Annotated in this window: 61 protein-coding genes and 3 tRNA genes (1 of these 64 running past the window's edge); 32 read left to right on the top strand and 32 right to left on the bottom strand. The window is 75.4% G+C overall.

Features of this window, described 5'->3' with window-relative positions; all coding sequences use genetic code 11:
• Positions 1 to 166 carry the final stretch of a putative bifunctional diguanylate cyclase/phosphodiesterase gene (locus GCU56_RS15230; protein WP_163482597.1) on the top strand. 1,823 nt of this gene lie to the left of the window's left edge, so 166 of the gene's 1,989 nt are visible here — the last part of the coding sequence; the start codon falls outside the window, past its left edge; the stop codon is at positions 164 to 166.
• Between the two features lie 52 nt (positions 167 to 218).
• On the top strand, positions 219 to 1,139 hold the full coding sequence (locus GCU56_RS15235) for a DUF6910 family protein (protein WP_163482598.1): 921 nt from the start codon (positions 219 to 221) through the stop codon (positions 1,137 to 1,139).
• Between the two features lie 68 nt (positions 1,140 to 1,207).
• Here the strand turns inward: GCU56_RS15235 and GCU56_RS15240 are convergent, their stop codons facing one another.
• Entirely contained in the window at positions 1,208 to 1,765 is a 558-nt protein-coding gene (locus GCU56_RS15240; RefSeq protein WP_163482599.1) for a dihydrofolate reductase family protein, read from the bottom strand.
• Positions 1,766 to 1,909: 144 nt separating this feature from the next.
• A tRNA-Leu gene (locus GCU56_RS15245) sits at positions 1,910 to 1,990 on the bottom strand.
• 91 nt (positions 1,991 to 2,081) lie between these two features.
• Between GCU56_RS15245 and GCU56_RS15250 the strand changes: the two genes are divergently transcribed.
• Together GCU56_RS15250 and GCU56_RS15255 are read left to right on the top strand one after the other, a co-directional pair.
• Positions 2,082 to 2,312, top strand: coding sequence for a DUF3618 domain-containing protein (locus GCU56_RS15250; protein ID WP_163482600.1), 231 nt, complete (start codon positions 2,082 to 2,084; stop codon positions 2,310 to 2,312).
• Positions 2,313 to 2,317: 5 nt separating this feature from the next.
• Positions 2,318 to 2,815, top strand: coding sequence for a DUF427 domain-containing protein (locus GCU56_RS15255; protein ID WP_163482601.1), 498 nt, complete (start codon positions 2,318 to 2,320; stop codon positions 2,813 to 2,815).
• Position 2,816: 1 nt separating this feature from the next.
• Here GCU56_RS15255 and GCU56_RS15260 read toward each other — a convergent pair whose 3' ends face one another.
• Positions 2,817 to 3,443, bottom strand: coding sequence for a TetR/AcrR family transcriptional regulator (locus tag GCU56_RS15260; protein WP_163482602.1), 627 nt, complete (start codon positions 3,441 to 3,443; stop codon positions 2,817 to 2,819).
• A gap of 131 nt (positions 3,444 to 3,574) precedes the next feature.
• Between GCU56_RS15260 and GCU56_RS15265 the strand changes: the two genes are divergently transcribed.
• Positions 3,575 to 4,687: an EAL domain-containing protein gene (locus GCU56_RS15265; RefSeq protein ID WP_163482603.1), complete on the top strand. Its 1,113-nt coding sequence runs from the start codon at positions 3,575 to 3,577 to the stop codon at positions 4,685 to 4,687.
• A 169-nt stretch (positions 4,688 to 4,856) separates the two neighbouring features.
• On the opposite strand, the gene GCU56_RS15270 is transcribed toward GCU56_RS15265, so the two are convergent.
• Together GCU56_RS15270 and GCU56_RS15275 are read right to left on the bottom strand one after the other, a co-directional pair.
• Complete coding sequence (locus tag GCU56_RS15270; RefSeq protein ID WP_163482604.1) at positions 4,857 to 5,438, bottom strand: histidine phosphatase family protein; 582 nt, start codon at positions 5,436 to 5,438, stop codon at positions 4,857 to 4,859.
• A gap of 102 nt (positions 5,439 to 5,540) precedes the next feature.
• Positions 5,541 to 6,026, bottom strand: a complete 486-nt coding sequence (locus GCU56_RS15275) for an STAS domain-containing protein (RefSeq protein ID WP_163482605.1) — start codon at positions 6,024 to 6,026, stop codon at positions 5,541 to 5,543.
• Positions 6,027 to 6,174: 148 nt separating this feature from the next.
• Here GCU56_RS15275 and GCU56_RS15280 point away from each other — a divergent pair, with 148 nt between their 5' ends.
• A complete protein-coding gene (locus GCU56_RS15280) occupies positions 6,175 to 7,338 on the top strand; it encodes an acyl-CoA dehydrogenase family protein (RefSeq protein ID WP_204332162.1) in 1,164 nt (387 codons plus the stop codon).
• Here the strand turns inward: GCU56_RS15280 and GCU56_RS15285 are convergent.
• Complete coding sequence (locus GCU56_RS15285) at positions 7,292 to 8,053, bottom strand: TioE family transcriptional regulator (RefSeq protein WP_163482607.1); 762 nt, start codon at positions 8,051 to 8,053, stop codon at positions 7,292 to 7,294. The genes GCU56_RS15280 and GCU56_RS15285 overlap by 47 nt on opposite strands.
• Before the next feature lie 59 nt (positions 8,054 to 8,112).
• Here GCU56_RS15285 and GCU56_RS15290 point away from each other — a divergent pair, with 59 nt between their 5' ends.
• Positions 8,113 to 9,345, top strand: coding sequence for an erythromycin esterase family protein (locus GCU56_RS15290; protein WP_163482608.1), 1,233 nt, complete (start codon positions 8,113 to 8,115; stop codon positions 9,343 to 9,345).
• Here the strand turns inward: GCU56_RS15290 and GCU56_RS15295 are convergent.
• From GCU56_RS15295 to GCU56_RS15305, 3 genes are all read right to left on the bottom strand, one after another.
• Complete coding sequence (locus tag GCU56_RS15295; RefSeq protein ID WP_163482609.1) at positions 9,342 to 10,460, bottom strand: NAD-dependent epimerase/dehydratase family protein; 1,119 nt, start codon at positions 10,458 to 10,460, stop codon at positions 9,342 to 9,344. The genes GCU56_RS15290 and GCU56_RS15295 overlap by 4 nt on opposite strands.
• A 66-nt stretch (positions 10,461 to 10,526) precedes the next feature.
• Positions 10,527 to 11,867 carry an MFS transporter gene (locus GCU56_RS15300; RefSeq protein ID WP_163482610.1) on the bottom strand — a complete coding sequence of 447 codons (1,341 nt, stop codon included), beginning with the start codon at positions 11,865 to 11,867 and terminating at the stop codon, positions 10,527 to 10,529.
• Positions 11,868 to 11,918: 51 nt separating this feature from the next.
• Positions 11,919 to 12,107, bottom strand: coding sequence for a hypothetical protein (locus GCU56_RS15305; RefSeq protein WP_163482611.1), 189 nt, complete (start codon positions 12,105 to 12,107; stop codon positions 11,919 to 11,921).
• Between the two features lie 138 nt (positions 12,108 to 12,245).
• Here GCU56_RS15305 and GCU56_RS15310 point away from each other — a divergent pair, with 138 nt between their 5' ends.
• Genes GCU56_RS15310 through GCU56_RS15320 form a run of 3 tightly spaced genes read left to right on the top strand, consistent with a single transcriptional unit; the run spans position 12,246 to position 13,431 of the window.
• The gene (locus GCU56_RS15310) at positions 12,246 to 12,665 is read left to right on the top strand and encodes an SRPBCC family protein (protein WP_163482612.1); all 420 of its coding nucleotides are present in this window, start codon (positions 12,246 to 12,248) and stop codon (positions 12,663 to 12,665) included.
• Complete coding sequence (locus GCU56_RS15315) at positions 12,662 to 12,991, top strand: ArsR/SmtB family transcription factor (RefSeq protein ID WP_345771860.1); 330 nt, start codon at positions 12,662 to 12,664, stop codon at positions 12,989 to 12,991. The genes GCU56_RS15310 and GCU56_RS15315 overlap by 4 nt, the downstream gene beginning before the upstream one ends.
• Positions 12,988 to 13,431: an SRPBCC domain-containing protein gene (locus GCU56_RS15320; RefSeq protein ID WP_163482613.1), complete on the top strand. Its 444-nt coding sequence runs from the start codon at positions 12,988 to 12,990 to the stop codon at positions 13,429 to 13,431. Before GCU56_RS15315 ends, GCU56_RS15320 begins: the two co-directional genes overlap by 4 nt.
• Positions 13,432 to 13,442: 11 nt before the next feature.
• On the opposite strand, the gene GCU56_RS15325 is transcribed toward GCU56_RS15320, so the two are convergent.
• From GCU56_RS15325 to GCU56_RS15345, 5 genes are all read right to left on the bottom strand, one after another.
• Complete coding sequence (locus GCU56_RS15325; protein WP_345771861.1) at positions 13,443 to 14,273, bottom strand: mycofactocin-coupled SDR family oxidoreductase; 831 nt, start codon at positions 14,271 to 14,273, stop codon at positions 13,443 to 13,445.
• A 187-nt stretch (positions 14,274 to 14,460) separates the two neighbouring features.
• A complete protein-coding gene (locus GCU56_RS15330; RefSeq protein ID WP_163482615.1) occupies positions 14,461 to 15,111 on the bottom strand; it encodes a pyridoxamine 5'-phosphate oxidase family protein in 651 nt (216 codons plus the stop codon).
• Positions 15,112 to 15,158: 47 nt separating this feature from the next.
• Complete coding sequence (locus tag GCU56_RS15335; RefSeq protein ID WP_345771862.1) at positions 15,159 to 15,992, bottom strand: alpha/beta fold hydrolase; 834 nt, start codon at positions 15,990 to 15,992, stop codon at positions 15,159 to 15,161.
• A gap of 50 nt (positions 15,993 to 16,042) precedes the next feature.
• Positions 16,043 to 16,657, bottom strand: a complete 615-nt coding sequence (locus GCU56_RS15340; protein ID WP_163482616.1) for a TetR/AcrR family transcriptional regulator — start codon at positions 16,655 to 16,657, stop codon at positions 16,043 to 16,045.
• Positions 16,644 to 17,402, bottom strand: a complete 759-nt coding sequence (locus GCU56_RS15345; RefSeq protein ID WP_163482617.1) for a hypothetical protein — start codon at positions 17,400 to 17,402, stop codon at positions 16,644 to 16,646. Before GCU56_RS15345 ends, GCU56_RS15340 begins: the two co-directional genes overlap by 14 nt.
• 117 nt (positions 17,403 to 17,519) lie before the next feature.
• Here GCU56_RS15345 and idi point away from each other — a divergent pair, with 117 nt between their 5' ends.
• The 4 genes from idi to GCU56_RS15365 all read left to right on the top strand — a co-directional run bounded on the left by idi (position 17,520) and on the right by GCU56_RS15365 (position 20,140).
• Positions 17,520 to 18,074, top strand: coding sequence for an isopentenyl-diphosphate Delta-isomerase (gene idi, locus GCU56_RS15350; RefSeq protein WP_163482618.1), 555 nt, complete (start codon positions 17,520 to 17,522; stop codon positions 18,072 to 18,074).
• Between the two features lie 91 nt (positions 18,075 to 18,165).
• Positions 18,166 to 18,987 carry a polysaccharide deacetylase family protein gene (locus tag GCU56_RS15355; protein ID WP_163482619.1) on the top strand — a complete coding sequence of 274 codons (822 nt, stop codon included), beginning with the start codon at positions 18,166 to 18,168 and terminating at the stop codon, positions 18,985 to 18,987.
• Between the two features lie 74 nt (positions 18,988 to 19,061).
• The gene (locus GCU56_RS15360) at positions 19,062 to 19,841 is read left to right on the top strand and encodes an SDR family NAD(P)-dependent oxidoreductase (protein ID WP_163482620.1); all 780 of its coding nucleotides are present in this window, start codon (positions 19,062 to 19,064) and stop codon (positions 19,839 to 19,841) included.
• A 29-nt stretch (positions 19,842 to 19,870) separates the two neighbouring features.
• Positions 19,871 to 20,140 carry a hypothetical protein gene (locus GCU56_RS15365; protein WP_163482621.1) on the top strand — a complete coding sequence of 90 codons (270 nt, stop codon included), beginning with the start codon at positions 19,871 to 19,873 and terminating at the stop codon, positions 20,138 to 20,140.
• 3 nt (positions 20,141 to 20,143) lie between these two features.
• On the opposite strand, the gene GCU56_RS15370 is transcribed toward GCU56_RS15365, so the two are convergent.
• Positions 20,144 to 20,773, bottom strand: a complete 630-nt coding sequence (locus GCU56_RS15370; RefSeq protein WP_163482622.1) for a biliverdin-producing heme oxygenase — start codon at positions 20,771 to 20,773, stop codon at positions 20,144 to 20,146.
• 55 nt (positions 20,774 to 20,828) lie between these two features.
• Positions 20,829 to 22,049, bottom strand: coding sequence for a helix-turn-helix domain-containing protein (locus tag GCU56_RS15375; RefSeq protein WP_163482623.1), 1,221 nt, complete (start codon positions 22,047 to 22,049; stop codon positions 20,829 to 20,831).
• A 158-nt stretch (positions 22,050 to 22,207) separates the two neighbouring features.
• Here GCU56_RS15375 and GCU56_RS15380 point away from each other — a divergent pair, with 158 nt between their 5' ends.
• Entirely contained in the window at positions 22,208 to 23,143 is a 936-nt protein-coding gene (locus GCU56_RS15380) for a proline dehydrogenase family protein (protein WP_163482624.1), read from the top strand.
• 56 nt (positions 23,144 to 23,199) lie between these two features.
• A complete protein-coding gene (gene pruA / locus GCU56_RS15385) occupies positions 23,200 to 24,825 on the top strand; it encodes an L-glutamate gamma-semialdehyde dehydrogenase (protein WP_163482625.1) in 1,626 nt (541 codons plus the stop codon).
• 348 nt (positions 24,826 to 25,173) lie between these two features.
• Here pruA and GCU56_RS15390 read toward each other — a convergent pair whose 3' ends face one another.
• Together GCU56_RS15390 and GCU56_RS15395 are read right to left on the bottom strand one after the other, a co-directional pair.
• Entirely contained in the window at positions 25,174 to 25,818 is a 645-nt protein-coding gene (locus GCU56_RS15390; RefSeq protein WP_163482626.1) for a nitroreductase family protein, read from the bottom strand.
• Entirely contained in the window at positions 25,815 to 26,357 is a 543-nt protein-coding gene (locus tag GCU56_RS15395) for a DUF488 domain-containing protein (RefSeq protein ID WP_163482627.1), read from the bottom strand. Before GCU56_RS15395 ends, GCU56_RS15390 begins: the two co-directional genes overlap by 4 nt.
• Before the next feature lie 85 nt (positions 26,358 to 26,442).
• On the opposite strand from GCU56_RS15395, the gene GCU56_RS15400 reads away from it, so the two are divergent.
• Positions 26,443 to 27,603, top strand: coding sequence for an MFS transporter (locus GCU56_RS15400; protein ID WP_163482628.1), 1,161 nt, complete (start codon positions 26,443 to 26,445; stop codon positions 27,601 to 27,603).
• On the opposite strand, the gene GCU56_RS15405 is transcribed toward GCU56_RS15400, so the two are convergent.
• The 4 genes from GCU56_RS15405 to GCU56_RS15420 all read right to left on the bottom strand — a co-directional run bounded on the left by GCU56_RS15405 (position 27,604) and on the right by GCU56_RS15420 (position 30,962).
• Positions 27,604 to 27,951, bottom strand: coding sequence for a hypothetical protein (locus GCU56_RS15405; RefSeq protein ID WP_163482629.1), 348 nt, complete (start codon positions 27,949 to 27,951; stop codon positions 27,604 to 27,606).
• A 77-nt stretch (positions 27,952 to 28,028) separates the two neighbouring features.
• Entirely contained in the window at positions 28,029 to 28,844 is an 816-nt protein-coding gene (locus tag GCU56_RS15410; RefSeq protein ID WP_163482630.1) for an ABC transporter permease subunit, read from the bottom strand.
• Positions 28,841 to 29,758 carry an ABC transporter ATP-binding protein gene (locus GCU56_RS15415; RefSeq protein WP_163482631.1) on the bottom strand — a complete coding sequence of 306 codons (918 nt, stop codon included), beginning with the start codon at positions 29,756 to 29,758 and terminating at the stop codon, positions 28,841 to 28,843. Before GCU56_RS15415 ends, GCU56_RS15410 begins: the two co-directional genes overlap by 4 nt.
• 130 nt (positions 29,759 to 29,888) lie before the next feature.
• The gene (locus GCU56_RS15420) at positions 29,889 to 30,962 is read right to left on the bottom strand and encodes an NAD(P)-binding domain-containing protein (RefSeq protein ID WP_163482632.1); all 1,074 of its coding nucleotides are present in this window, start codon (positions 30,960 to 30,962) and stop codon (positions 29,889 to 29,891) included.
• Positions 30,963 to 31,351: 389 nt separating this feature from the next.
• On the opposite strand from GCU56_RS15420, the gene GCU56_RS25250 reads away from it, so the two are divergent.
• From GCU56_RS25250 to GCU56_RS15450, 6 genes are all read left to right on the top strand, one after another.
• Positions 31,352 to 31,978: a TetR/AcrR family transcriptional regulator C-terminal ligand-binding domain-containing protein gene (locus GCU56_RS25250; RefSeq protein WP_163482633.1), complete on the top strand. Its 627-nt coding sequence runs from the start codon at positions 31,352 to 31,354 to the stop codon at positions 31,976 to 31,978.
• 63 nt (positions 31,979 to 32,041) lie between these two features.
• Complete coding sequence (locus GCU56_RS15430) at positions 32,042 to 32,428, top strand: DUF6394 family protein (RefSeq protein ID WP_163482634.1); 387 nt, start codon at positions 32,042 to 32,044, stop codon at positions 32,426 to 32,428.
• 12 nt (positions 32,429 to 32,440) lie between these two features.
• Positions 32,441 to 34,285, top strand: a complete 1,845-nt coding sequence (locus tag GCU56_RS15435) for a potassium channel family protein (RefSeq protein ID WP_345771864.1) — start codon at positions 32,441 to 32,443, stop codon at positions 34,283 to 34,285.
• 146 nt (positions 34,286 to 34,431) lie between these two features.
• A complete protein-coding gene (locus tag GCU56_RS15440; protein ID WP_345771865.1) occupies positions 34,432 to 36,741 on the top strand; it encodes a putative bifunctional diguanylate cyclase/phosphodiesterase in 2,310 nt (769 codons plus the stop codon).
• A 58-nt stretch (positions 36,742 to 36,799) separates the two neighbouring features.
• Positions 36,800 to 37,228, top strand: coding sequence for an S-adenosylmethionine decarboxylase (locus GCU56_RS15445; protein WP_163482636.1), 429 nt, complete (start codon positions 36,800 to 36,802; stop codon positions 37,226 to 37,228).
• A 1-nt stretch (position 37,229) separates the two neighbouring features.
• A complete protein-coding gene (locus GCU56_RS15450) occupies positions 37,230 to 38,048 on the top strand; it encodes an acyl-homoserine-lactone synthase (protein WP_163482637.1) in 819 nt (272 codons plus the stop codon).
• Positions 38,049 to 38,119: 71 nt separating this feature from the next.
• Here GCU56_RS15450 and GCU56_RS15455 read toward each other — a convergent pair.
• Positions 38,120 to 38,195: transfer RNA gene (locus GCU56_RS15455), tRNA-Lys, on the bottom strand.
• Positions 38,196 to 38,368: 173 nt separating this feature from the next.
• On the opposite strand from GCU56_RS15455, the gene GCU56_RS15460 reads away from it, so the two are divergent.
• From GCU56_RS15460 to GCU56_RS15475, 4 genes are all read left to right on the top strand, one after another.
• Complete coding sequence (locus GCU56_RS15460; RefSeq protein ID WP_163482638.1) at positions 38,369 to 39,553, top strand: L,D-transpeptidase; 1,185 nt, start codon at positions 38,369 to 38,371, stop codon at positions 39,551 to 39,553.
• 82 nt (positions 39,554 to 39,635) lie between these two features.
• The gene (locus tag GCU56_RS15465; protein WP_163482639.1) at positions 39,636 to 40,052 is read left to right on the top strand and encodes a hypothetical protein; all 417 of its coding nucleotides are present in this window, start codon (positions 39,636 to 39,638) and stop codon (positions 40,050 to 40,052) included.
• A 72-nt stretch (positions 40,053 to 40,124) separates the two neighbouring features.
• Positions 40,125 to 41,207 (top strand): WD40/YVTN/BNR-like repeat-containing protein, encoded by a 1,083-nt coding sequence (locus GCU56_RS15470; protein WP_163482640.1) that lies wholly within the window; start codon positions 40,125 to 40,127, stop codon positions 41,205 to 41,207.
• Positions 41,208 to 41,209: 2 nt separating this feature from the next.
• Positions 41,210 to 41,491, top strand: a complete 282-nt coding sequence (locus tag GCU56_RS15475; protein ID WP_163482641.1) for a ubiquitin-like small modifier protein 1 — start codon at positions 41,210 to 41,212, stop codon at positions 41,489 to 41,491.
• 1 nt (position 41,492) lies between these two features.
• Here the strand turns inward: GCU56_RS15475 and GCU56_RS15480 are convergent, their stop codons facing one another.
• Entirely contained in the window at positions 41,493 to 41,738 is a 246-nt protein-coding gene (locus tag GCU56_RS15480; protein ID WP_163482642.1) for a hypothetical protein, read from the bottom strand.
• A gap of 126 nt (positions 41,739 to 41,864) precedes the next feature.
• Positions 41,865 to 42,716, bottom strand: a complete 852-nt coding sequence (locus tag GCU56_RS15485; RefSeq protein WP_163482643.1) for an SDR family oxidoreductase — start codon at positions 42,714 to 42,716, stop codon at positions 41,865 to 41,867.
• A gap of 132 nt (positions 42,717 to 42,848) precedes the next feature.
• Here GCU56_RS15485 and GCU56_RS15490 point away from each other — a divergent pair, with 132 nt between their 5' ends.
• Entirely contained in the window at positions 42,849 to 43,181 is a 333-nt protein-coding gene (locus GCU56_RS15490; RefSeq protein WP_163482644.1) for a YnfA family protein, read from the top strand.
• Positions 43,182 to 43,297: 116 nt separating this feature from the next.
• Positions 43,298 to 43,903, top strand: coding sequence for a methyltransferase domain-containing protein (locus tag GCU56_RS15495; RefSeq protein WP_204332165.1), 606 nt, complete (start codon positions 43,298 to 43,300; stop codon positions 43,901 to 43,903).
• Between the two features lie 44 nt (positions 43,904 to 43,947).
• Here GCU56_RS15495 and GCU56_RS15500 read toward each other — a convergent pair whose 3' ends face one another.
• Both GCU56_RS15500 and GCU56_RS15505 read right to left on the bottom strand, forming a co-directional pair.
• Positions 43,948 to 44,430, bottom strand: coding sequence for an SRPBCC family protein (locus tag GCU56_RS15500; RefSeq protein ID WP_163482646.1), 483 nt, complete (start codon positions 44,428 to 44,430; stop codon positions 43,948 to 43,950).
• Positions 44,427 to 44,756: an ArsR/SmtB family transcription factor gene (locus GCU56_RS15505; RefSeq protein WP_345771866.1), complete on the bottom strand. Its 330-nt coding sequence runs from the start codon at positions 44,754 to 44,756 to the stop codon at positions 44,427 to 44,429. The genes GCU56_RS15500 and GCU56_RS15505 overlap by 4 nt, the downstream gene beginning before the upstream one ends.
• A gap of 132 nt (positions 44,757 to 44,888) precedes the next feature.
• On the opposite strand from GCU56_RS15505, the gene GCU56_RS15510 reads away from it, so the two are divergent.
• Positions 44,889 to 47,432 carry an HAD-IC family P-type ATPase gene (locus GCU56_RS15510; protein ID WP_163482648.1) on the top strand — a complete coding sequence of 848 codons (2,544 nt, stop codon included), beginning with the start codon at positions 44,889 to 44,891 and terminating at the stop codon, positions 47,430 to 47,432.
• Between the two features lie 30 nt (positions 47,433 to 47,462).
• Here GCU56_RS15510 and GCU56_RS15515 read toward each other — a convergent pair whose 3' ends face one another.
• From GCU56_RS15515 to orn, 5 genes are all read right to left on the bottom strand, one after another.
• Positions 47,463 to 47,708, bottom strand: coding sequence for a hypothetical protein (locus tag GCU56_RS15515; RefSeq protein ID WP_163482649.1), 246 nt, complete (start codon positions 47,706 to 47,708; stop codon positions 47,463 to 47,465).
• A 23-nt stretch (positions 47,709 to 47,731) separates the two neighbouring features.
• On the bottom strand, positions 47,732 to 48,466 hold the full coding sequence (locus GCU56_RS15520; RefSeq protein ID WP_163482650.1) for an HAD family hydrolase: 735 nt from the start codon (positions 48,464 to 48,466) through the stop codon (positions 47,732 to 47,734).
• The gene (locus GCU56_RS15525; protein ID WP_163482651.1) at positions 48,463 to 49,971 is read right to left on the bottom strand and encodes a mannitol dehydrogenase family protein; all 1,509 of its coding nucleotides are present in this window, start codon (positions 49,969 to 49,971) and stop codon (positions 48,463 to 48,465) included. The genes GCU56_RS15520 and GCU56_RS15525 overlap by 4 nt, the downstream gene beginning before the upstream one ends.
• Before the next feature lie 260 nt (positions 49,972 to 50,231).
• Positions 50,232 to 50,307: transfer RNA gene (locus tag GCU56_RS15530), tRNA-His, on the bottom strand.
• A 68-nt stretch (positions 50,308 to 50,375) separates the two neighbouring features.
• A complete protein-coding gene (gene orn / locus GCU56_RS15535) occupies positions 50,376 to 51,053 on the bottom strand; it encodes an oligoribonuclease (RefSeq protein ID WP_163482652.1) in 678 nt (225 codons plus the stop codon).
• A 147-nt stretch (positions 51,054 to 51,200) separates the two neighbouring features.
• Here orn and GCU56_RS15540 point away from each other — a divergent pair, with 147 nt between their 5' ends.
• Positions 51,201 to 52,418 (top strand): hypothetical protein, encoded by a 1,218-nt coding sequence (locus tag GCU56_RS15540; protein WP_163482653.1) that lies wholly within the window; start codon positions 51,201 to 51,203, stop codon positions 52,416 to 52,418.
• 123 nt (positions 52,419 to 52,541) lie between these two features.
• The gene (locus GCU56_RS15545) at positions 52,542 to 54,467 is read left to right on the top strand and encodes a hypothetical protein (protein WP_163482654.1); all 1,926 of its coding nucleotides are present in this window, start codon (positions 52,542 to 52,544) and stop codon (positions 54,465 to 54,467) included.
• The last annotated feature ends 10 nt before the right edge of the window (positions 54,468 to 54,477 follow it).

Raw genomic sequence — 54,477 nt, forward strand, 5'->3', positions numbered from 1 at the left:
CCTCGGGCTCAGCACCGTCGCCGAGGGGGTCGAGGACCAGGACACCTGGGAGCTCCTGGGCAGGCTGGGCTGCGACGTGGCCCAGGGGTACCACCTGTGCCGTCCCCAGCCGGCCGACGTCCTGGCGGCGTGGTTCGACAGCGTCCAGTCGGCCCTGCCCGCCTGACCGCGCCGCGACCCGGGCGCATGGGACGCCGATCCTCGGGCACACCGCACCGGTGCGGGTCTTCGTCGACGACGTCCGGGTGCTGCGCTTCGACGACGGCAGCCCGGTCACCGCGGCCTCCGGCCTGGCGCCGCTGGGCGCGGGCTGGCTGATCGCGCAGGACGACGCCACGTCCGTCGCCTGGGATCGCGGCGGCCGCGTCACCGCGCTGCGGGTGCTGCCGCCGGTGGAGGGCCACGACCGGTTCAGCGAGGCGGCGGGGACCAAACGCCTGAAACCCGACCTCGAGGCGGCGTGCCCGGCCGGGGTGGACGGCGAACCGGCCGTCCTCCTCCTGGGCTCGGGCTCCTCGGACCGGCGCATGCGGGGCGTCCTCGTGCGGCTGGAGTCCGGGCACCCGGTCGTGCACGTCGGTGACCTCGGCCCGCTGTACCACCGCGTCGCCGAGCGCCTGGACCTGCCGGTCGACCAGCTCAACCTGGAGGGCGCCAGCCGGCACGGCGGCACCCTGCGCTGGTTCAACCGGGGCAACCTGGCCGCCGGGGTGCACTCCGGCAGCGTCGCCGTCCCGCTGCCGGACCTGGTGGACGTCGTCCTGGGCCGGGCCCCTGCCGCCTCCGTGCCGGTCGGGGAGCCGCAGCTGCACGACCTCGGGGAGGTGGACGGGGTCGGCCTGGCGGTGACCGACGCGATCGCCCTGCCGGACGGCCGGGTGCTGCTCTGCGCCGCCGCGGAGGACACCCCGAACGCCATCGACGACGGCCCTGTCGTGGCCGCCGCCCTCGTGCTCGTCGACGGGGAGAGGGTGCTGGACGTCGCACCCGTCCCCGAGGTGGACGGCCGCGTGCACAAGATCGAGGGGCTGGCCCTGCGGGGCTCCTACGCCGGCCGGGTCGACCTGCGCGCCGTCGTGGACGCCGACGACCCGGCGGCGCCGTCGGTCGAGCTCGACCTCCGGGTCGACCTGGGGTGAGGTCAGGCGGTGCGCGTACCCGTCGCCTCCGCCGCGCTCCGTGCGGCCCACCGAGGCCGGGCGCCGGCTCAGCGGGTCCGGTAGCGCGCGTAGACCAGACCGGTGTCGAAGGCGCGCTCCTCGACCAGGTCCAGGTCGAGGCGGACGCCGTCGGGGAAGAACCGGGTGCCGCCACCGACCACGCTGGTCGTCACGAAGAGGTGGTACTCGTCCACCAGGCCCGCGGCGATCGCCTGGGCGGCGAGGGTCGGGCCGTCGACGCTGAGGTCGTGGTCGGACTCGGCCTTGAGCCGGCGCACCGCGTCCGGGTCGAACGTCCGCTCGATCCTGGTCCTCGTGCTCGAGACCGACTCCAGGGTCGTGGAGTAGACGATCTTGTCGGCGGCCTGCCAGTCCCGGGCGTACTCCAGGATGTGCGCGGGCACGTCGGGCTCTCTGTCCGCGGTCTCCCAGAACACCATCGTCTCGTACATCCGCCGGCCGTAGAGGAACGTCCGGACCGGGCGGAAGACGTCGCCGATGAAGGTGTGCACCTCCGGGTCCTCGGCTCCGGTGCCGAGGTCGCCCTCCGCCGCCACGGCGTAGCCGTCCAGCGAGGTGATCATCGAGTAGACCAGCTTGCCCATGCGTCTCCTCCGCGAACGGCGCGTCCGTGTCCCAGCGGGTACTGGGGGCTCTGACCGCACGCGGGCCCGGAACTCATCGACCAGCCGGCGGAGCCGCCGCGTCGACCGGTTGCCACGGACCCGGAGCGGCTGAGCGCGTCGACGTGCGGGAGGGGGGACTCGAACCCCCACGCCCGAAGGCACCAGATCCTAAGTCTGGCGTGGCTGCCGTTACACCACTCCCGCGCGGGACACGAGTGTAGGGAGGTCGCCCACCCGGGTGCCCTGGACCGGCGGGAACGCGCTGGACCGGGTGCCGTCTGGCAGGCTGTCGCCCGTGCCTCGCGACCCTCGACAGATCCAGCTGGAGATCGACGCCGCCCGGGAGTCGCTGGCGGCGACCCTCGACCAGCTGGCCGACCGGAGCAGCCCCCAGCGTCTCAAGGCGAAGGGGCAGGCCGCCGTCCAGCACTTCCTGCAGACCCCCGCGGGCATGGCCGCGGCCGGTGCGCTCGGCCTGCTGGTGACCCTCGTCCTGGTCCAGAAGGTCCGGCACCGCAAGGACTGACCGGCGTGCGGCATCCCCGCCCCGACCCGGTCGGGCCCGGGCAGGAGTCGGTCTGGGACTACCCGCGGCCGCCCTCGGCGGAGGTGACCGGCCGCAGGGTGGTGGTCGAGCTCGCCGGCCGGGTGGTCGCCACCACCGACCGCGCCATCCGGGTGTGCGAGACGAGTCACCCGCCCGTCTACTACGTCCCGCGGGACGACGTCGCCGACGGCGTCCTGGAGCGGGCGGCCGGCACCTCCTGGTGCGAGTGGAAGGGTGCAGCCACCTACTGGGACGCCGTCGTCGACGGCCGCCGCGTGCCGGCCGTCGGCTGGTCCTACGAGCAGCCGACGCAGCGCTACGCGCACCTGCGGGGAGCCGTCGCGTTCTACCCGAGCCGGGTCGACCGCGCGCTGGTCGACGGCGAGGTCGTGCGGGCGCAGGCGGGCGACTTCTACGGCGGCTGGATCACCGCCGACGTGGTCGGCCCGTTCAAGGGCGAGGCGGGGACCCGGGGCTGGTGAGTCAGCCCTGTACCGGCCGGGCGTTGGCGACCAGCGGCCGCACCACGGTCTCGAACACCTCGTCGACGTACGCGGCGTCCAGCGGTTCGCCGGTCAGCAGCCACCGCTGCACGAGCAGGGCGGTGGTCGCCTCGGCGGTGACCGACTGGTCCAGGCCCGGGCGCACCTCGCCGCGGGCCTCCGCCCGGGCCCACGTCTGGGCGTAGGCGGCTCGCCAGACCGCGAGCGGGCCGGTGCGGAAGGCCTCCACGAGAGCGGGCTGGTACTGCATGGCCGGCAGGATGGAGCGGATGGCACCGCCCGCCGGGCTGTTCACGGTCGCGACCACGAGGCTCATGATCTGGCGCAGGTCGCCCTCGACGGAGCCGGTGTCGGGCGGCTCCGCGATCGCCTGGTTGAGCTCGGAGATCGTGTCGACGACGAGGTCCTGCTTGGTACGCCATCGGCGGTAGATGGTGGCCTTGCCCACCCCCGCCTCGGCGGCGACCGCGTCCATGGTGAGACCGCCGTACCCGACCTCCGCCAGCAGCCGCAGGATGGCCGCCCGGATCACCCCGTCCCGGCTGGGGTCCCGGGGGCGTCCACCGCGGCTGGTCCGCGGCGGCTCCATTCTCTGTGCTGCGAGCATGAACTGACCTTAGACATTCAAGTTGGCGACGGCCGACAGGCCATGAACGTGCGTGTGGTGGCGGGTGTTCCGGCGGCCCGGGACCGCGCGCCTGCCCGCTCCGCCGGGCGCCCTCGGTCATCCTGCTGGGCGTGGCGAGCGACGGTGGCGGAGGCCGGCGCCGGGAGACGTGGGACGTCCCCGGGGCCGCGACCCGTGCGCTGCTCGCGACGGCCGACGAGCACCTGCTGCCGGAGGTGGCCCGGACGGCGCGCGCCCTGGGCCTGTCGGTGTTCGCGACCCCCGGGCTCGTGGACCTCGTGGACGAGCCGGGCGGGGGGCGGATCGAGCGGCTGTTCCGCCGGCTGGCGCGGGAGCTGACCCCGGCCGAGGCGGAGCACGTCCGGGTGGCCGCCGATCCGCCGGAGGAGTGGAGCGCCATGGCCGCGCGCCTGCTGACCGCTCCCACGCTCGCCGTCGAGCTGGCCCGGCGCGGCGTGACCGCCGACATCGGCGTGCTCGCCGAGGCCGAGCTGTGGTCGGTCTACCAGCCGGTGGTCCGGCTGTCCGACCGGTCGGTGGTCGCCCACGAGGCGCTGCTGCGCGGGTTGGTCGACGGCCGGGAGGTCGGCGGTGGAGACCTGTTCTTCGTCGCGGAGTCGGCCGGCTGGCTGCCCCGGCTGGACCGGATCGGCCGCGAGTCGGCGATCGCGGGTGCGGCGTCCTGGCTGGGTGAGGCCGACCTGTTCGTCAACTCCGACCCGGCCTCGATCCACCGGCCGCAGGTCAGCCTGTCCTCCACCGAGCAGGCGGTGCACGACGCCGGCATCGACGCCTCGCGGCTGGTCATCGAGGTCGGGGAGGTCTCGGCGGTCACCGACCGCGGGCACCTGGTGTCGGTGCTCGAGCACTACCGCACCCTCGGCTGGCGGGTGGCCCTCGACGACGTGGCCGCCGGCTGGTCGAGCCGGGCGCTGCTCGCCGCCGTCCGGCCGGACGTCGTGAAGCTCGGCAAGTCGCTGGTCCAGGCCCTGCCCGACGACGGCGCCCGGACGACGGTGCGGACGGTCGTGGAGCAGGCCCACCGCCTCGGCGCGCAGGTGGTGGCCGAAGGCGTCGAGACCGACCAGGTCGCCGAGGAGGTCGCCGCGCTCGGCGCCGACCTCGGCCAGGGCTGGCTGTTCGGCCGCCCGGTGACCCCACCCTCGGACGAGGCGGAACCCGTGTCCACGTGGACGCCGGTCCACCGGGGAGGCCCGCGCTGAGCCGTGGCTGCGCACCTCCGCAGCCTGCCCGCCGCGGCCCGGACGCACCCGGGCCCGACGACGTGTCTCCGAGAGGCCGGAGGGCCCTGCGGTGCCGGGTCGGGGGCTCACACGTCTGACGACGCTCCCGGCGGCACCGCATGACGGAGGGACCGGGCGGCCCCGGTCCTCAGCGCAGACCCCAGCCGGTCAGGGCCGGGCGGCGGTGTTCGTGGCCGAGCACGCCGTAGGACCCCGCCGGCAGGGCGAACAGCGAGCCGGCCGCCGGGTCGAGCCCGAGCCAGCGGGCGGTGAGGACCCGCAGCACGTGCCCGTGCGCCACGAGGGCGACGTCCCCGTCGTCGAGCACCTCGCGAGCCCGGGTCAGGACCCGGTCCACGCGCGTGCCGACGTCGTCCAGGGTCTCCCCGGGCGTCGCGCCGGGCACCGTGCCGTCCCGCCAGATGGACCACTCCCGGCCGAGCTCCTCGCTGATCTCCGCCGTGGTGCGGCCTTCGTAGCCGCCGTAGTCGAGCTCGACGAGGTCCTCGTCGGTGCCGGTCGGGACCAGCCCGGCCAGCTCGGCGGTCCGGGCCGCCCGCTGCCGCGGGCTGACCCACACCCGCGTGAAGGACCACTGCCCGAGCACCGGCGCGAGCCGACGGGCCTGCTCCTCGCCCTCCGGGAGCAGCGGCACGTCGGTGACGCCGGTGTGCTGGCCGCTGCGGCTCCACTCCGTCTGGCCGTGCCGAAGCACCACGATCTCGCCCACCGGGCCTCCCTGTCTCGACGTCACAGCGAGGACGAGCATCCCCGGTGCCGTGCCCCGGCGCCCCGGCGTCGAGGACGTCGCCCGGCCGGACCGGGAGGAGCGTCAGCGCCAGCGGCGCAGCGTGCGGGTGCGGCGGCGGACCGGACGGTCCTCGGTCCGCATCCGCACCTCGTGCGGGGCCACCGCCCGGCGGGTCGGCGGAGCCGGCAGGTGGGGGATGGGCGCCGTCACGGCGGGCGCCCGCAGCGGGCGCACCGGATCGGCGCCGGCGAGCGGGCCGTCGAGCTCCAGCCGGTCGGCCAGGCCGGCCGCGCGCACCAGGCGGCGGGTCGCCGGCGGAGCGCCGACCACCCGGCACTGCCGCCCGGCCGGGGCGAGCGCCGCGGTGAAGGCGGTCAGCGCCTGCAGGCCCGAGCTGTCCCGGAACCGCGTCCCGGCGACGTCCACGACGACCCGGCCGGTGCCGAGGGCGGCCGCTTCCTCGAGCGCGCCGGTCAGGCGGGCGACGGTGGAGACGTCGGCGTCGCCGGTCACGCGGACGACGACCTGGTCCGGGGCGGGGACGAGAGCGACCTGCAGGTGCGGCACGGGGACTCCGGCGGGGGTGTGCTGCTGACGCCACGGGCTCGGCGGGTGCACCGACCGTAGGCCGCCGGAGCAGCGCCCACAACACCGAGTGCGTGCGCGGTTGCTCAACGCTTCGATCAGGGCGCGCAACCCGGTTGCCCAGGGCACGATGTCGGCCGTGGACGCCGAGGACTTCGCTCAGGTCAGGGACGCCGTCCGGCAGCTGGTCCGGGAGGTCGTCGTCCCGCTGGAGGAGCGCATCGAGCTCGAGGACCGGATACCCGACGGCCTCCGGGCCCGCGCCGCCGAGATGGGCCTGTTCGGGTACGCGCTGCCGGAGGAGTACGGCGGACTCGGCGTCACGATGTCCGAGGACGTCGAACTGGCCATGGAGCTCGGCTACACGACGCCGGCGTTCCGGTCGCTGTTCGGCACCAACAACGGCATCGCCGGCCAGGTGATCGCCCGGTTCGGCAGCGCGGAGCAGAAGCAGGCCTGGTTGCCCGGACTGGCCGAGGGCCGGCTGATCGGCTCCTTCGCGCTCACCGAGGCCGAGGCCGGCTCGGATCCCGCGGGGCTGCGCACCACCGCCCGGCGGGACGGCGACGGCTGGCTCCTCGACGGCACCAAGCGCTACATCACGAACGCGCCGATCGCCGACCTGTTCGTGGTCTTCGCCCGCAGCGATCCCGCGGAGCGTGGTGGCCGGGGCATCTCCAGCTTCATCGTGGCGGCCACCACCCCCGGGCTCACCGTGGGCCCGCGCGACGCGAAGATGGGCCAGTCGGGCGCCTGGACCGCCGAGGTCGTCCTCGACGGGGTGCGGGTGCCGGCCGACGCCCTGGTCGGCGAGGAGGGCCGGGGGTACGCCAAGGCCCTCACCGTGCTCTCCCGCGGCCGGTTGCACATCGCCGCGCTCTGCGTGGGGATGGCCCAGCGGGTGCTCGACGAGTCGGTCGGCTACGCCGCCAGCGCCCACCAGGGCGGCGCCCCCATCGGACGGTTCCAGCTGGTCCAGGCGCTGCTCGCCGACATGCACGCCGAGCTGCTGGCCGGCCGGGCCATGGTGCGCGACGTGGCCGCCGGGTACGACAGCGGCGCGGACACCTCGATCGGCCCGTCGTCGGCCAAGCTCTTCTGCACCGAGATGGTCGGCCGGGCGGTCGACCGCGCCGTGCAGGTGCACGGTGGCCTGGGGTACCTGCGCTCCACCCCGGTCGAGCGCTTCTACCGCGACGCCCGGCTCTTCCGCCTGTACGAGGGGACCAGCGAGGTGCAGCGCGTGATCATCGGGAGCGGGCTGCTCCGGGAGGCGGGCATGCCGCGCACCTGAGGGGCTGGGCCGCGGAGTCGAGGTAGGCGTCCAGTGCGGCGGCGCCGGCGAGCATGGCGCGGCTCCTGGCCGACAGGCGGGCGCGCCAGTCCCGCAGCATCGACTCCAGCGGCGCCACACCTCCGGCCGAGCGGACCTGGGCGATCACCGGGGCGATCTGCTCCAGCAGGTAGCCGCCCCGCCGGAGCTGGTGGGCCAGCAGGGCGTCGCGCACGTCCGCCGCGCCGTACACCCGGTAGCCGGTCTGCGGATCGCGGCGCGGCCGGACCAGGCCGGCGCGTTCCCACGTGCGCAGGGTGGCCGGGCGGATGCCGAGCCTGCGTGCCAGTGGACCGACGAACACGTCGCCCGGACGCTGCACCAGCGGTTCGAGGTCGCCGACCGCGGCCTCGACGGCCTCGAGGGTGCGGCGGTCGTCGACGACCTGGGCATGGCTCTCGTCGACGAGCCGGAGGGCCTCCTCGGTCGCGCCCCGGTTGACCGCGCGCATGATCGCCGCGGCGGCCTGGTGTCCGTGGCCGGGCACGAGGGCGAGGAAGGCGCGCAGGGCCTGCGCGTGCAGCGGCGTGTAGGTGCGGTAGCCGTGCGCGGTGCGTCCGGCGCTCGGCAGGATGCCGGCCGCCTCGTAGTTCCTCACCGCCTGGGTGGACAGGCCGTGGCCGCGCGCCAGGTCGACCGGCCTGAGCCTGCCGTCGACTTTGAGGGTTCGTCCCATCGTCCTGCCTGGAGTCGCGGAGAAGTCTCAACCGGGAGTTCAACGATACCGTCGAAGGGATGACCGCCCTTGCTGGAGACATCGCCCAACCCGTCGAGGCCGCGACCGTCATGCGGCTGCTCCCCACCCGGCCGCGGCTGCTCGCCCTCGGCGAGCCCACCCACGGCGACGACGTCCTGCTGGAGCTGCGGAACGACCTCTTCCGGCAACTCGTCGAGCAGGAGGGCTACCGGACGATCGCGATCGAGAGCGACTGCCTGATGGGCCTGGTCGTGGACGACCACGTCACCTCGGGCACCGGCGTCCTCGACGACGTCGTGGAGCGCGGCTTCAGCCACGAGTGGGGTGCCTTCCCGGGCAACCGTGACCTGGTGCGCTGGATGCGCGCGTACAACGACGGCCGGCCCGCGGCGGAGCAGGTCCGCTTCGCCGGGTTCGACGGCCCTCTCGAGATCACCGGCGCCGCGAGCCCTCGGCAGGCCCTCACCGCACTGCACGCCCACCTCGCCGCCCGGGTGGACGCCGCCCTGCTCCCCTGCACCGCGGAGACGCTCGACGGCCTGCTCGGTGCCGACGACCGGTGGACCGACCCCGCAGCGATGAGGGACCCGTCCCGGTCCGTGGGGCGGACGCCGGACGCCGTCGCACTGCGGCTGCTCGCCGACGACCTGGTGGCGTTGCTCGACGCGCAGGCGCCCCGGCTGCAGGCGTCGTCCGCACCCGAGGACCGGGATCGGGCGCTCCTGTACGGGCGGACCGCCACCGGCCTGCTCCGGTACCACTCCTGGATGGCCGACACCTCCCCGGGCCGCCTGGCGTGGCTGCTCGGAGTACGCGACTCGATGATGGCCGCCAACCTGCTCGCGCTCGCCGACCGGGGCCCGACGCTGGTCAGCGCCCACAACGGCCATCTGCAACGGGACCAGAGCACCATGCGGATGGGCGGCGGCCCGGTGGAGTGGTGGAGCGCCGGCGCGATCGTCAGCGCCCGTCTCGGGGAGCAGTACGCCTTCCTGGCCACGGCCCTCGGCACGATCGGCCACCGGGGGGTGGGCGCCCCGCCCCCGGACACCCTCGAGGGGCTCCTGTACGCGCTCCCGCAGGAGCGCGGCCTGGTCGACGCCCGCCGGCTGGCCGCGGCGCTCGCAGACGCGACGCCCGCCCCGCGCGTGTCCCCCTGGTACGGCTACTCCCCGCTGGATCCGGCGTCCGTGGCCGGTACCGACGGGATCGCGTTCGTCAAGGACGCCGGGCGGGGCCAGGCACTCCCGCACGGCGACGCCACGGCCTAGTCGGCCCGCGGGCCGGGGGCGTTGGCGGGGTCGCCGCCGGGGTCGAGCTCGGGCCCGCCGGCCGGACGCAGCAGCGGCCCCGGGGCGCCCGCGCCACGGCCGAGGGCGGCGACGAACTGGGCGAGCACCTCGTCGCCGCGGTGGAACGGCGCCCAGTCCAGCAGCCGCCGGGCGCGGGTGGTGTCGAGTGCCGGCGCCTCGAGGCCGATGTCGAGCCACCCGGGTTCGGTCGGCACCACGTGGGCGGCGAAGGCGGCCGCCAGTCCCGCGCGCAGCACCGGCGCCGGGACCGGGACCCGCACCGTGCCCAGGGCGCGGGCGATCGCGTCGGCGTCCATGGTCGGCTGGGCGGCCAGGTTGAAGGGGCCGGGAGCGCGCCGGTCGAGCATCCGCTCCACCGCGTCGGCGACGTCGTCGGCGTGCACGAAGCCCACGTGCACCGCGGGCAGCGGCAGGGGCAGCAGCCGGGCGACCGGGCCGGGCAGCAGCCGGGCGGCGCCGAAGAGCAGCGGGCCCAGGAAGTAGCGGCCGATCTCGCTGCTGGCCTCGGGCTGGAGCACCAGGGTCGGGCGGACGACGGTCAACGTCGTCCCCGCGCGGGCCCCGAGGACCTCGCGGACGGCCAGTTCGGCCGCCGACTTGTCGCGGCTGTACTGCGCACTGGGGATGCCGGTGGTCGGCCAGTCCTCGGCGACCTCCCGCCCTCCGGCACCGGCCGCGTAGGCGCCCAGGGACGACATGTGCACGAACTGGACGACGCCGGCGGCCGCAGCGGCGCGGGCCACCCGCCGGGTGCCCTCGACGTTGACCTGGTGCAGCTGCTCGGGTCGGCGCCCGGGCTGCAGCGCCCACGCCAGGTGCACGACGGCGTCCACCCCGCCGACGAAGCCGGCCAGCACCTCGTCGCTGGCGGGGTCGCCGAGGTCGGCCAGGTGCCACTGCACGCCGTCGTAGGGGGCGCCCTCCGGAGGCCGGCGGCGGGCCAGCCCGCGGACCTCGGCCACGCCGCTGGTCGGAGCGGTGAGCCGGCGCAGCAGCGCCGTGCCGACGTTGCCGCTGGCGCCGGTGACGGCGACCCGCAGGCCCTGGAGGTGGTCCCGCGACAGTTCAGCCATGCAGGGCGGCTACCCGCAGTCCCGCCGGTGAACCCGACCGCGGAGGTGCCCGTCCCGCGGAGGCGGTCACTGGACGGCCGCGTCCTCCAGCGGCCGGCCGCGCTGCTCGGGGAGCGCCCAGGAGGCGAGCGCGGCCAGCACGAAGAAGCTCGCGAAGGTGCCGAAGACGAGGCCGGTGCCGCCGGCGTCCAGCAACGGGGGCACGCACAGCGGCGCGGCGATCGAGGCGATCCGCCCGAAGCCCGCCGCGGCGCCCGACCCGGTGCCGCGCAGCGCGGTCGGGTAGACCTCGGGCGTCACCGCGTAGACCGCGCCCCACGCGCCCAGGTTGAAGAAGGACAGCACCATGCCGGTGACCAGGACGGCGGTGTCACCGTCGGCGAGGGCGAACAGCCCGGCCCCGAGTGCCGAGCCGACCAGGAACACCACCAGCGTCGGACGGCGCCCCCAGCGCTCGATGAGCACCGCGGCGGCGGCGTAGCCGGGTAGCTGGGCGAGGGTGATCACGAGGGTGAACCCGAACGAGCGGACGAGGGAGAACCCGGAGGCGACGAGCAGGGTCGGCAGCCAGATGAAGGCGCCGTAGTAGGCGAAGTTGATGCCGAACCAGACGGTCCACAGCGCCGCCGTGCGGCGCCGGGTGTCCGGCGCCCAGAGCGCGCCCGGCCCCGCCGGCGGCACGGGCCGGGACGGCGGCGACGGGACCGGCGCCACCCCGGCCGCTGACTCGAACCGGCGCACCGCTGCCTCCGCCTCGTCCACCCGGCCGCGCAGCTCGAGGAACCGGACCGACTCCGGCAGCCCCCGCCGCACGACGACGGCGTAGACCGCCGGGACCGCTCCCAGCGCCAGGGCCCAGCGCCAGCCGGCGTCGCTCCGGGGGACGACGAGGTAACCGATCAACGCCGCGGCCAGCCAGCCGACCGCCCAGAACGCCTCCAGCGCGACCACCACCCGGCCCCGCACCCGCGCCGGCGCGTACTCGCTGACCAGCGTGGAGGCGACCGGCAGCTCCGCACCCAGACCCAGGCCGATGAGGAACCGGAACACCAGCAGCGACGCCACCGACCAGGCCAGCGCCGCCGCGCCGGTGGCCACCCCGAACACCAGGAGCGTGAGCGCGAAGACCTGGCGCCGTCCGATCCGGTCGGCGAGCAGTCCCCCGAGGGTGGCACCGAGGGCCATCCCGACGAAGCCGATGGAGCCGATCCAGGACAGCTCCGTGGGGCTCAGCGACCACTGGACGGCGAGCGCGGCCATGACGAACGAGATGAGCCCGACGTCCATCGCGTCCAGGGCCCAGCCCACGCCGGAGCCGACGACCAGCCGGCCGTGCTCGCGGGTGAACGGCAGCCGGTCCAGGCGCTGGGCCCGGGTCGGCGAGGTCGTCGTCGCGTCGGTGGTCATCGGGCGGCCCGTACCCCGTGTGCGCTCGGCACACGCGGGGCCACGGCCGGCTCAGCCGTCGCCGTCCTCGCCGTCGGTGGCGTCCTCCACCTCCCGCTCGACGTCGTCGACGCCCTGCTCCACGTCCTGCTGCACGTCGTCGTCGACCACGTCCCCGCCGCAGGCGGCAGTGGTCAGCGAGGCGACGGCGATCGCGAGCCCTGCGGCTGCGGTGCGCCAGCGACGGGTCGGTGCGGACATGGTGCCTCCCCTGATCGACAGCCCGATCGGACCAGGGGAGTGCCCGCGGGCGGGAGGGTCCATGCACCCGCGGGACCCGGTACCGGTAGCCCGCCGTTACGGTAACGTGCCGGTTACCGAGTGGGGGAGGTGGCGGCCGTGCGTTCCTACGAGTCGACGGCATCGATCTCGGCGGGCGCCGACGCCGTCTGGCGCGTGCTGGTCGACGTCGGGAGCTGGCCGGCCTGGGACTCCGGCGTGCAGGCCGTCGACGGCGCGGTCGCGCCCGGCGCGACGCTGACGATCCGCTCGCGGGCAGCCCCCGGGCGCGCCTTCCCCGTGCGCGTGACGGCGGTCGAGCCGGCATCCCGGCTGGAGCTGACCGGTGGCCTGCCGCTGGGCCTGTTCCGTGGTGTGCGGACCTACACGCTCACCCCCGACGGCGCAGCGACGACGTTCCGCATGCGCGAGGAGTTCACCGGTCCGCTGCTCGGGCTCATCTGGCGCTCCATGCCGGACCTGCAGCCCTCGTTCGACACGTTCGCCAGGGGCCTCGAGGCCAGGGTCGAGGGCCGGTGACCGGGGCCGCCGGCGCGCCCGCCGGGGACCCGTTCGAGGCGCTGGGGGACCCGAACCGGCGGCAGATCCTCAGCCTCCTCGGAGCGGGCGACCGATCGGTGGCCGAGCTGGCCCGCGAGCTGCCCATCAGCCGGCCCGCGGTGTCGCGGCACCTGCGGCTGCTCAAGGACGCCGGGCTGGTCGCCGAGGAGCCGCGCGGCACCCGCCGGATCTACCGACTGCAGGAGCAGGGGCTCGAAGCGGTCCGGCGCTACCTCGAGCAGGTCTGGGGGGAGGCCGCCGCCCGGTTCCAGCGCACCGCCGAGGAGACCGGCCGTCGGCCGTGACCGAGCCGCTGCGGTTCGCCGTCGACGTCGCCTGCCCGGTGGAGCGCGCCTTCCGGGTGTGGACCTCCGGCATCGGCTCGTGGTGGCCGGCCGACCACACGGTGACCGGCGAGGCGGGGCTGCAGGTGGTCCTCGACGGCCGGGTGGGCGGGCGCGTCTACGAGCGCACGGCCGGCGGGCTGGAGCACGACTGGGGTGAGGTGACCGCGTGGGAGCCGCCGTCCCGGCTGGCCTACCGCTGGTTCCTCCGCACCGACCGGGCCGACGCCACCGACGTCGAGATCCGTTTCGTGGACACCGGTGCCGGCACCACGCGCGTCGAGATCGAACACCGGGGCTGGGAGCGGCTCGGCGCCCGCGGCGAGGCGTGGCGCGACCGCAACGCCGGCGGCTGGTCGACGCTCCTGCCGCACTACCGGGCGGCCCTCCCGACGCGGTGACGGCGCAGCGGTCAGCGGACGAGCATGCCGGCGTCCACGGGCAGGGCCACGCCGGTGATGTAGCGGGCCTCGTCGGAGGCGAGGAAGGCGACCGCTGCGCTCACGTCCTCCGGCTGCACGAGGGTGACGTCCAGCAGGTTCGCGACGTCCTGGGCCGGCTTGGGCGGGGTCTCGGCGTCGCCGCCGAACAGCGCCGCCACGGCCGGGTTGAGCAGCATCGGCGTCGCGACTCCGGAGGGGTTGACGCAGGTCACCCGGACGCCGTGCGGCGCCAGCCAGTTCGCCCACGTCCGCATGAGGCCGACGACGCCGTGCTTGCTGGCGACGTAGCCGTCGCCCCCGCCGGAGCCGTCGCCGCCGCGCCCGGTCAGCCCGAACGCCGAGCTGGTGAGGACGACGGCGCCGCCGCGCGCCTGTTCCACGAGGACCGGTGCCGCGGCCTGCACGGTGTTCCACACGCCGACGAGGTTCACGTCGAGCTGGTCGCGGAAGGCGTCGGCGGCGGGGGCGTCGGGCGACATCAGCCCGATGCCCGCGTTGGCCAGCACGACGTCGAGCCGCCCGAGCTCGGCCACGCCCGCGCGCACGGCGGTCCGGAGGGCGTCGGCGTCCCGGACGTCGGCCTCGGCGGTGACCACCCGCCGGCCGCGTTCCTCGACCAGCCGGCCGGTCTCGGCGAGGTCCTCGGGCGAGGCGAGGTCGTAGGCGACGGTGCCGATCGGCGCGCAGAGGTCGACCGCGATGACGTCGGCGCCCTCCCCGGCCAGCCGGAGCGCGTGGCTGCGACCCTGTCCCCGTGCCGCGCCGGTGATGAAGGCGACCTTGCCGTCGAACCGTCCCACGAGCCCTCCCAGGTCGGATGTCCTGCAGTCAGGACCGGTCGAGACGGTGCGACTCATCGGCCCGGACCGGCCGCTTGGCGCCGTGCGGGTGTTCCCCGCGCACTGCCGCACCTGCGGCAGGCGCCGTGCACGAGGAACGCCGGCAACGTGGCACGCCGCCCACGACCTCGCCCGGGGCGCCGCTCCCTCAGCGGTGCCAGGTCGTGACGTGCGCCGGCGGATCGATGCCCGGGACGAGGTCCGGCGCGGGGACGGCGGGGCCCGCGACGGTGCTCAGCGGCAGGACGCCGGCCCAGTGCGGCCCGTCGAGGTCCCCGGGGTCGTCGATGGGCGGGCCACTGCGGACCTTGACCGACACCTCGGCCAGCGGCAGCCCGAGCACCGTCGTCGCGGCCAGCTCCTTGCGGTCCGGCGCGCGGGTGCCCGCCATCCGTCCGGGGACGACCCGGTCGACCAGGGCGTCGAGTGCGGCGGCCTTCTCGGCCGGGTCGGTGACGACGGCCGCCGTCCCGTGCACGACGACCGAGCGGTAGTTCACCGAGTGGTGGAACGCCGACCGGGCCAGCACCAGCCCGTCGACGACCGTGACGGTGACGCAGACGTCCAGGCCGCCGTCCCGCGCGGTCACCATGGCCCGCGCGCCGGTCGAACCGTGCAGGTAGAGCGTGTCCTCGACGCGCGCGTGCAGCTGCGGCAGGACGACCGGCCGGCCGTCGACGACGAACCCGACGTGGCACACGACGGCCTCGTCCAGGACGGCGTGCACCGTCGCCCGGTCGTAGGACACCCGCTCGCGGTGGCGGGTCGGCTCGGTGCGCGGGCTGGACGGGTAGGTCACCCGCTCATCCTCCGGGTGCGCGCCACGGGTCCGCCGGGTCGAGCGGTTCAGCCGTGCGCGCGGACGTGCTCGGTGACCAGGTCGACGGTGCGCTCGGGCGCGAGCTCGGGGATCCAGTGGGTGACGCCCTCGAGCACCTCGAGCCGGTACGGGGCGTCGACGAAGCCCCGGGTCTGCTCGGTGGCGGCCCGGCCGAGGAAGGCGTCGCGGGTGCTCCACAGGTGCAGCGTCGGCACCCGCACGGTGCCCACCGGGTCGCGGGCGTCCCAGGGCAGCGCGCGGTACCAGGCGATCGCCGCCGAGAGCGCCCCCGGCTCCCGCATCCGCGCCACGTAGTGGTCGCACTGCTCCGGTGGCAGCCCGCCGCGGAGCATCACCCGCCGCAGCGGCATCCCGCCGGCCGCGAGCAGCAGCCGCTCGGGGAGGAACGGCACCTGGAAGAGCCCGACGTAGTACGACCGCAGCGCCTGGTCGCTGGTCACCATCGCCCGCGCCGCGGCGGCCGGGTGCGGCACGGACAGCGCCGTCACCGTGCGCACCCGCTCGGGGTGCCAGGCGCCCAGCGCCCACGCCACCAGCCCGCCCCAGTCGTGCCCGACGACGTGCGCACTGCCCAGCCCGGCCTGGTCCAGCAACGCGAGGACGTCGGCGGTCAGCTCGCGCATGCGGTAGGCCGGGCGCCCGACCGGCCGGGCGCCGGGGGAGTAGCCGCGCTGGTCGGGTGCGAGGGTGCGCAGCCCGGCGGCGTGCAGCCCGGGGGCCACCGCTGCCCAGGCCGTGGAGTCCTGCGGGAACCCGTGCAGCAGCACCACCGGCTCCCCGTCGGTCGGGCCGCCGTCCAGGACGTCGAAGACCATGCCGTCGCGCCGGAAGCTGTCCACCCCGCGACCCTGCTCCCCGGTCCTGGGAGGCGCCAGTGGGCCGCGCCGCGTCAGCCGGCCGGCTCCGTGCCGGGGTGGCGCAGGGCGCGCGCGATCAGCCGCTTGGCCGTGATCAGCTCGGCGTCCCGGTCGCGGTCGGGCTCGGGGTAGCCGCGGGTGTGGAACCCGTCGGTCAGGGTGAGCACCCACCGCGCGGCGGTGGCCGAGGGCATCCCGGGGTCGGCCAGGCCGGCCGCACAGAGCCGGTCGACGAGGTCGGCGATGCCCGACATCATCCGCCGGTCGCCGTCGGCCACGAGGCCCGCGACCTCCGGATCGCGGTGCGACTGGGCGAGGATCTCGACGATCAGGCCCGGGACCAGCGGGTGGGCCGCCTCGGCGGCGAGCCGGTCGACCACCCCGAGCAGCGCCGTCCACGGGTCGTCCTCGGCCTGCGCGGCCGCGAACGCGTCGTCCCAGTCGGCGCGGTCGGCCTCGAAGAGGGCGAGGAAGACCGCCCGCTTGGACGGGAAGTAGTGGAACAGGGCGCCGGTGGAGACCCCGGCCGCCCGGGCGATCTCGGCCGTGGTGGTCGCGGCCAGACCCTTGGTCGCGAACAGCTCGAGCGCTGCGCCGACGATCTCCATCCGGCGCTGCCGGTGCCGCTCGGGGTCAACGGTGCGCATCCACCCCATCTTCTCCCACGGGGGCCTCGCGCCCCTCGCGGGCCGCTGGGCCGCGCCGCTTGCGCCGCACCTCGCGGACGGCCAGGACGACGGCGACGAGCACCGGTCCCCAGTACTCGGCCGTGGCCAGCACCGCCAGCAGCCAGCCCGGGAGCGAGACGTCGGGCAGGTCCGGCCAGTCGACGTCCGGCCAGGGGATCGAGGGCAGGTCGACGTCCGGCCAGGGGATGGCGGGCAGGTCGACGCTGGGCACGAGCCCCGCCAGCCACTGCAGCAGTGGACGGACCAGGGCCTGGAGCAGCACGGCCAGGCCGAGCAGGGCACCGAGCACCCGGCCCACGGCCAGCACGACGTGCCGCGAGGCCCACAGCCGGGGATGCCTGTCCTCGAGCGCCCGCAGCCGGGCGGCGAGGGTGCCCGGCGCCGGATCGAAGGGGTGCCGCTCGGCGGTGGCGAGCTCCAGCGCCGTCGTCACCCCGGCGGGGACGTCGTCGCCGCCTGCCTCGGGGGTCGGCCGGGGCACCAGCAGCACGGCGCGGGCCACCACGCCCGGTACCGGCGCGAGCACCAGCACCGTCGGGCCGGGCTCCTCCCCGGCCGGCAGCGGGAGCCGCACCCGGCCGAGGCCGCTGGCCGCACCGACCGGCGTCCCGTCGCGCAGCAGGGTGACGGCGGTCCGCAGGCCGCTGCGCCGTGCCGTGATCTCGAGTCGTCCGCCCTGCCACGTCGACGTGGGTCCCGCCATGTGCCCATAATCCGACCGACCGCTCGGTTTATCAACCCCCGCGAGCCTGTCACCGTCCTGACGACCAGGGGGCCTGATCATCGGCGGAGCGGGCACAGACGGCGGGGATCCGGGACCATGGGTGGCGTGACGGCCACCGCGCAGGAGCTCATCGTCCTGGTCGACGACGACGGGACGGCGATCGGCACCCTGCCCAAGCCCCTGGTACACCACGGCGAGACCCCGCTGCACCGTGCGTTCTCCGCCTACCTCTTCGACGACGCCGGCCGGCTGCTGGTCACCCGCCGCGCCGAGGGCAAGCAGACCTTCCCCGGCATGTGGACCAACACCGTGTGCGGCCACCCCGGGCCCGGGGAGGACGACGCCGCCGCCATCGCCCGCCGTGCCGCCTACGAGCTCGGCCTGCAGGTGGACGGCCTGCGCGAGGCGCTGCCCGGCTACCGCTACCGCGCCGAGTTCCGCGGGGTCGTGGAGAACGAGGTCTGCCCGGTCTACCTGGGCCGCTTCACCGGCACGCCGTCCCCCGACCCCACCGAGGTCGGGGAGTGGGAGCTGCTGGACTGGGCCGGGTTCCGGCACCGGCAGGAGACCGAGGGTGACGACGCCTGGTCGCCCTGGTGTCGGGAGCAGTCGCGGCTGATCGAGAGCGCGGGGCTGGCCCCTGTGAGCTGACGGTAGTGGGAGCGGCACTGCTCGTGGCGGCCACCCGGGAGGCCCGTGTCGCAGCACGGACCCGCCGGACGCGAGCCCTAGCTTCCGCCGCATGGAGCGCCGACGGTTCCTCCTCTTCCTCGCGGCCGGGCTGGCGGGCACGGCCGTGGGCCGCGGCACCGCCGGCCTCGTCGACCCGGAGCGGACCCCTCAACCCACCGCCGTCCCCGCGGCGGCCGCCGAGCCCGCGCCCCCCGCCGCCCCGGCCCCGCTGCCGCCCGTCGGGGTCGTCGACGGGCTGCCCGGTGAGGGGACGTCGCTGGCCCTCACCATCGACGACGGCACGGACACCGACGTCGTCGCGGCGTTCTGCACGTTCGCGACCGACACCGGCGTCCGGCTGACGTTCTTCCCCAACGGCAGCTACCGCTCGTGGGAGACCAACGGCGACCTGCTGCAGCCGCTCATCGACTCCGGCCAGGTGGCCATGGGCAACCACACGTGGTCCCACCCCGACCTGACCACGCTGTCCGACGACCAGGTCGCCGAGGAGATCGGCCGCAACCGAGACTGGCTGGCCACCACCTTCGGCGTCCGCGACACCCCGTTCATGCGGCCACCGTTCGGCGCGCGGAACGAGCGGATCGACCGGCTGTCGGCCGAGGCCGGGCACCCCACGATCGCGTTGTGGAACGGCACGCTCGAGGACCACCGCATGATCGGCCCGGAGCAGCTCATGGACGCCGCCCGCCGGTGGTTCACCGGCCAGGCGATCGTCGTCGGCCACGCCAACCAGCCGACGGTCACCACCGTCTACGACCAGCTCCTGGCACTGCTCGCCGAGCGGCAGCTGCGGACGGTCACCCTCGCCGACGTCTGGCCGACCGGGCTGGCGCGGATCGGGGCGACGGTGGGCCGGGCGGCCGTCGCCTGATCGCGCCGACCTGCGGCCGTTCGCCTGATCGGCGAGGCTGATCGACGACAGTCGGTCGGCAGACGGAGGAGCGGATGGTCGACAGCGGGATGCTGCAGGGGCGGGTCGCCCTGGTGACGGGCGGGGCCAGCGGACTGGGCCGGGCGACCTGCGTGGCGCTCGCCGAGGCCGGGGCCCACGTGGCCGTCGCCGACATCGACCCGGCCGGGTCCGAGCAGACCGCGGAGCTGGTCGCCGAGGCCGGCGGGTCGGCCGAGGTGGTCGCGCTCGACGTCACCGACGACGCCAGCCGCCGGGCGGTCGTGCAGCAGCTGTTCGACACCCACGGCGAGGCCTTCGACATCCTGGCCAACGTGGCCGGCATCGACCGCCCCGGCTACGTCACCGACATCGACCTCGCCGACTACCAGCGGGTGCAGGCGGTCAACTGCGAGGGACCGGTCTTCCTCACCAGCGAGTTCGTGAAGCGGGTGCAGCACCTGCCCGAGGGCCGCACCGCCGACGTGGTGCACATCGTGTCCCTCTCGGCGATCACCTCGGGCAGCGGCGCGATCGCCTACAACGGGTCCAAGGCCGGCTTCCTCAACGCGACCCGGTGCATCCAGCGGGAACTGCGCGAGAAGGCCACCCGCGCCGCGGACGGGACCGAGCGGCCGTTCCCGTGCCGGGTGCAGGCGGTCATCCCGGCCGCGATGGACACCCCGATGATGGAGCAGTGGGGCATCCCCGCCCACCTGATGATGCCGCCGTCGGCCGTCGCGGAGATGGTGCGCACGCTCGTGACGCTGCACCCGGCGGCCTTCGTGCCCGAGATGCAGATCGTCCCGCGGCTGGAACCGAACTTCCCCCGCTGACCGGCCGGCGCACCCGAGGAGGAACCACCATGAGCACCCCCGACGACGACCTCGACACCGCGATGGCGACCGGCTCCGACGCAGGCGTTCCCGGTGAGCACCTGGGGGACGGCGAGCTGACCCCCGATGAGGAACGCCTGCTCGCCGAGCTGTCGAGCGGCGGGCCCGCGGAGCCGATCGGCGACACCGACGCGATGGCGCGTGCGGCCGAGGACGAGGCACCACTGCCCGCGGCGGGCGGCGACCAGGGCGACGGGCTCAGCGCCCGGTTCAGCGCGCCTCCGGCGGAACCGGGCTGAGGATCAGGCGTCGGGCCGGACGGGGACGAGCCGGCCGGCCGCCAGCGGGGCGCACCAGGCCGCCAGGGCGCTGAAGGTGCTGCGGGCCGCGCCGACGATCCGGTCGGCGTCCCCGCCGGCGGCCACCCGCTCCCGGGTCGCCCGCCGGTAGGCGTGCCACATGGCGCCGGTCTCGGTGCCGTAGGGGGAGAAGGCGCCCAGCCGCACCTCGGGGCCGAGGGTCGGCAGCCCGGCGAGGTGGCGCGAGATGAACGTGCCGCCGAGCGTGGACCCCTCGAGCACGTAGAGCCGGCCGAGGGCCTGGTCGGTGTCCCCGACGGCCGGCAGCTCCGGGCCGCCGGAGTCCTCCGGTGCGGCACCGAGGGCGGCCAGGTCGTCGGCGAAGAGGTGGGCGCGCCGGCGGCGGGTCCAGCCGACGGTCCCGGCGTCGGCCGGTTCGCGGCGGGCCCACGCGTCCAGGCCGGTCTCGGCTGCGGTCCAGTACGCGTGGAGGCGGGTGAGGACGTCGACCAGCCGGTCCCGGTCCAGGCCGGGGTCCATCAGCCCGAGGGTCGCCTCGACGTCCTCGTGCTCGGCGGCCGTGGCCGAACGCAGCACCGCGAGGACGTCGGCGTCACCCGCATCTCGAGGCAACGCCTCTCCCTCCTCCGGCTGCCCCGAGGGTAGGTCACGGCGCCCGGAGCGTCGGTCAGCCGGCGGCCGGACCGTTCCCGCGCAGGCGGGCGCAGCGCAGCGAGGCGTGCACCAGCAGCCGCGCGTCCCCGTCGGCGAGGTCGAGGCCGGTGAGCTCCTCGATCCGCCCCAGCCGGTAGTAGAGCGTCTGCCGGTGGATGCCCAGCTCCTGGGCCGCACGCGCCGCCCCGGCGCCCGCGTCCAGCCACACCTCGGCGGTCTCGGTGAGGACGGGGTCGGCCAGCAGCGGGGAGACGGCCGGGTCCGGAGCGGCCAGCCCGGCGAGCAGCCGCCAGCTGCCGAGCTCGTCCCAGTGGGCGACCGGCGAGAAACGGGCGACGGCGGCCGCGACGTCCGCGGCCGTCCGCGCCTGGTCCCACCGCTCGGCCAGCCCGGCGACTCCACGCGCGACGGTGGAGAGACCGGCCGTGCTGCCCCGCGGCAGCCCGGCCAGCGCGGCCGCGGCCAGGGCGCCGGCCGGGCGGAGGTCGCCAGGGGCGCGCACGGGCAGGAGGACGGCGGCCAGCGGAGCGGGTCGGTCCTCCTCGTGCAGCACCGCGCTGATCGCACCGCCGCCGGGCCCGCGCCAGCCCGCCGGGAGTGGCGCGCCGGCCGGCCGGAGGGCCACCAGCACGAGGGCGGTGTCCGGGCCGTGGGCCGCGGCGAGGGTGCGCGTGGCCTGGGCCCGCGCGGCGGGGGTGCCGGTGAGCGCCGTGGCGAGGGGGCGGCCCAGGTCGCCGGCGGTCCACTCCCGCTGGGCGAGCAGCCGGCCGGCCTCGGCGGCCAGCTCGCGCGCGCGGGCCAGGGCGGGGTCGGCGCGGTCGGTGGGGTCGGTCCGGCCGCCGTCGAGCAGCCACAGGTAGCCGTGCGTGCGCCCGCCGTGCCGGACCGGGAGCACCAGCCGGGTGAGGATGCCGGCGGCCGGGTCCGCAGGGATGCGCAGCGGGCCCTCGGCGCCGGCGATGACGAAGTCCTCGAACCAGCGCCGGGTGTCCGGTGCCGATCCGCGGCCGAGGATGGACCGGGTGCGAACGGCGTCCATGACCGGGGTCGCGTCGACGGGGGTCGCGTCGACCGGGGCGCCGCCGTCCACCGGGGCGCCGCCGTCCACCGGGGCGCCGCCGTCCACCGGGTGGGCGCAGAAGGCCAGCAGGGTGAACGCGGCGTCCTCCAGGGTGGCCGGGGCGCCGAGCAGGCCGGCCACCTGGTCGACCAGGTCCTGCAGCTCGTCCCGCACGCGACGTCTCCTGTACAGGTGTCTGAACCCGGACGGGAGACACCGTACGTCTGTCGCTGGTGGCGGCGTCCGTGGCTGCCTAGCGTCGGATCCGGCGGGCAGGACCGCGGACGTGCACCGGGCACCTCCGCGGACGTGCCCGGAGAGGGAGGCAGCGCGTGCTCTCGCAGAAGGCACTGCTGCTCGGTGCCGCGCGGCGTCCCGGGCTGCGGCGGCTGGTCACCGGCAACCGGGCCACGCGCGCGGTGGTCGACCGGTTCGTCGCGGGCGAGACCCTGGACGACGCGCTGTCCGCCGTCCGCCGGCTGACCGGGCAGGGGATCGGGGTGACCCTCGACCACCTCGGCGAGGGCGTCACCGATCGCAGCGAGGCGGTGCGCGCCCGCGACGCCTACCTCGCGCTGCTCGACGGCCTCGCGCCACTGGGACTGGGCCGGGCCGCCGAGGTGTCGGTGAAGCTGTCGGCGTTCGGGCAGGCCCTGCCCGGCGGGGGGACCGACCTCGCGCTGGAGCTGGTCCGCCCGGTGGTGGAGGCGGCGAGCGCGATCGGCACCACGGTGACCCTCGACATGGAGGAGTCGGCCACCGTCGACTCCACCCTGACCGTGCTCGCCGAGCTCCGCCGCGACCACCCCGGCACGGGTGCGGTGCTGCAGGCCGCGCTGCACCGGACCGAGGACGACGCCCGCGCGCTCGCCGTCCCCGGATCGCGGGTGCGGCTGGTGAAGGGTGCCTACGACGAGCCACCGTCGGTCGCCCACCAAGGGCGCGACGACGTCGACGCCGCCTACGCCCGGTGCCTCGGCGTCCTCATGAGCGGCCCCGGGTACCCGATGGTCGGCAGCCACGACCCTCGGTTGATCTCGATCGCCCAGCGGCTGGCCGCCCGCGCCGGCCGGACGCCGGACTCCTGGGAGGTCCAGATGCTCTACGGCATCCGGACCGCCGAGCAGCACCGGCTGGCCGCCGCGGGCGTGTGCGTCCGCGCCTACGTCCCCTACGGCCGCGACTGGTACGCCTACTTCATGCGGCGGCTGGCCGAGCGTCCCGCCAACCTGCGCTTCTTCCTGCGCTCCCTCCTCACCTCGTCCTGACCCACCGTCCGGCCGGCGTCGTCACTCCGGCCGCCGTTCCCGAAGAGGAGCTCCCCATGGACGGCATCACCCGCGTCCCGCCGCCGCGCAACGAGCCGGTGCTGGGCTACGCCCCCGGCTCGGCCGAGCGCGCAGACCTGGAGAAGCGGCTCGCCGAGCTGGCCGCCGACCCCCTCGACCTGACCCTGACCGTCGGCGGGCGGCAGCGGATGGGCGGGGGGAAGCGCTTCGACGTCGTCCAGCCGCACCGCCACGCCGCCGTCCTCGGCACCGCCGCGCACGCCACGCACTCCGACGCCGAGGAGGCGGTGCGCTGCGCCCGGGAGGCCGCGCCCGGCTGGCGCGAGCTGTCCTTCGACGACCGCGCCGCGGTGTTCCTCAAGGCCGCCGAGCTGCTCGCGGGGCCGTGGCGGCAGACCCTGAACGCCGCGACGATGCTCGGCCAGAGCAAGACCGCCCAGCAGGCCGAGATCGACAGCGCGTGCGAGCTGATCGACTTCTGGCGCTACAACGTGCACTTCGCCCGCCAGGTGATGGAGGAGCAGCCGGAGTCCTCGCCGGGGGTGTGGAACCGGGTCGACCACCGGCCCCTGGAGGGCTTCGTCTACGCGGTCACGCCGTTCAACTTCACCGCGATCGCGGGCAACCTGCCGACGGCGCCGGCGCTGATGGGCAACACCGTGGTGTGGAAGCCGGCCCCGACCCAGCAGTTCGCCGCGCACTTCGTCATGCGGCTGCTCGAGGCCGCCGGCCTGCCGCCCGGCGTCGTCAACATGCTGCCCGGCGACGGGGTGGCGGTGTCCGAGGTCGCCCTGGCCGACCGCGACCTCGCCGGGATCCACTTCACCGGGTCGACGGCGGTGTTCCAGCACCTGTGGCGGACGGTCGGGGAGAACATCTCCTCCTACCGCGGCTACCCACGGATCGTGGGGGAGACCGGCGGCAAGGACTTCGTCGTCGCGCACCCCTCCGCCGACGTCGACGTGCTGCGCACCGCGCTGGTCCGCGGCGCCTTCGAGTACCAGGGCCAGAAGTGCTCGGCGGCCTCGCGCGCCTACGTGCCGCGCAGCGTCTGGTCGCGGCTGCGCGACGACCTGGTGTCGACCACCGAGTCACTGCCGATGGGCGACGTCACCGACTTCTCGAACTTCCTGGGCGCGGTGATCGACCGGAGGTCGTTCGCGAAGCTGTCCGGCGTCCTGGACCGGGTGGAGGACGACCCCGCGCTGTCGATCGTCGCCGGCGGGACGGCCGACGACGCCGAGGGCTTCTTCGTGCGGCCGACCGTCATCGAGGGCACCGACCCCGGGCACGAGGTGTTCAGCACCGAGTACTTCGGGCCGGTGCTCGCCGTGCACGTGTACGACGACGCCGACTACGACGCGGTGCTCACCCAGCTGGAGTCGGTCGCGCCCTACGCGCTGACCGGGGCGGTCATCGCCCAGGACCGCGCGGCGATCGCGGACGCGCAGCGGGTGCTGCGGTTCGCGGCCGGCAACTTCTACGTCAACGACAAGCCGACCGGCGCCGTCGTCGGTCAGCAGCCGTTCGGTGGCGGGCGGGCCTCGGGCACCAACGACAAGGCCGGCGCGGCGCAGAACCTGCTGCGCTGGACCAGCACGCGGGTGGTCAAGGAGACCTTCGTGCCGCCGACCGACCACCGCTACCCGTACATGGGGTGAGGCCCCCTCCCACCGCGGACGTCGAACCGCATCCTGGGGACCAGCCGCCGCCAGCCGCCGTCTCCGCGCGACGCGGCCGACCTCCCCGCCGTCGACGTCGTCCTCCGGCGGCATCCGCGCGATCGCCTCGGCGACCCGCTCGGACCGCGGGCGGAACTGCCGGCCCGGCCCTGCGTGCAGCACCAGCCGCGGCCGGGGTGCTCCGGGCGGCTGGTCCTCGGTGAGGGTCAGGACGCCGTGGGCGACCAGTCCCAGGACGTCGGGTCCGCATCAGGTCGTCGGCCGGCGTGCGGCCGACGTGGAGCAGCGCCAGGAGGTGCCCGGGCCTCAGCGGCGGGAGGTGGGGGTTCACCAGCGGTCCAGGTGCAGGACGGCGTCCAGCGGCTCGCGCGCGGCCGGCCGGAACGTCTCCCCGGTGTAGAAGGCGGTCGGCACCAGCGCGCCCTGGTGGACGCCGTCGGGGATGCCGAGGACCTCGGCCACCTCCGCCTCGCGGGCCAGGTGCAGCGACGTCCACGCCGTGCCCAGGCCGCGGGCGCGCGCGGCCAGCATGTAGCTCCACACGGCGGGCAGCAGCGAGCCCCACAGCCCGGCCTGGTTGCCCGCAGGCAGGGCGCGGCCGGTCGCAATGCAGGGCAGGACCAGCACCGGCACCTCGGACATGTGCTCGCCGAGCCACACCGCGCTGTCGCCGACCCGGTGCTGCACCCGCGCCCGCTCGGGCCGGTCGGCGAACAGCCTCCCCGCGAACGTGGCGGACTCGGCGTACCGGACCACCTGCTGCCGGTAGACCTCGCCGACGGCCGCCCGCTGCGCCGGGTCGGTCACCACCACCCAGTGCCAGGACTGGGCGTTGGAACCCGACGGCGCCTGGAGGGCCACCTCCAGGCACTCGCGGACCAGCTCCAGGGGCACCGGCCGGGTGAGGTCCAGCCGCTTGCGGACCGCGCGGGTGGTGGTGAGCAGCTCGTCGGGGCCCAGTGGCAGCGTCATGGCCCCACCCTGCCCGACCCGGGCCAGTGCACCTGCCCGTCGCTCCCGAGCACCGCACCGGCGGAGGGCACGTGCGGGGTCAGCCGCCCGTCGGGCATCAGGTGCGCGACCGGCACGCCCCGGCCGAGGACGGCGACGTCGGCGACCAGTCGCCGGTGGCAGCGCCACCACACGCTCTCGCTGCACAGCACCACGACCGTCGCGGTGGCCGCCTCGTCGAGCACCCGGTCCAGCGCGGCCGCGAAGTCCGGCGTCCGGGTGTGCGCGGCGTAGGCGGCGAACTGGGCGACGGTCCACCAGTCGTCGGCGACCGGCTCGCCGCGCGGCAGCTGCCGCCGGCCACCCAGGCGCTCCTCCCAGCGGTAGTCCACGCCCACGGCCGGCAGCCACCCGGCCAGCGCCTCCCGGGTGACGTCGGGGTTGCTGCGGCTGCCCGGGAACCGGCGGACGTCGACGACCAGGTCCACGCCGGCCGCGACCAGGCGGGCGCCCAGGACCCCGCGGTCGTCGGGCCCGTGCCCCGCGGTGCACAGCGGCATCGCACCTCCCTACCCGCCACCGCCCTCTGACGCCCCGCCGGTCATGCTGGTCGGCGGGCGACGGGGCCCGGGCGAGGGGAGTGGTGTGGCGGGCCGAACGGCGGAGGTCCGGACGTCGCTGTGGCGGCTGCCGGCGATGCGGGCCCTGGTGGGCGCCACGACCCTGGGGTTCGCCAGCTACTGCCTGACGCTGGCCTCGCTGCCGGCCTACGCGGTCGCCGGGGGAGCGAGCGCCGGGACCGCGGGTGTGGTCACCGCCGTCCTGCTGGTCGTCACCATCGCGGTGCAGTCGGTCGTGCCGGCGCTGACCGCCCGGTTCGGAGCGGGGCCGGTCCTCGCCGTCGGGCTGGCCGCCCTCGGAGCGCCGTCCCCGCTGTACGTGCTCGACGACGGGCTGGCCTGGCTGTCGGCGATCTCCGCCGTGCGGGGCGCGGGGTTCGGCGTCCTCACCGTGCTCGGGGCGACGCTCGCCGCCCAGGTCGCGCCGGCCGAGCGGCGCGGTGAGGCGATCGGTCTCTACGGGCTGGCGATCGCGGTGCCCAACCTGGTCGCCGTCCCCGCGGGGGTGGCGCTGGTGCTCGACGGGCAGGTCGCCTGGCTGGCCTGGCTGTCGGCCTCCCCGGTGCTGGCCCTGCCGCTGGTGCCCGCGCTGGTGCGGGCGGTCCGGTTGGAGTCGACCGCCGGACGGTCGTCCCGGGCGGCCGCGCTGGCCGCCCTCGCGCCGTCGGGGGTGCTGCTGGCGGTCACCCTCGCCGGCGGTGGACTGGTCACCTTCCTGCCGATCGAGCGGCCCGACGGAGCCCTGGCGACGGCGGCGCTGCTGGTGTTCGGCATCACCGGCGCGATCACCCGGTGGCGGGCGGGACTGCTCGCCGACAGCATGGGCACCCGCCTGCTCGTGCCGCTGTCGCTGGCCGTCAGCGCCGCCGGACTGGCCTTGGTGGCGCTGGGGCTGGTCACCGGCGACGCGTGGGTGCTGGCCGGTGCCGGCGTCTTCGGTGCCGGGTACGGCGCGGTGCAGAACCTGACCCTGATCACCGCGTTCGCCCGTGCCGGTGCCGGGGGCGCGACCGCCGCCAGCGCCATGTGGAACGCCTCGTTCGACGCCGGCACCGCGGCCGGGGCTCTGGCACTGGGCGTGGTCGCGGCCGGCCTGGGCCTGCCGTGGACCTACACCCTCGTCGCCGTCGGCCTGGTCCTCACGCTGCCGGTGGCGCTGGCCGCGACCCGGCCCGCCGCCCGCTGATCAGCCGACGAAGCGGTCGGCCACCGCCCGCTGGGAGCGGATGAGCGCGACCTCCTCGGCGGCCCGACGCAGCCACACGCGGAGGCCGGCGGGGTCGTCCCGGCTGGCGTCGCGCAGGGCGCCCAGCCGCAGCTGGCGGGTGTTGGCCTGGGCGCGCTGGGCCGGCGGCAGCCGCCGCGCCTCAGCACGGGCGACGGAGGTGAGGCCCGCGCCGACGAAGACCAGCTCGCGGATCGTCGGGATGCCGGCCAGCAGCGCCTCGGCGCCCAGGGAGTCGTCGTCGGCGAGCAGGCGCAGGAGCTCGTCGGCTGCGCGCCGGCCGTGGGTGTGCGGATCGGGGGAGGTCACGCTGCGCCATTGTCGTCCTGCCGCGGACTCGCCGGTCACCCTCCCCGGGGTCACGGGGGAGGGCGACCGTCACGGGGTCAGGCGTCGCGGCGGGAGAAGGCCGCGGCCGCGACGGCCAGGACGACGGCGACCTCGGCGGCGAACACCGCGAACCCGGCCCACGGGTCCAGCAGCAGCGGGTTGAACGACTCCGGGGTGGCGATCCGGGCACCGGCGTTGCCGGGCATCAGCTTCGTCGTCCACTCGCCCCACGCGCCGGGCAGCAGCATCGTCATGTTGCCGACGACGAACACCAGGCCCAGCACGATCGACAGCGCGGCCGCGGTGTGCCGGACCAGCAGCCCGACGGCGGCGGCGAGGAGTCCCAGACCGGCCATGTACAGGCCGCTGCCGACCAGTGCGCGCAGCACGCCGTCGTCGGTGAGGGCGAGGCCGATGCCCTCCCGGTCGAGGAACCAGTTGCCGGCCAGGTAGCCGGCGAGCGCGGTGAGGACGCCCGCGACGAACAGCGTCCCGGTCAGGACGGCGGCCTTCGCGGCGAGGACCTCCCCGCGCCGGGGCGTCGCCGACAGCGTGGCCCGGATCATCCCGGTGCCGTACTCGCTCGTGACCGCCAGCGTGCCCAGCACGATGGCCGTGACCTGGGCGAACATCATGCCCCAGGTGATGAACGCGCCGACCGGCTCGTCGGCCTCGCTGCTGGCCAGCCAGCCGGCGCTGGTGGCGCACACGAGGGCGGTCAGCCCGGCGCCGAGCACGAACATCGCGGCGACCGACCAGGTGGTCGAGCGCACCGTCCAGAACTTGATCCACTCGGCGCGGAGGGTGGTGGCGCCGGACGTCCGGGCCGGGGTCTCCTGCCGGGTCCAGGCGTGGGTCCCCACGACGGTCATCGGGCTGCTCCTGCGGGGGTGGCGGCGTACTCGACGCTGTCGGCGGTCAGGGTCATGAAGGCGTCCTCGAGCGAGGAGCGCACCAGGGTGAGCTCGTGCAGCAGCAGGCCCGCGCGGCCGACGAGCTCGCCGACGCCGGCGACGTCGAGGCCCTGCACCCGCAGCTCCGCGCCGTGTGCGGCGACGTCGAGGCCGTGCTCGCGGAGCACGGTGGCCACCGCGTCGTGCTGGGGGCTGCGCACCCGCACGTGGGACGCGGCGTGCTCGGCGATGAAGTCCGGCGTCGAGCAGTCGGCCAGCACCCGGCCGCGGCCGATCACCACCAGGTGGTCGGCGGTCAGCGCCATCTCCGACATGAGGTGGCTGGAGACGAACACCGTCCGGCCCTCGGCCGCCAGGTCGCGGGCGAGGGTCCGCACCCAGCGGATGCCCTCGGGGTCCAGACCGTTGACCGGCTCGTCGAGGACGACGACCGGCGGGTCGCCGATGAGCGCCGCGGCGATGCCCAGCCGCTGTCCCATGCCGAGGGAGAACCGGCCCACCCGCTGGTCGGCCACCGCGGTCAGCCCCACCAGCTCGAGCACCTCGTCGACACGGGTGCGCGGGATGCCGTTGCTGGCGGCCAGCCAGCGGAGGTGGTCCCGCGCGGAGCGGCCGGGGTGCAGGGCGCGGGCCTCCAGCAGCGCGCCCACCTCGCGCAGCGGTGCGGGGAAGTCGGCGTAGCGGCGACCGTTGACGGTGACGCTGCCGGAGGTGGGCCGGTCCAGGCCCAGGACCATCCGCATCGTCGTGGACTTGCCGGCGCCGTTCGGGCCGAGGAAGCCGGTGACGCGGCCGGGCTCGACGGTGAAGGAGATGCCGTCGACGGCGGTCTTCGGGCCGTAGGTCTTGGTGAGCCGGTGCGCGGCGATCATGCGGACACCGGGTCCGGGGAGGTCGGGGAGGTCATGCCGTCGAGGCTGTCGGGCGGCCGGGGCGGCGTACATCCGGGAGCGCCCTGAGCCGACCCCCACGCGCCCCCGAGGGCCCCGTGAGGGGCCTCCCTCAGGCGGAGCGGGCGAGGACGCCGTCGGGGAGCAGCAACCGGCGCAGCTCGCGCGCGGCCTCCCGGCCGGCTCGGTTCGCGCCGATGGTGCTGGCCGAGGGCCCGTACCCGACCAGGTGCACGCGCGGCTCCCCGGCCACGTGCGTGCCCTCCATCGCGATGCCGCCGCCGGGCCCGCGCAGGTGCAGCGGCGCGAGATGGCCCAGGGCCGCCCGGAAGCCGGTGGCCCACAGCACGGCGTCGGCGCGCACGGAGCGGCCGTCGTCCCAGGCGACGCCGTCGGGAGTGAGCCGGTCGAACACCGGCAGCCGGTCGAGCACGCCGCGCTCGCGGGCCGCACGCACCCAGGGCGTGACGACCAGCCCGGTGACGCCGACGACGCTTCCGGGGGAGCGACCCTCGCGGACGGCGTCGGCGACCAGCGCGACGGCGGCCCGCCCCTCCTCGGGACCGAACGGTCCCTCCCGCCACACCGGGGGACGACGGGTCACCCAGGTCGTGTGCGCGACCTCGGCGATCTCCCCGAGCAGCTGGACGGCCGACGCGCCCCCGCCCACGACCACCACCGACTGCCCGGCGAACTCCGCGGGGCCGCGGTAGTCGACGGTGTGCACCTGGCGGCCCCGGAAGACCTCCTGGCCGGGGTAGCGCGGGACGAACGGGCGGGTCCAGGTGCCGGTGGCGTTGACCACCGCCCGGGCGGTCCACTCGCCGGCCGACGTCCGCAGCAGGAACCGGCCGTCGTCGGTGCGCCGCACCGCGTGCACCCGGACCGGTCGCCGCACGCCCAGGCCGACGTGCTGCTCGTAGTCGGCGAAGTAGGCCGGCACCGCCTCGGCGGCGGGCACGTCGTCCCCCGCGGGCGGGAAGGGCAGACCGGGCAGGTCGTGCACGTGGTGGGTGCGGCCGAGGGTGAGGGAGGGCCAGCGGTGCTGCCAGGCCCCGCCGGGACGGCGGTCGGCGTCCAGGACGACGAGCCCCGGGCCCGGGGCGAACCCGGCCCGCAGCAGGTGGTACCCGGCGCTCAGCCCGGCCTGGCCCGCACCGATGACCGCCACGTCGACGTCGCTCACACCCGGACAACCGCGCCGGTCAGGCGGTGCTTCCGCCACGGTCCCGGACCTTGCGGATCTCTTGCGGTCGCGGCGCGGGAGCCCTGCGGTCGCCCCACCAGAGTCCAACCTGTCGCCGGGGTGACCCGGAGGCCACAGGACAGCCGGTGTCTCCATCGCACGGGGGGACGGAGCCGCCGGCCGACTCGGCCGGTGACGCTGTGGGGGACAGCGCCGCCGGGCAGGACGACCGGTGCACCGCGGGGGAACGGTGCCACCGGTCGTGGGGGGAACGCACGAGGCCGGCCGCGGGCGACCGCGGCCGGCCTCGCCGCGTCGGGCCCAGGTCTCCCGGCCGGAGCCGTTCCGCTGACCCTGCGCCCCGTCTCGATACGCGTTACGTTCAGACGGTGACGGTCGGTGATGGTCTTGCCCGGTCGGGGACGGTCCTGACCCGCACGCGCACGAGTGCGCGCCGGCTGGACCGGACCCGGGACGAGGCGATCGCCACCGCGGTCATCGAGGTGCTGGGCCGCGAGGGGTACGCGGGCCTGACCATGGACGCGGTGGCCCTGGCCGCCGGCGTCGGCAAGGCGACCATCTACCGGCGGTGGTCGAGCAAGGCCGACCTCCTGCTCAGCGTGCTGGACGTGGCCGGCGAGAGCCCGCCGGTCCACGCGGACACCGGCGACCTGCGCGACGACCTGGTCGCGGTGCTGCTCTCGACGCTGGACCTGCTGGCCGGCCCGTCGGGTCGGGCCACGCGCAGCCTGCTCGGTGCGCTGGTCGACGACCCCGCCTTGGCCCGTGCCTTCCAGGCCGGTCCGCTGGCCCGGTGGGACGCCGCGTGGACCGCCGTCCTCGACCGGGCGGTCGACCGGGGCGAGATCACGCCGGCCGCGGCCGGCTCGGTGGTGGCCGAGCTCGCCCCGGCCGTGCTCTGCCTGCGCTGGCTGGTCACCGGCCGGGAGCTGGACACGTCGGTCGTCGAGGAGATCGTCGACCGGGTGGTGCTCCCGCTGCTGCGCGGCTGGTAGGTGCGGCGTTTCGGATCGGCGCGATCGGGGGAGTGGCGGGGCCGCGGGTCGGGAGGTGACGGCGTGAACCTGGAGAAGGTCGTCTTCGGCTTCTTCGTGCTGCTCGCCGCCACCCTCAACTTCGGGTTCTTCATCGGCGACATCGACGACCCCGCGCTGCACAACCCCTACGAGCTGTTCGCCGCGGTGGTGGTCAACCTGATCGCCACGGTGCTGAAGTTCGGCGACCGCACCCAGATCGGGGCCGTGCACCTGGCGACCAGCCTGGTGGCGGACCTGCAGCTCATCGGCGCGGCCCTGATGTTCGGCTACGCCGAGTACGTCTCGAGCGCCGGGATGACCCCCTCGTGGACGGCGAGCGTCGTGTCCCTGTCGGGCGGCGCCCTGCTGGCCAACATCGTCTCCGTGGTGCTGCTGGTCGTGGAGACGGTCTCGTTCCACCGCGGGTGAGAGGAGGCCGTCGTGGGCAACCCCCTGCTGATCTTCTGGCGCCAGGTGTTCGGCCAGGAGGACGACCGGCGCCGGGTCCGCCGGGCCACGCTGCGGGTCGCCGCCGCCTCGGCCGCGCAGGCATCGGCGACGATCTTCCTGGTCATGCGCCGGATGCGTGTCCCGCTGATCGTGCTGATCACCATCTTCGCGGTCAGCGTGCTCGGGCTGACCGTCATCCCCGGGCAGGACGACCAGGGCAGACCGTGGCGGATGGGCTTCTTCGACGCCTTCTACGTCATGAGCTACACGGCCACCACGATCGGGTTCGGCGAGATCCCCTACGCGTTCACCTACAGCCAGCGGATGTGGGTCACCATCTCCATCTACCTGGCGGTCATCGGCTGGGCCTACGCCATCGGCTCGCTGCTGGCCCTGCTGCAGGACCGTGCCTTCCGGTCGGCGCTGTCGTTGCAGCACTTCACCCGCAAGGTCGCCCGGCTGCGGGAGCCGTTCCTGCTCATCGCCGGGTACGGCCGCACCGGAGAGCTGCTGGGCCACTCGTTCGACGCACTGGGCCGCCGGTTCGTCGTCCTCGACCTCTCGGACGAGCGCATCGATGGCCTGGAGCTGGGCTCCTACCACGCCGACGTCCCCGGCCTGACCGCGGACGCCCGCGATCCCGGGCACCTCGCCGTCGCCGGCCTCGACCACCCGTGCTGCGAGGCGGTCGTGGCGCTGACCAACGACGAGGAGGCCAACCTCGCCGTGGTCATGGCGGCTGCGCTGCTGCGGCCCGAGCTGCCGGTCATCGCCCGGGTCACCTCCCGCACCCTCTCCGAACGGATGCAGGCCTTCGGCAACCCGAGCACCGTCAACCCCTTCGACCGGTTCGGCGACCACCTGCGCCTGGCGCTCAAGGCCCCGGCGTCCTACCAGCTGCTGACCTGGCTGGAGAGCGGTCCCGGTGCGGCGCTCCCGAGCCGGGGTGCGCCGCCGCGCGACGGCCGGTGGATCGTCTGCGGCTACGGCCGGCTGGGCCGGGAGCTGACCGCCGACCTGCGTGCGGAGGGGCTCGACGTCACCGTCATCGAGTCCACCCCGGCTCAGGGGGAGGACGCCGACCTGCTCGTCGGCGACGGCTCGGATCCGTGGGTGCTGGCCCAGGCCGACCTCGACCGGGCGGTGGGGCTGATCGCCGGCACCGACAACGACACGACCAACCTGTCCCTGGTCGCCGCGGCACGGCGCAGCAACCCCTCGCTGTTCGTCGCCGCCCGGCAGAACCGGCCGGCCAGCGCACCGCTGTTCGGCGCCATGGACCTCGACGCGCTGCTGGTGCCGACCGAGGTGGTCGCGCACGAGGTCTACGCGCAGCTGTCGACGCCGCTGCTGTGGCGCTTCCTCCGGGAGATGCCCGCGCGGGGCGACCGGTGGGCGGCGGACCTGGTCGGCCGGCTCACCGACGTGTGCGGCACCCGGCTGCAGGCGCTGTGGAAGGTCCGCCTCACCGACGAGGAGGCGCCGGCGCTCGGGAGCTGGCTGGCGTCCGGCACCGCCGAGCTCGGCACGCTGCTCCGCAACCCGGAGGACCGGGCCGACCCCCTGCACGCGATCGTCCTGCTGGTCGTGCGAGGACGCGAGGTCACGCTGGCGCCCGGTGACGACTTCGTGCTGCGGTCCGGGGACGAGCTGCTGCTGGCCGGCTGGGCCGCCGCCCGGCGGGCCCTGGACACCATCTGCGTCGTCGACGCCGTCCGGGAGTACGTGGTCACCGGCCGGCGGGTGCCCTCGAGCTGGATCTGGCGGAAGCTGTCCCGGGGCGAGCCCGAGGTGGAGGAGCCGGCCACCCGACCGCCGGCCGCGACCCGGTCCTGAGACCGCGACCCCGCGGCGGGGGCGGCGCACCGGCGGGCCGGGACCGTGATCCGCGACTCACCCCTTCAGGTGATGCGATCGCGGTTCGAGTCCGGCGATCGGGGTCGGGGGCCGATCTATCCCGTGTGGACGAGGACGGACGGCCGGTGACCCCCCAGCGGGGCCGCGTCGTCGTGCTGCTCCTGACGATCGGCCTGTCGCTGGTCTTCGCCACGGGCGTGGTCGCCCGTCCGGCGGGGGCGAGCTGGGACAGGACCTACGACGTCGTCCTCTTCAACCTGCCCTACCTGGCCGCGGCCGGCGGGTGCTTCGCGGCCGCGGTCCGGGTGCGGAGGGAGCGGATCGCCTGGGTCGGCCTCGGCGCCGCGCTGACGGTGAGCGCGGTGGGCAACGCGCTGCGGGTGCTCGCCGCCGGGCTCCAGGGGAACGGACCGTCGTCCCCCCTGGCCGACGCGGTCTCCCTGGCCGGCTACCTCCTCCTCTACGTGCACGTCGTGGGACTGATCCGCGCCCGGGTGCCCCGGTTCCACCCCAGCATGTGGCTGGACGGGATCGTCGGTGCCTTCGGCACCCTGGCCGCCGGGGTGGCCTTCGTGCTCGGGCCCTACCTCTACCCGGACCCCGGCCAGAAGGCGGTCGCGGCGATCGAGCTGGTGGGGCCGACGACGTCGGTCATGCTGCTCGCCGTCCTCGTGGCCGTCGGGTCCATCCTCGGCGTGCGCCTCGACCGCACCCTGGTGACGGTGACCCTGGGGCTGTGCTGCATGTGCGCCTCGGACTTCGCCCTCTTCGCCCTCAAGGTCCAGCACCGGTACGTCGACGGGGGGCCGCTGGAGCTCGGCTGGCTGGCGTGCATCGTCCTGGCGGCTGCCGCCGCGACCGGCGCGCACGACCGTCCCGCACCGGTCGACCGTGGCGGCGGCTCGCGCATCGGCTGGCGCCTGCTCGCCGTGCCGCTGGCCTGCATCGTGGCCAGCCTCTTCGTCCTCGGGTCCGGCTGGACCCATCCGATGCCCCCGGTCTCCGCCTGGCTGGCGATCGCCTGCGTACTGGCCGGCATCGCCCGCATCGCCGTGACCTTCCACGAGGTCCGTGGCTTCAACCAGGTCAAGCAGGAGGCCCGGACCGACGAGCTCACCGGCCTGGCCAACCGCCGCGCGCTGCTGGAACGGGCGCAGCGGATCGTCACCTCCGCCACCACCGGCCGGCCCGCTGCCCTGCTCCTGCTGGACCTGGACGGGTTCAAGGAGGTCAACGACAGCCTCGGCCATGCCGCCGGCGACGACCTGCTGCGCCAGGTGGGGCCGCGGCTGCGGGAGGCGCTGCGCGCCGAGGACGTGCTCGCCCGGCTCGGCGGCGACGAGTTCGCCGTCCTGCTGCCGGCCGCGGACGTGGCCGAGGCGCAGGTCCTCGCCGAGCGGCTGCGCGGGCAGTTGCTGCAGCCGTTCACGGTGGCGGGGGTCCGGCTGCACGTGGGGGTCAGCGTCGGTGTCGCGACCACCCCGGCGCCGGCGGGCACCGTGCAGGAGCTGCTGCACTGCGCGGACGTCGCGATGTACACCGCGAAGAGCACGCGGACCGGCGTGCACGTCTACGTCCCCGATCCCGTGACGGGGACGGCCGGGGGTGACCGGCTGCGCACCATGGAGGAGCTGCGGACCGCCCTCACCGACGGCGAGCTCGTGGTCTTCCTGCAGCCGCAGCTGGACCTGCGCAACGGCGACGTCGTCGGCGCCGAGGCCCTCGTGCGCTGGAACCACCCCACCCGGGGACTGCTCAGCCCGGCCGACCTGCTGCCCGCGGCCGAGCAGGCCGGGCTGCTGCGGCCGCTCACCGACACGGTGCTCGAGCTGGCGCTCGCGGCAGCCGGCCGCTGGTGGACCGACCACGAGGTGCCGGTCTCGGTGAACCTCTCGGCCGCCAACGTCACCGACCTGGACCTGCCGGACAAGGTCGCGTCCGCGTTGCGCAGGCACGGGCTGCCGGCGCGGGCACTGACGCTGGAGCTGGTCGAGGACACCCTGATGACCGATCCGGAGCGGGGTCGTGCGGTGCTCAGCGACCTGCGCCGGCTCGGCGTCCGCACGTCGATCGACGACTACGGGACGGGGTACAGCTCGCTGGCCTACCTGCGGCACCTGCCCGCTGACGAGCTCAAGCTGGACCGGAGCCTGACGGCGGACGTCGACCGCGACCCCCGGGCCGCGGCCATCGTCCAGCACACCGTCGCCCTCGCGCACCATCTGGGCCTGAGCCTGGTGGCCGAGGGCGTGGAGACCGTCGCGACGAGCGTCACCCTCGCGCGGCTCGGGTGCGACGTCGCCCAGGGCTACGCGATCGCCCGTCCCATGCCCGTCGACGACTTCCTGGGGTGGCTCGTCGCCTCCGAGTCCGCCCTGCTCGACGAGGTCCTGGTCCCCCTGCTCAGCCAGGGCGGTGGGCCGGGAGTGAGATGACGCGGAGCGCGTGTCCCACCACTGCGCTCCGCTGTCGAACCGTCACTCTGGGAGGGTGATGTCACCTCCGCCCTCCAGTGACCTGCTCCGACCCCGGCTGCTGAGGAGCGCCGAGCACCCGCCGCACCGGAGGGAACCCGACGACTGGCACGACCTCGCGCCCGACATCGTCCGTCAGCGGCTGGTCATCGAGGGGATCCCCGCACGGCCCATCGGCGACGAGCAGATCCGGCACTACCTGTCGGCGCTGTCCCGCGAGGTCGACATGGTGCAGCTGCTCGAGCCGGTGACGCACCGCTCCGACCTGTACGGCTGGGCCGGCTGGATCCACTGGGAGACCTCCGGAGCGCACTTCTACGCCTGGGAGCAGCCGCGGCTGTTCTTCTCGGTGGACATGTACACGTGCAAGGCCTTCGACGTGGCCACCGCCGTGTCGTTCACCCGCGCGTTCCTCGACGCGGGCACCGTCGTCGCGAAGTCGTTCTGAGATGCCGCTGCGTCTGCTCATCGCGCACTCCCCGACCGAGCGGGCGGCCGCGCGCGAGGTCGAGGCGCGGGTGTTCCTGCAGGCCTTCGGCAACACACCGGAGGTCATGGAGGAGGAGTACGGCCCCTACGGCGACCGGTCGCGCTTCGTCGTCGTGATCGACGACGCGAGCGGTTCGGCGCTGGGCGCCGCCCGGCTCATCCTCCCGGACGGCACCGGCATGGTGAAGACGCTGGCCGACGTGGCCGGCGAGCCCTGGCGGCTCTCCGTGCCCGACAGCCTCCGAGCGGCGGATCTGGCCGGGCGGCCGGTGTGGGACGTGGCGAGCCTGGCCGTCGACCGGCGGTACCGCAGCGGCGCCGCCGGGGCCGAGGTCACCCTCGCCCTGTGCCACGGCCTCTTCCAGTACTCGCGGCTGTGCGGCGCCGACGGCCTGGTCACCATCCTGGACGACCGCGTCCTCCGGCTGCTGCGGGCGATGGGCGTGCCGTGGGCCGCGATGGCGGGCGCCACGTCCCGGGAGTACCTGGGCTCGCCCGCGAGCACGCCCTGCATCTGCCTCGTCGACGCCATCGGGGAGAGCATCCGTGCGACCCGGCCCGACCTGGCGCCGGCCGTGGTCGAGGGTGTCTTCCGCTCGATCGCCCTGGACCCGGCCGACCTGTTCCCCGGCCGCGGTGGCTCCCTGCCCGAGGCAGCCGTGAGCAGGCAGCCGGCCCGGACGGCCGCGCCGCGGCGGGACACGTCGGGATGGCGGCCCCCCACGCACCGGCGTCCGGAGGTCGCCGTCAGCTCACCCGGCACCGCTGCCGGCTCCTGAGCTCGGCCACCCCACCCCCGTCGACGACGAAGCGGCTCCCTCCCGGAGGAGGAGGCCGCTTCGCCGTGCCGTGGTGCGCCATCAGGGACTCGAACCCCGAACCCGCTGATTAAGAGTCAGCTGCTCTGCCAATTGAGCTAATGGCGCCTCCGCCCGGCTCGGCCGGGCGACGAGGGAGAACGATACCAGCGCGCCACAGCCGGTCGCCGGGTGGTCCGGCGGCTCCGCGTCCCCCCGCACGTCACCCCCGACGTGGACACTGGGGGACCGGTGCCGGTGGTCGGGCGGGGGCGATCACCGACGAGGTGGAGGAGATCGCGATGCGACGGACGGCTGCGCTGGTCACGGCGGGAGCGCTGGTCCTGCTCGCCGGCTGCCAGGGGGACGGCGGGGGCGGCGGGGGCGGGACGGCGGCCGCCGAGACCACCGTCGAGGCCGTCCCGGCGTCGGTCACGGTGACGCCGGCCGACGGGTCCACCGGGATCTCGCCGGTCGCGCCGGTGGAGATCTCCGTCACCGACGGCGAGCTGCAGGAGGTCGCCGTCGCCGCGGCGGACGGGACGGCGGTGCCCGGGTCGGTCGCCGACGCCCCCGAGGACCCGGCCACCGACGTGTGGTCGCCGGACACCCCGCTGGCCTACGGCACCACCTACACGCTGACGGCGACCGCCGAGGGCGCCGACGAGGAAGCGGTCGAGGCCTCGACCACCTTCACGACCGTCACCCCGGCGTCGGTCACGACGCCGTCGGTCGGCCCGCTGGACGGCCAGACGGTCGGTGTCGGCATGCCGATCCGCGTGTACTTCGACCAGCCGGTCGCCGACCGCGCCGCCGTCGAGAGCCGCCTGCGGGTGACCAGCTCCACGCCGACCGACGGCACGTGGAACTGGTTCAGCGACACCGAGGTGCACTTCCGCCCGTCGCAGTACTGGCCCGAGAACATCGACGTGACCCTCGACGCCGACCTCTACGGCGTCGACCTCGGCGCGGGGGTCTGGGGGGAGAAGGACCGGACGGTGGCCTTCCGGATCGGCGAGCGGCACGTCTCCGTCGCCGACGCGTCCACCCACACGATGCAGGTCTACGACGGTGACCAGCTCGTGCAGACCTGGCCCATGAGCGCCGGCAGCCCGGACAACCCCAGCTACAACGGCGCGCACGTGGTCACCGAGCTCAACCGCGACCGGGTCATGGACTCGAGCACCTACGGCGTGCCGGTCGACAGCCCGGGTGGGTACCGGACGCCGGTGCAGTTCGCCGTCCGCATCTCCGACAGCGGGGAGTTCGTGCACGCCGCCCCCTGGTCGGTGGCGCAGCAGGGCCGGGAGAACGTCTCGCACGGCTGCATCAACCTCTCCACCGAGAACGCCCGCTGGTTCTTCGACTTCTCGCAGCCCGGCGACGTGGTGGAGATCCGCGGCTCCAGCGCGGGGACGCTGCGCTCCAACGTCTACGACTGGACGATCCCGTGGGAGGAGTGGCAGGCCGGCAGCGCGCTCAAGTGAGCCGACCGGCGCGCCCACCTGGGTTTCCTGCGAACCCGGCGCGGGAAGTGATCACTCCGGTTCCCGACCTGAGGAGAGTGCCGTGGACACCTGGGTGATCGTGCTCATCGTCGTGGTGGCGGTGGTCCTGCTGGCGCTGTTGGCGCTCACCATGGCCAAGCGCAACCGGATCAACGGGGCGAAGAAGCGGGAGCAGGCGCGCGAGCACCTGCAGGAGGCGCAGCTGCGTGGCGCCCAGGCGGAGAAGGAGCGGGCCGCCGCCGAGGAGCAGGCCGCCCGGGCCCGACGGGAGCGCGCGGAGGTCGAGGAGCGGACCCGGCTGGCCGAGCGGGAGGCCCAGCAGCGCGCGGCGCAGGCCCAGGAGCACGCCTCGGCCGCGGACCAGCTCCGCGCCAAGGCCGAGAAGCTCGCCCCCGGACTGGCCGACCAGCAGGGGCGGCACGCCGACGACCGGACCGGCGGCCCCGACCAGCCCACCGGCGGGGCCACCCGCCGCTGATTCCGGCGCCCCTCGGGAGTCCTACTCCCGAGGGGCGTGCGCGCGCCCCGTCGGACCGACCGGAGGGCCGCCATGACCGACCTGCTCGCCATCGGCACGCGCAAGGGGCTGTGGCTGGCCCGCAGCGAGGACGACCGCCGGACGTGGTCGGTCGACGGGCCGCACCTGCTCGCCCAGGAGGTCGCGGCCGTGTGCGTCGACACCCGCCGGCCGACTCCGCGGATCCTGGCCGGGATCCAGTACGGGCACTGGGGTCCCACCGTCATGTGGTCCGACGACCTCGGCGGGAGCTGGCAGGAGACCGACTCCGGCGCCATCCGGTTCCCCGGGGACACCGGCGCGTCCCTGGCCCGCGTCTGGCAGCTGCGGCCCGACAGCGCCGACCGGCCCGACGTGGTGTGGGCCGGCTGCGAGCCGCACTCGCTGTGGCGGAGCGCCGACGGCGGCTGCAGCTTCCAGCTGGTCCGCGGGCTGTGGGACCACCCGCACCGGCCGACGTGGGAGCCCGGTGGAGGCGGTGGCGCGGTGCACACCGTGCTGCCCGACCCGGCGTCGGACCGGGTGACGGTGGCCATGAGCACCGGCGGCGTCTACGTCAGCGACGACGGCGGCGGGCAGTGGGAGCCACGCAACCGCGGCATCAGCGCCGCCTTCCTGCCCGACCCGCCGCCCGAGTACGGGCAGTGCGTGCACAAGGTGGCCGTGGACGCCGCCGGCCCCGACCGGATGTACGCGCAGAACCACTTCGGCGTCTTCCGCACCGACGACGCCGGCGGCAGCTGGTCGTCGATCGCCGACGGGCTCCCGGCAGACTTCGGCTTCCCGATCGTGGCCTCACCGACCACGCCCGGCACGGCCTGGGTGGTGCCCCTGGTCGCCGACATGCAGCGCGTGCCACCGGGCGGCCGGCTGCGCGTGCACCGCACCCGTGACGCCGGAGCCACCTGGACCGAGCTCGCCGCCGGCCTGCCCGACGCGTCGTGGGCGGCGGTCATGCGCGACGCGTTCTGCGCCGACGACGCCGACCCGACCGGCGTCTACCTCGGCACCCGCGACGGGTGCGTCTACGCCGGCACCGACGAGGGCGACCGCTTCACCCTGGTGGCCGACCACCTGCCCGACGTCCTCGTCGTCCGTGCGGCCCGGATCGGCTGACCGTGGGGGTCGAGCTGGTGCTGCCCGGCGTCCTCGCCGACCTGGCGGGCGGCGCGCGGCACCTGGAGGTCGAGCCCGGCGGCGGCACCCTGGGGGACCTGCTGGACGCGGTGGCCGCCGTCCACCCGCGGCTGGACCGCCGCATCCGCGACGAGGCCGGTGCGCTGCGCCGGTTCGTGAACGTCTACGTGGACGGCGACGACGTCCGCTTCACCGGAGGGCTGACCGCCAGGGTCGACGACGGCGCCGTCGTCCAGGTGCTGCCCTCGGTCGCCGGCGGCTGAGCTAGAGGGTGGCGAGGGTGGCGCACTCGGCGCACAGCTGGGTGTCCTCGTACCCCTCGGGTGGCCACACGATCTGCTCGTCGACGGCGACGTAGGCCCCGCACAGTGCCTTCCGGCTACGGCCGTTGACCCGGCCGATCGTGGCGTGCGCCGGACCGATCTGGCGGGGGATCAGACCGTCGGCGCTGCCCACCGAGCCGACCATCACGACGGCGTGAGCGGTCCCGTAGGAGTAGGCGAGAGTCATGGGTCCAGCCTCCGAGCCCGGGCCGCCGCGGACCAGCACCCGGGGGAGCGTGTCCGCCGCAGGCGCCCCTGCCGCCCCATGCGGCACGGGCGCCCGCGGTCGGCGCAGCCGGCGTCCGGGCCGGGCTCAGCCGGCCGCCCGGAGCGTGTCGGCGAGGGGGGTGGTCGGTCGGCCGGACAGGCGGGAGAGGTCTCCGGTCTGCAGCCCCAGGACGCCGTCGCGGATCGCCGCGTCCATCCCGACGAGGAAGCCGACAGTGCCCTCGTCCAGACCGGCCGCGGAGAGCCGGGCGGCGTGCTCCTCCGAGGAGACCGACCGGTGGACGACGTCGCGGCCGAGGATCTCCGCGCAGGTCGCCGCCAGCTCCTCGAACGTCCAGGCGGTGTCGCCGGAGAACTCGTAGACGGCGCCGTCGTGGCCCGCGGTGCTGAGCACGGCCGCGATGCCCGCGGCGAAGTCGGCGCGGCTGGCACTGGCGACCCGGCCCTCGCCGGCGCTGTCCACCACCTCGCCAGTCGTCCGGGCCTTGGCGAGGACGGACGCGTAGTTCTCGGAGTACCAGCCGTGCCGCAGCAGGGTCGCGGGGAGGCCGCTGTCCTTGACCGCCTGCTCGGTCCCGAGGTGCTCGGGGGTCATGAGCCACTGCCGGTCGGCGCTGAGCACGCTGGTGTAGACCAGCCGCTCCGCCCCGGCCCGGACGGCGGCGTCGACGACGGCGGTGTGCTGGCGGATCCGCTGTCCGACCGCGTTCCCGGAGATCAGCAGCACGGTGTCCCCGGCGGTGAAGGCGGCGTCCAGGGTCGCGGGGGAGTCGTAGTCGACGACGGCGGTGGGGACCCCGCGGGCGGCGAGGTCGGCGAGCTTCGCCTCGGTGCGGCCGGCCGCGAGGAGCTGGTCCGCGGGGACGCCGCGGGCGAGGAGCTCCTCGACGACGAGACGGCCGAGCTGGCCGCTGGCCCCGGTGACGACGATGCGCATGTGGTTCCCCTCCGGAGGGTCCGTGGTCGGTGACGTCGAGCATGCCGAGCGTGCCATCGGCGCCGCCGGGCCGCCCCGTCGGGACCCGGCCGAGCCGGTAGCCCGCCGGTGCACCTGCGAGCATCGGGGACCGTGACCGTCGCGCGCTCCCTGCTGCTGTTCGCCCTCGCCGCGCTAGCGGAGATCGGCGGGGCCTGGCTGGTGTGGCAGGGGATCCGCGAGCACCGCGGCTGGCTCTGGGTGGGCGCGGGCGTGGTGGCGCTCGGGCTCTACGGCGTGGTCGCGACGCTGCAGCCCGACGCCGACTTCGGCCGGATCCTGGCCGCGTACGGCGGCGTGTTCGTCGCCGGGTCACTGGCCTGGGGCATCGTCGTGGACGGGTTCCGGCCCGACCGCTACGACGTCATCGGCGCGATCGTCTGCCTGATCGGCGTCGGCGTCATCATGTACGCGCGCCCGAGCTGACCCCGGGTCGGCCCACCCACCCGACGGCGCGCGCGTGCGGTGCGTTGCCGGGCACGGCCGTCCGCTGGGAGGGTGACCCGGTGGGAGGCTGCTGCGACCCTCGCGGGTGCGACGGGGTGTTCGACGACCGGTTCGCCCGTCGGATGGCGGCCCGCTACCGGAGGCGGGGTCTGGACGCGACGGCCCGCCGGCTCGTCGAGGTCCTGGCCGAACCGGGCCTGGCGGGCGCGACCGTGCTCGAGATCGGCGGCGGCGTCGGCGAGATCGGCCTCGAGCTGCTGCACCGGGGTGCGGCGTCGGTGACCGCTCTCGAGCTCTCACCGGCCTACGAGGCCGCGGCGGCGGAGCTGCTCGACGAGGCCGGGCTGACCGGCCGCGTGCACCGCCGCCTGGTCGACCTCGCCGCCGAGCCGGCCGCCGTCGAGCCGGCGGACGTCGTCGTCCTGCACCGGGTGGTGTGCTGCTACCCCGACGTCGCCGCGCTGCTGGGGTCCGCCGCCGACCGCACCCGCCGGCGACTGGCGTTCAGCTTCCCGCGCCGCGACCTCGTCTCGCGGTCGTTCGTCGCGACGCAGAACGCCCTGCTCGCTCTCAGCGGCCGGCAGTTCCGGACCTTCGCGCACCCGCGGGCCGGCATGTTCGCGGTGCTCGCCGAGCGGGGGCTGCGGCCTGCCCTCGCCCACCGCGGCCCGGTGTGGCAGGTGGCCGCAGCCGGCCGCTGAGCCGCAGCCGGCCGCTGAGCCGCGGAGCGCCCCGCGGCCGGGGGTCAGCGCTCCCCGGAGAGCAGGGCGGCGTACCGCGCGAGGTAGAGCGGCCAGCCGTCGTCGTGGCCGACGCCGTCGCTGAGGGCCTCCCAGCCGGGGCCGTGCCGGTCGATGTCGCGGTGCTCGAGCTCGACGCGGGTGCGCTGCGGGGTCTCGGCGACGAACCGGACCTCGACCTCGCTGGTGTTCTCCGGTTCTGTCTCGACCTGCCAGGTGGGACCGATGTCCCAGCTGAACACGACCCGGTCCGGCGGCTCGTAGGCCAGGACACGGGCCCACCGGCACTCGCTCCCGTCGGTGCCGCGGTCGTAGACGTGGCCGCCCACCCGCGGCTCGAACACCGTCTCCGCGATCGGGACGCCGAGCATGTTGTGCTCGGGCGGCTTGAAGTCGCCGAACCGCTCGGTGAAGACGGCGAAGGCACGATCGATCGGCGCGTCCACGACCACCTGCCTGCGGACGACGGTGCGCTCTGTCTGCGTCATGGTCCCTGCTCCTCCTCGACTGGTCGTCCGACGACCTCGGCGAACCCGCTCAGCGCCCGCCGCCACAACGTGTCCAACTGGTCCCGCAGCGCCCCGACCGCGACCGGGTCGAGCCGGTAGATCCGGCGGGTCCCGACCGCCTCCTCGTGCACCCAGCCGGCGGACTTCAGGACCTTCAGGGCCTGGCTCACCGCCGGCCGGCTGACCGGGAGGTCCGCGGCCAGCTCGCCCACGGCCCGGGGGCGCTCGGCCAGGATCTCGACGATGGCGCGCCTGGTCGGGTCGCCGAGGACCCCCCAGGCCCCGACTGCTCGGTCAGCGTCCACGAACGGTAAGCGTTCTCTTACCATCGATCCGGTGTCAAGAGCGCGCGCCCGGGCACGTGCGCCGGCGGGTGCCGGACGGGCGCCCGGCAGCCGGGCGGGAGACACTCCCCCGGGAGGCGGGAGGCCGGCCGGATGGACGTGCAGCAGACCGGGACCGGGCGCGGTGCCGCGTCGGCGCCCGAGGGCCTCTCCGCGCGCGAGGCCGCCGAGCGGTTGCGTCGCGGGCAGGGGAACGGGGCCGGGGACGGGTCTTCCCGCAGCTACGTGCGGATCCTGCGCACGAACGTCTTCAACTCCTACAACTCGATCCTGTTCACGATCGGCGCCGCGCTGCTGGCGCTGGGTCGGTGGAACGACGCGGTGATCAGCGTCGGCCTGGGGCTGCTCAACGCGGCGATCAGCGCCGTCCAGGAGATCCGTGCCAAACGGAAGCTGGACCGGCTGCAACTGCTCAACCGCAGCCGGGTCACCGTGGTCCGCGACGGCCGTGACGCCGAGGTCGCGCCGGAGGAGGTGGTGGCCGGCGACGTCCTCCACGTGACCCCCGGGGACCAGGTCGTCGTCGACGGTCCGGTCCTCGACGGCGGCCGGATCGAGGTCGACGAGTCCCTGCTCACGGGCGAGTCCGACCCGCTGGTCAAGGAGCCGGGCGAGGACCTCCTGTCGGGCAGCTCCTGCGTCGGTGGGGGCGGTCACCAACTCGCCCGCGACGTGGGGCCGGCCAGCTACGCCAGCCGGCTGACCGCCGACGCCCGGCACGCCTCCACCGACACCACGCCGCTGCAGCACCGCATCGACTTCGTCGTCCGGCTGGTCATGCTGCTCGTGACGCTCATGAGCGCGACGATCCTGTTCCAGGCCGCCCTCGAGGGGTTCTCGCTGGTCCGGGTCGTGCAGACCACCGCTGTGCTGTCCGGGCTGGTGCCCTACGGACTGTTCTTCCTCGTCGCCGTCGCCTACACGGTCGGCGCGGCGAAGAGCGCCGGGCGGGGAGCGCTGGTCCAGCGGGTCAACGCGGTGGAGTCGGTGAGCAACGTCGACGTCGTGTGCACCGACAAGACCGGCACGCTGACCACCGGCCGGCTCACCCTGGCCGCGGTGCGACCGGTCGGGTCGCTCGCCGCCGACGACGTCCAGCGGCTGGCCGGCTCGATGGCCCGCAGCGCGTCGGCGGCCAACCTGACCGGCTCGGCCCTGGCCGCTGCGCTGCCGGGGGAGGCGTGGCCGGTCCGCGAGGAGATCCCGTTCTCCTCGTCGCTGCGGTGGAGCGCTCTGCGCACGGACGACGGGGTGTACGTCCTCGGCGCCCCCGACGCCCTGGCTCCGCAGCTGTCCGGTGCACCGCTCGCCGACGCGGTGGCCGAGCAGGCCGCCCAGGGGCTCCGGGTGCTCGTGGTCGCCCGGGCCGTCGACCCCGCCGCGCCGCTCCGCGACGGCGCCGGCCGGGCACGGCTGCCCGCGCTCGAGCCGCTCGCCGTCGTCTCCCTCGCCGACGAGCTCCGCCCGGACGTCGCCGGGGCGATCGCCCGGCTGCTCGCCGACGGCATCGAGCTGAAGGTCGTCTCCGGCGACGATCCCCGCACCGTCGCCGCCCTGGCGCTGCAGGCGGGGCTGACCGGCGGCGAGCCGGTGACCGGCGCCGACCTCGACGCACTCGCCGATCCCGAGCTGGACCGGGTCGTCGCCCGCACCACGGTGTTCGGCCGCATCGCCCCGGAGCAGAAGGAACGCCTCGTCGCCTCGCTGCGCCGCCAGGGCCGCTACGTGGCCATGATCGGCGACGGCGTCAACGACGCCCGGGCGCTCAAGCGCGCCCAGGTCGGCGTGGCGATGAGGAGCGGCAGCGCGGTCACCCGCGACGTCGCCGACATCGTGCTGACCGACGACTCGCTGGCCGCGCTGCTGCCGGCCCAGCAGGAGGGCCGCCGGATCATCAGCGGCATCGGCACCTCGATGCAGGTGTTCCTCGCCCGGGTCGGCACCCAGGGCCTGGTGATCGCCGCGGTGACCATGCTCGGGCTGGGCTTCCCCTACTCGCCCGCGCAGGTCGGGCTGACCCTCCTCACCGTCGGCGTCCCCACCGTGTTCCTCACCATGTGGGCCCGCCCCGCGCCGCCGGACCCGCACCTGCTGGCCGATCTGGGGCGGTTCGTCGTCCCCGCCGCGGTGGTCACGGCGGCCGCCGCGGTCGGCGTGTACGCCAAGCTCTACACCGATCTCGTCCAGGGGCTGAGCAACCCCGGCGTCCCCGCGTTCGTCGTCGACGAGTTCGAGCGCTACACCGGCGTCTCCTCCGACGACGTCGGCTTCGCCGAGGCAGCGGCCACGCTGGGGGCCCAGACCGGGCTGTCCACCTTCGTCTCCTACGCCGCCTTCGTGCTGATCCTGTTCCTCAAGCCGCCGCACCGCGCCTTCGCCTCGTGGACCCGGCCGGACGGCGACCGGCGTCCGGCGGTGCTCGTCGCCGTGCTCGTGGTGGTCTTCAGCGCCGGGCTGTACCTGCCGGCCTTCACCGACTACTTCGGCGTCACCGACGCCGCGGAGCCGGTCTTCCAGGCCGTGCTGCCGGCCCTGGTCATCTGGTTCGTCCTGCTCAGCGTCGTCTACCGCTTCCGGCTGCTGGACCGTGCCCTCGGGCTGGCCCGGCCCGGCAGCACCGCACCACCCCGCGGCTGACGGGACCGGGCGGCGACCGGCGCGCAGCGGCTACTCCCGCACGACCCAGACCTCGGCCGGGCCCTGAGCGGTGTCCTGCAGCTGCACGGGCTGGAACCGCTGGTAGACGCCGAACCAGCGGGGCCCGTCGTAGACGAGGACCGCCGACGTCAGCAGCTCGGGCGGCACGTGGTCGACCTGTCCGTGGCGCGGGCCGCCCCAGTGCAGCACCAGCTGCCCACCGGGGCCGTCGCCGCGCCCGGCGTCGGCCGTGGGCCGCCGGGCTCGGCTCGGCACCGTCCTGCCGGTGCTCGCCGGCGTCAGCACAGCAGCTCCGCCACGTCGGCCCAGGAGTCCACGACCGCGGCGACGCCGACCCCGTGCAGGGCATCGGCGCGGGCCCGCCGGTCGGCCTCCGGGACGAACTGGAGGATCCCGATGGTCGGGTACCCGGCGGCCACCGCCGACCGTGCGCCGTTCAGCGAGTCCTCGACGGCGACCGCGGTGGGCGGCCCCACCCCGAGCGTGCGGCCGGCGTGCACGTACACGGCCGGGTCCGGCTTGCTGGTGGGTTCGGTCAGCGAGTCCTCGGCGCTGAACCTGCGGTCGGCGTCGAACAGCGGAGCCAGCTCGGTCACCTCGAGGCAGGCGGCCAGCCGGGAGGACGCGCTCGACGTGACCGCGGCGAGGGCGAACCGTCCGGCGAGCCGCTCCAGCGGCCCGCGCACCGCGGGGTCGGGGCGCAGGACCGTGCGCAGGTGCGCGGTGACGACGTCCTTCTCCTCGACCACCCAGTGCTCCAGGTCGGCGCCGGTGAGCTCGCGCCGGTAGCCGGTGGCGAGCTGCCCGGCGGCGGCACGGAAGTTCTTGCCGTTGGTCATGCGCTGCAACTCGTCCGGGGTGAAGGCGCGGTCGGCGCCCAGGCCGGCGAGGAAGCGGTTGGTGACGTCGGCCGATGCGGCGTACGCCGGTTCCTCGGAGGGGAAGAGCGTGCCGTCGGCGTCGCAGAGCAGGGTGGTCGTGGCCGCCGGGTCCAGGGTGGGCCGGCCGGTCATGACGCGTCCCCACCGGCGCGGAGGAACTCCTCGATGACCTCGCGCGGACCCTGCCGGTCGAGCGCGGAGAGGGCCCGCTGGACGCAGTCGGCGAAGCGCGGCTCCCGGCCGATGGAGTCGAAGACCGATCGCTCCGACAGCAGCGGGGTGGCGTCGCCACCGGCCTCCTGCGCGATGGGCACGAGGTCGGGGCGGGGCCCCTGGATGGGGACCTCCTCGCCCGCGTAGTCGGAGCCGCGCAGGTAGCGCAGCCAGCCGGCGACCGCCAGGCACAGCAGGTGGTGAGGGCGGTCGTCGTCGATGGCCGCCTGCACCGACGGCAGGAGGTAGTTGGGGATCTTGCTGGAACCGCGGCGGGACAACCGCGCCAGCTGGTCGGCCATCCGGGGGTTGGCCAGCCGGTCGAGCAGCGTGGCCTGGTACTGGGCCAGGTCGACGCCGGGCACCTCGGGCAGGGACGGGGCGATCTCCTCGGCCATCAGCCGGGCGAGGAACGTGCGGAAGACCGGGTCGCCCATCACGTCGGCGGTGGTCCGGTGGCCGGCCAGGTAGCCCAGGTAGGCGATGGCGCTGTGCCCGGCGTTCAGCAGCCGGGTCTTCACCGTCTCGTACGGCGACACGTCGGCCACGAACTGGACGCCGACCTCCTCGAGCGGCGGCCGGCCGTTGCAGAAGGAGTCCTCGACCACCCACTGGCGGAACGGCTCGGTGATCACCGGCCACCGGTCGTCGACGCCGGTGGCGGTGGCGATGGCGTCCCGCTCCTCGGGGGTGGTGTTGGGGGTGATCCGGTCGACCATGCTGCTGGGGAAGGTCACGTGCTGGTCGATCCACTCGGCGAGGTCGTCGTCGCGCAAGCGGGCGAAGGACACGACCGCGGTGCGGGCCGCCGTGCCGTTGGACTGCATGTTGTCGCAGGAGAGCACCGTGAACGGTGCCCGCCCGGCCTCCCGCCGGCGGTGCAGTGCCTCGACGAGGTAGCCGAAGACCGTCTCGGGGGTGCCGGGGTCCTCCAGGTCGCGGGCGACGTGCGGGTCGTCGGCGTCGAACTCGCCGGTGTGCGCGTCCACGCGGTAGCCGGTGCTGGTGATGGTGAGGGTCACCACGCGGGTGCGCTCGTCGGCCAGCGCCGTGAGCACCGCCTCGGGGTCCTCGGGGGCGTGGAGGTAGCGGGTCAGCACGCCCACGACGGTGGCGCGGTCGTCGTCCGCGGCGCGCTCGACGACGGTCCAGAGCCCGTCCTGGCCGGCGAGTACCTCACCGATCTCGCGGCTGTGCAGCCCGACGCCCACCACCCCCCACTCGGTCGATCCCTGGCGGGCCAGCTCGTCGAGGTAGACGGCCTGGTGGGCGCGGTGGAAGCCGCCGACGCCGATGTGCACGATGCCGGGCTGGAGGGCCGCGCGGTCGTAGGTGGGGGCGGAGACCCCGGATGGCAGGTCGGTGAGGGTGCGGTCGGACAGGGCGACGGCGGCGGCCGTCACCCGGGTGGGAGCAGACGTCATCACGAGCTCTCGGAGAGGAGGAGCGGAACGGGGTGGCTGTTCACCCGAGGCCGCTCCACGGCCATGCCCAGGACGCCGCCGTGCCAATCCGGAACGGGGCAGGTGTGGTGCAGCCCTCGTCGGGGCCCGGAGCCCGGGGCCGGGGCTCGGGACCGACGGGTGCCCGGCGTGTCGCCGGACGTGGCAGCGGGCGCGGCGTGCAGCTCGGCCCCGCGAGCAGGAGAGGCCCTGGTCAGTGGACTGACCAGGGCCTCTCCCGGTGGGGTGAGTGACGGGGCTCGAACCCGCGACACCCAGGATCACAACCTGGTGCTCTACCGACTGAGCTACACCCACCACGTCTCCCGGCCGGGCGCTGGCGAGAGCGGACCGGCCGGGGAACGGCACCACGATACCGGAGGGGGTCAGGCCCCCGACGCGGCCGGGGGCGGCGAGCTCGCGGCGCCGGCGTCCTCCGCCGCGAACACCGCGGCGAAGGACTCGACGACCTGTGCCGAGGCGGTCTGCGCCTCGGTGGTGGAGGGACCTGGGGCGTCGACGAAGAGGGTCCGCCGGTAGTAGGCGAGCTCGCGCACCGACTCGATGATGTCGGCCAGCGCGCGGTGGGCCAGCCCCTTGGGTGGCTGGGCGAAGTAGACGCGGGGGAACCAGCGCCGGGCCAGTTCCTTGATCGAGGAGACGTCGATCATCCGGTAGTGCAGGTGGTCGTCCAGCTCCGGCATGTCGCGGGCGAGGAAGCCGCGGTCGGTGCCGATCGAGTTGCCGCACAGCGGAGCCGTCCGCCGCTCGGGCACGAACCGCTTGACGTAGGCCAGCAGCTGCTGCTCGGCCTCGGGCACGGTGAGGGTGGCGGCACGGACGGCGTCGGTGAGCCCGGACTTGGCGTGCATCTCGGTCACCACGTCGGCCATGCCGTCGAGGTCGGCGTCCTCGGCGGAGATGACCAGGTCCAGGCCGGGGTCGAGCACGTTGAGCTCGGAGTCGGTGACCAGGACCGCGACCTCGATGAGCTTGTCCCGGGTCAGGTCCAGCCCGGTCATCTCGCAGTCGATCCAGACCAGGTGCCCCGCGCTGTCCGCCACGTCGCACGACCCTACGTCCCGTCCGCCCTGCCCGCCCGAGGCGCCATGCGCATACCGCACCCGCCACACCGTTGCCAGTCGAGGGGTCGGAATGCATCCGATCCGGCACTAGGCTCGGGCCGGTCCGTCCCGATTCCAGGAGTCCCTGTGCCCTCTGCCGCCGCACCCGTCGCGACCGTCCGGACGGTTCCGCCGGCCCCGGGGTCCCTGCCCGCCGCGCTGCGACACCCGTTCGCCACGCTGCGGTGGCTGTGGCTGGCGTACATGACGCCGGGTCGCCCGGGCCGGCCGACCAGCCAGCAGGAGCTGCGGTGGATCTACACCGCGTGGCTCGGGGCGTTCCTGCTCAAGATGCTCGGTTCGTCGTGGGACGTCTCCTGGCACTTCCGCTGGCTGCGCGACGACCTCGCCCCGCCGCACCTGCTCAACTCGGCCGGCACGGCGGTGGTCGTCGCCCTCGTCGTCTTCCACAGCTACAGCGGCTACGGCGTGGACCGGCGGGCCCTGCGGCTCATGCAGTGGGGTATCGCGGCGTTCCTCGTGGCCGTCCCCATCGACATCCTCAACCACCGCATCAACGGCCTGGACATCACCAGCTGGAGCCCCAGCCACGGGCTGCTCTACGTCGGGACGGCGATCATGCTGGCCGGGGCGATCCGCGGCTGGTGGCTCTACGCCGCGCCCGGCCGCACCCGCGACCTGGTCTCGCTCGGGCTGTGGCTGTTCTTCGTCGAGAACGTCGTCTTCCCGAACCAGCACCAGGAGTACGGCGTCCTGTCGTTACAGGCCTACGAGGCCGGCCGGACGACGGCCGAGCCGCAGCTGCTGGACTTCGCCGCCTCCCAGGGGCAGACGCCGACCATGTTCATGCTGCCCGTGCCGGCCTGGGTGCACCCCGGCTGGATGCTCTGCGCCGGCCTGCTCTCCCTCGTCGTGGCGCGCAAGCTGGTCGGCCTGCGCTGGACGGCCACCGTGATCGCGGCCACCTACCTCGCCTACCGCGCGGTGATGTGGCTGGGCCTGGTGGCGCTGGACTTCCCGCCGTCGGTGCTGCCCCTGGTCCTCGTGGTCGCCGCGGTCGCGATCGACCTCGCCGTCACCGCCCGGGTGCCGGGCTGGCTCGCCGGGCCCGTGGTCGCCGCGGTCTTCTACGGTGCCGGTGCGGTGCAGGACGCCCTCGGTCTCCTGCCGCCGTGGGACTGGACCTGGTGGTCGGTGCTCCTCGTCGGTGCCACCTTCACGGTGCTCTGGACGGCGGTCGACGTGCTCACCACCTCCCGCTGGCTGGCCCGCTGGCAGGCACCGGTGGAGCCCGGCCGCGACGTCGTCCCGCAGCCGCTGACCGGCGGCGCGCCGACCCGCTGAGCCACCGGACCGCGCCGTCACATGACGTAACGTCGACGTGACAGCGGTGCGGTCTCCGTCCCGTTCGCGGTGCCCCGTGCGGCCTGCCGCCACTCCCACCGCTCCCTGATCCCGGAGGACGACGTGCTGCCCCTGACCCCCGTGCCGCTGCAGACGGCGGGGGAGCGTGCCCTCTTCGCCGAGCTGGCCCGCTGGGACACCGGCGGCGCCGTGCGCGGCGCGGTGGTCGCCTCCGTCCCGATGGTGGACGGACCCCTGGAACGGCGGATCTCCGACGCCGTGCTCTTCGTGCCCGAGGGGCTGGCCGTCGTCCGGGTCGTCGAGGTCGTCCGGCAGAGCGGGGTGGTGACCGCGCTGCCCGAGGGATCGTGGTCCATCGGCCCCGGTGCCGGCCCTGGCGACGTGCTGCAGCTCGCCGGAGGCGGCTCCTCGCCGCTGGACGGGCTCATGCGCGCCGGCATGGACGCCGCCGTCCGGCTCCGGCGCGCGGGCCTGGAGCCCGGCCGGATCGCCCGGCTGACCGTGCTGGTCGGCGACCTGACCGGGCTCGTCCCGGCCGACGGCGACCTCGGCGAGGGCGACCAGGTCGCGATCCTCGACCCCCGGTCCCTGCTGCTGGGCATCGCCCGCGCGGCCCGCTACACCGGCGTGGACAACCCTCGGCTGTGGACGACGGCCGACGTCCGCGCCGCGCTCGAGGCGCTCGGCGTGGCCGGCCGCGGTCCCTCGGTCCAGCAGCTCAACGGCGAGGGCTTCCCGTACTCCCCGTACGTGCTGCGCACCCCCGAGCTCCTGGCGCCGGCGGCCATGACCGCGGCCCCCCGCTTCGGCGAGGCCGGCGTCGCGCCCGCGGCCCCCCCGCCGGCACCGGTTCGCCCGGCACCCAGCGGGCCGCTGGTGGATCCCGTGGCCGCCGCGGCGGTGGCCGCCGCGGCCATCCGTGCCGACGAGGAGGCCGCCGCCCGCGCCGCCGCCTCCCGCGACGCCGCCCAGGCCACGCCTGTCGCCGTGCCGGCCCGGCCGGAGCGCGGGGTCCCGCCCGAGCCGGGATCCGACGGCCGGGCGCGCCCGGGACCGGGCGCTGCGGGGACCACCCTCGTCGGCCCGACCGTGGGCGTGGTCTCCGAGGAGACCGGAGGCATCGGCGGGCTGTTCGCCGATGCCGAGCCCGACACCGCCGAGCCCGACACCGCCGAGCCCCACACCCCAGCGCCCCTGACGCCCGCCGCCTCCCCGTCCGCCGCCTTCGAGTCCGCCCCCCCGGGGCCCGTCGCCCCCGAGGGGCGGGACTCGCAGGCGGCGCCCGGCCACCGGTCACCCGCGGCGGCGCCCCCGCCGCGGGCCCCGGCCGCGCAGCCGACGGTCGCCGGCGGCGTTCCGCTGGTCGGTCCCCGGCAGCACCGCGGCTCGTCCCGGCGGACGCTGCTGCTCCTCGCGGCTGCGCTGGTGCTCGTCGTCGTCCTGGGCATCGGCGGCGCGCTGCTGCTCGGCGACGGCGGCCGGGACGAGGCGGGAGCCAGCACCTCCCCGGCGTCCGACACCACCGTCCCGGAGGCGCCCGCCGCCGAGCCGGCACCCGGCGACCGTGAGGTCGTCGACGGCCGGACGTTCGTCCTGCAGGAGGTGCGGGTCGACCCCAGCTGCGCCGGCAACGCCTACGGCGCCGTGGCCGACTTCTTCGCGGACACCGAGTGCGCCGGCCTGGCCCGTGCGCTGTACTCCACGGACGTCGAGGGCCGCCCCGCCGTCGTCTCGGTCTCGGTGGTGGACATGGGCGACGCCGCGGGGGCCCGGGCGCTGCGCGCACTGACCGACCGCAACGGCAGCGGCAACGTCAGCGACCTGCTGCGCGAAGGTGTCCGGTACGCCGGTGGACCCGAGCAGCTCTCGGGCGCGGAGTACGCCAGCGCCGTGTCGGGCAGCCGGGTCACGATCGTGGAGGCCGCCTGGTCGGCAGCCGGGGACGCCGGGAGCACCGCCGACCTCGACGCCGTCGCCGGTGTCAGCTTGGTCCTCCCCGTCCCCGAACCGGTCGCCACCACCGACTGAGCTCCCGGGA

Source organism: Geodermatophilus sabuli (assembly GCF_010686765.1).
GTDB classification, from domain to species: domain Bacteria; phylum Actinomycetota; class Actinomycetes; order Mycobacteriales; family Geodermatophilaceae; genus Geodermatophilus; species Geodermatophilus sabuli_A.

Coding starts and splice junctions, on each gene's coding strand:
- GCU56_RS15305 (WP_163482611.1), bottom strand. CDS start 12,107: ATGTCCGCACCGACCCGTCGCTGGCGCACCGCAGCCGCAGGGCTCGCG.
- GCU56_RS15260 (WP_163482602.1), bottom strand. CDS start 3,443: ATGCTCGCAGCACAGAGAATGGAGCCGCCGCGGACCAGCCGCGGTGGA.
- GCU56_RS15280 (WP_204332162.1), top strand. CDS start 6,175: ATGTCGGCCGTGGACGCCGAGGACTTCGCTCAGGTCAGGGACGCCGTC.
- GCU56_RS15340 (WP_163482616.1), bottom strand. CDS start 16,657: ATGCGCACCGTTGACCCCGAGCGGCACCGGCAGCGCCGGATGGAGATC.
- GCU56_RS15460 (WP_163482638.1), top strand. CDS start 38,369: ATGCGACGGACGGCTGCGCTGGTCACGGCGGGAGCGCTGGTCCTGCTC.
- GCU56_RS15415 (WP_163482631.1), bottom strand. CDS start 29,758: ATGATCGCCGCGCACCGGCTCACCAAGACCTACGGCCCGAAGACCGCC.
- GCU56_RS15525 (WP_163482651.1), bottom strand. CDS start 49,971: ATGACGTCTGCTCCCACCCGGGTGACGGCCGCCGCCGTCGCCCTGTCC.
- pruA (WP_163482625.1), top strand. CDS start 23,200: ATGGACGGCATCACCCGCGTCCCGCCGCCGCGCAACGAGCCGGTGCTG.
- GCU56_RS15470 (WP_163482640.1), top strand. CDS start 40,125: ATGACCGACCTGCTCGCCATCGGCACGCGCAAGGGGCTGTGGCTGGCC.
- GCU56_RS15500 (WP_163482646.1), bottom strand. CDS start 44,430: ATGACGCAGACAGAGCGCACCGTCGTCCGCAGGCAGGTGGTCGTGGAC.
- GCU56_RS15355 (WP_163482619.1), top strand. CDS start 18,166: ATGGAGCGCCGACGGTTCCTCCTCTTCCTCGCGGCCGGGCTGGCGGGC.
- GCU56_RS15445 (WP_163482636.1), top strand. CDS start 36,800: ATGTCACCTCCGCCCTCCAGTGACCTGCTCCGACCCCGGCTGCTGAGG.
- GCU56_RS15410 (WP_163482630.1), bottom strand. CDS start 28,844: ATGACCGTCGTGGGGACCCACGCCTGGACCCGGCAGGAGACCCCGGCC.
- GCU56_RS15290 (WP_163482608.1), top strand. CDS start 8,113: ATGACCGCCCTTGCTGGAGACATCGCCCAACCCGTCGAGGCCGCGACC.
- GCU56_RS15390 (WP_163482626.1), bottom strand. CDS start 25,818: ATGACGCTGCCACTGGGCCCCGACGAGCTGCTCACCACCACCCGCGCG.
- GCU56_RS15365 (WP_163482621.1), top strand. CDS start 19,871: ATGAGCACCCCCGACGACGACCTCGACACCGCGATGGCGACCGGCTCC.
- idi (WP_163482618.1), top strand. CDS start 17,520: ATGGGTGGCGTGACGGCCACCGCGCAGGAGCTCATCGTCCTGGTCGAC.
- GCU56_RS15480 (WP_163482642.1), bottom strand. CDS start 41,738: ATGACTCTCGCCTACTCCTACGGGACCGCTCACGCCGTCGTGATGGTC.
- GCU56_RS15395 (WP_163482627.1), bottom strand. CDS start 26,357: ATGCCGCTGTGCACCGCGGGGCACGGGCCCGACGACCGCGGGGTCCTG.
- GCU56_RS15485 (WP_163482643.1), bottom strand. CDS start 42,716: ATGCGCATCGTCGTCACCGGGGCCAGCGGCCAGCTCGGCCGTCTCGTC.
- GCU56_RS15295 (WP_163482609.1), bottom strand. CDS start 10,460: ATGGCTGAACTGTCGCGGGACCACCTCCAGGGCCTGCGGGTCGCCGTC.
- GCU56_RS15240 (WP_163482599.1), bottom strand. CDS start 1,765: ATGGGCAAGCTGGTCTACTCGATGATCACCTCGCTGGACGGCTACGCC.
- GCU56_RS15300 (WP_163482610.1), bottom strand. CDS start 11,867: ATGACCACCGACGCGACGACGACCTCGCCGACCCGGGCCCAGCGCCTG.
- GCU56_RS15345 (WP_163482617.1), bottom strand. CDS start 17,402: ATGGCGGGACCCACGTCGACGTGGCAGGGCGGACGACTCGAGATCACG.
- GCU56_RS15520 (WP_163482650.1), bottom strand. CDS start 48,466: ATGACCGGCCGGCCCACCCTGGACCCGGCGGCCACGACCACCCTGCTC.
- GCU56_RS15510 (WP_163482648.1), top strand. CDS start 44,889: ATGGACGTGCAGCAGACCGGGACCGGGCGCGGTGCCGCGTCGGCGCCC.
- GCU56_RS15360 (WP_163482620.1), top strand. CDS start 19,062: ATGGTCGACAGCGGGATGCTGCAGGGGCGGGTCGCCCTGGTGACGGGC.
- GCU56_RS15285 (WP_163482607.1), bottom strand. CDS start 8,053: ATGGGACGAACCCTCAAAGTCGACGGCAGGCTCAGGCCGGTCGACCTG.
- GCU56_RS15450 (WP_163482637.1), top strand. CDS start 37,230: ATGCCGCTGCGTCTGCTCATCGCGCACTCCCCGACCGAGCGGGCGGCC.